The 57,136-nt window shown below is 55.9% G+C and carries 50 protein-coding genes, 1 tRNA gene, 1 pseudogene and 1 riboswitch (2 of these 53 only partly in view); of the genes and pseudogenes, 25 read left to right on the forward strand and 27 right to left on the reverse strand.

Annotated elements, in window-relative coordinates; translation table 11 throughout:
• Positions 1 to 22, reverse strand: the start of a protein-coding gene (locus JYG33_RS02885; protein ID WP_207874190.1) for a DsrE family protein. The gene continues 353 nt to the left of window position 1, outside the view; 22 of the gene's 375 nt are visible here — the first part of the coding sequence; the start codon lies at positions 20 to 22; its stop codon lies beyond the left edge, outside the window.
• Between the two features lie 145 nt (positions 23 to 167).
• Here JYG33_RS02885 and JYG33_RS02890 point away from each other — a divergent pair, with 145 nt between their 5' ends.
• The 4 genes from JYG33_RS02890 (at position 168) to JYG33_RS02905 (ending at position 1,705) form a co-directional block, all read left to right on the forward strand.
• Entirely contained in the window at positions 168 to 479 is a 312-nt protein-coding gene (locus JYG33_RS02890; protein WP_207874194.1) for a metalloregulator ArsR/SmtB family transcription factor, read from the forward strand.
• A gap of 100 nt (positions 480 to 579) precedes the next feature.
• Positions 580 to 777, forward strand: a complete 198-nt coding sequence (locus JYG33_RS02895) for a DUF2892 domain-containing protein (protein ID WP_207874196.1) — start codon at positions 580 to 582, stop codon at positions 775 to 777.
• Between the two features lie 198 nt (positions 778 to 975).
• A complete protein-coding gene (locus JYG33_RS02900) occupies positions 976 to 1,524 on the forward strand; it encodes a zeta toxin family protein (RefSeq protein ID WP_207874198.1) in 549 nt (182 codons plus the stop codon).
• Complete coding sequence (locus JYG33_RS02905) at positions 1,517 to 1,705, forward strand: hypothetical protein (RefSeq protein WP_207874200.1); 189 nt, start codon at positions 1,517 to 1,519, stop codon at positions 1,703 to 1,705. Before JYG33_RS02900 ends, JYG33_RS02905 begins: the two co-directional genes overlap by 8 nt.
• A gap of 99 nt (positions 1,706 to 1,804) precedes the next feature.
• Here the strand turns inward: JYG33_RS02905 and JYG33_RS02910 are convergent, their stop codons facing one another.
• Positions 1,805 to 2,641: a helix-turn-helix transcriptional regulator gene (locus JYG33_RS02910; RefSeq protein WP_207874202.1), complete on the reverse strand. Its 837-nt coding sequence runs from the start codon at positions 2,639 to 2,641 to the stop codon at positions 1,805 to 1,807.
• Between the two features lie 285 nt (positions 2,642 to 2,926).
• On the opposite strand from JYG33_RS02910, the gene JYG33_RS02915 reads away from it, so the two are divergent.
• Complete coding sequence (locus JYG33_RS02915) at positions 2,927 to 4,597, forward strand: 2-isopropylmalate synthase (RefSeq protein WP_207875714.1); 1,671 nt, start codon at positions 2,927 to 2,929, stop codon at positions 4,595 to 4,597.
• Between the two features lie 77 nt (positions 4,598 to 4,674).
• Here the strand turns inward: JYG33_RS02915 and JYG33_RS02920 are convergent, their stop codons facing one another.
• The 3 genes from JYG33_RS02920 to JYG33_RS02930 all read right to left on the reverse strand — a co-directional run bounded on the left by JYG33_RS02920 (position 4,675) and on the right by JYG33_RS02930 (position 7,102).
• On the reverse strand, positions 4,675 to 5,145 hold the full coding sequence (locus JYG33_RS02920) for a MarR family transcriptional regulator (RefSeq protein ID WP_207874204.1): 471 nt from the start codon (positions 5,143 to 5,145) through the stop codon (positions 4,675 to 4,677).
• Between the two features lie 27 nt (positions 5,146 to 5,172).
• A complete protein-coding gene (locus tag JYG33_RS02925; RefSeq protein WP_207874206.1) occupies positions 5,173 to 6,048 on the reverse strand; it encodes an alpha/beta fold hydrolase in 876 nt (291 codons plus the stop codon).
• 181 nt (positions 6,049 to 6,229) lie between these two features.
• Positions 6,230 to 7,102 (reverse strand): LysR family transcriptional regulator, encoded by an 873-nt coding sequence (locus JYG33_RS02930; protein WP_207874208.1) that lies wholly within the window; start codon positions 7,100 to 7,102, stop codon positions 6,230 to 6,232.
• A 143-nt stretch (positions 7,103 to 7,245) separates the two neighbouring features.
• On the opposite strand from JYG33_RS02930, the gene JYG33_RS02935 reads away from it, so the two are divergent.
• The 12 genes from JYG33_RS02935 to JYG33_RS02990 all read left to right on the forward strand — a co-directional run bounded on the left by JYG33_RS02935 (position 7,246) and on the right by JYG33_RS02990 (position 19,329).
• A complete protein-coding gene (locus JYG33_RS02935; protein WP_207875715.1) occupies positions 7,246 to 8,421 on the forward strand; it encodes a muconate/chloromuconate family cycloisomerase in 1,176 nt (391 codons plus the stop codon).
• 66 nt (positions 8,422 to 8,487) lie between these two features.
• Positions 8,488 to 9,423: a catechol 1,2-dioxygenase gene (catA, locus tag JYG33_RS02940; protein WP_207874210.1), complete on the forward strand. Its 936-nt coding sequence runs from the start codon at positions 8,488 to 8,490 to the stop codon at positions 9,421 to 9,423.
• Positions 9,424 to 9,554: 131 nt separating this feature from the next.
• Complete coding sequence (locus tag JYG33_RS02945; RefSeq protein ID WP_189393034.1) at positions 9,555 to 10,250, forward strand: 3-oxoacid CoA-transferase subunit A; 696 nt, start codon at positions 9,555 to 9,557, stop codon at positions 10,248 to 10,250.
• A 26-nt stretch (positions 10,251 to 10,276) separates the two neighbouring features.
• Complete coding sequence (locus JYG33_RS02950) at positions 10,277 to 10,954, forward strand: 3-oxoacid CoA-transferase subunit B (RefSeq protein ID WP_207874213.1); 678 nt, start codon at positions 10,277 to 10,279, stop codon at positions 10,952 to 10,954.
• Positions 10,954 to 11,757: a 3-oxoadipate enol-lactonase gene (gene pcaD / locus JYG33_RS02955; protein ID WP_207874215.1), complete on the forward strand. Its 804-nt coding sequence runs from the start codon at positions 10,954 to 10,956 to the stop codon at positions 11,755 to 11,757. Before JYG33_RS02950 ends, pcaD begins: the two co-directional genes overlap by 1 nt.
• Before the next feature lie 38 nt (positions 11,758 to 11,795).
• Positions 11,796 to 12,071, forward strand: a complete 276-nt coding sequence (gene catC / locus JYG33_RS02960) for a muconolactone Delta-isomerase (RefSeq protein WP_207874218.1) — start codon at positions 11,796 to 11,798, stop codon at positions 12,069 to 12,071.
• 98 nt (positions 12,072 to 12,169) lie between these two features.
• On the forward strand, positions 12,170 to 13,333 hold the full coding sequence (locus JYG33_RS02965; RefSeq protein WP_207874220.1) for a benzoate/H(+) symporter BenE family transporter: 1,164 nt from the start codon (positions 12,170 to 12,172) through the stop codon (positions 13,331 to 13,333).
• Positions 13,334 to 13,348: 15 nt separating this feature from the next.
• A complete protein-coding gene (locus JYG33_RS02970) occupies positions 13,349 to 14,611 on the forward strand; it encodes a GTPase (RefSeq protein ID WP_207874222.1) in 1,263 nt (420 codons plus the stop codon).
• Positions 14,611 to 16,152: a GTPase gene (locus JYG33_RS02975; protein ID WP_207874226.1), complete on the forward strand. Its 1,542-nt coding sequence runs from the start codon at positions 14,611 to 14,613 to the stop codon at positions 16,150 to 16,152. Before JYG33_RS02970 ends, JYG33_RS02975 begins: the two co-directional genes overlap by 1 nt.
• Positions 16,153 to 16,417: 265 nt before the next feature.
• Positions 16,418 to 17,362, forward strand: coding sequence for a ZIP family metal transporter (locus tag JYG33_RS02980; protein WP_207874228.1), 945 nt, complete (start codon positions 16,418 to 16,420; stop codon positions 17,360 to 17,362).
• Positions 17,363 to 17,489: 127 nt separating this feature from the next.
• Positions 17,490 to 18,131 (forward strand): ABC transporter ATP-binding protein, encoded by a 642-nt coding sequence (locus JYG33_RS02985; RefSeq protein WP_207874230.1) that lies wholly within the window; start codon positions 17,490 to 17,492, stop codon positions 18,129 to 18,131.
• 88 nt (positions 18,132 to 18,219) lie between these two features.
• On the forward strand, positions 18,220 to 19,329 hold the full coding sequence (locus JYG33_RS02990; protein ID WP_207874232.1) for a class II histone deacetylase: 1,110 nt from the start codon (positions 18,220 to 18,222) through the stop codon (positions 19,327 to 19,329).
• Between the two features lie 46 nt (positions 19,330 to 19,375).
• Here JYG33_RS02990 and JYG33_RS02995 read toward each other — a convergent pair whose 3' ends face one another.
• The 7 genes from JYG33_RS02995 to JYG33_RS03025 form a co-directional block, all read right to left on the reverse strand.
• Positions 19,376 to 20,311: a helix-turn-helix transcriptional regulator gene (locus tag JYG33_RS02995; RefSeq protein WP_207874234.1), complete on the reverse strand. Its 936-nt coding sequence runs from the start codon at positions 20,309 to 20,311 to the stop codon at positions 19,376 to 19,378.
• A 234-nt stretch (positions 20,312 to 20,545) separates the two neighbouring features.
• Complete coding sequence (locus JYG33_RS03000; protein WP_207874236.1) at positions 20,546 to 21,157, reverse strand: superoxide dismutase; 612 nt, start codon at positions 21,155 to 21,157, stop codon at positions 20,546 to 20,548.
• Between the two features lie 54 nt (positions 21,158 to 21,211).
• Positions 21,212 to 21,691: a hypothetical protein gene (locus tag JYG33_RS03005; RefSeq protein ID WP_207874238.1), complete on the reverse strand. Its 480-nt coding sequence runs from the start codon at positions 21,689 to 21,691 to the stop codon at positions 21,212 to 21,214.
• Between the two features lie 301 nt (positions 21,692 to 21,992).
• Positions 21,993 to 23,426 (reverse strand): hypothetical protein, encoded by a 1,434-nt coding sequence (locus JYG33_RS03010; RefSeq protein ID WP_207874240.1) that lies wholly within the window; start codon positions 23,424 to 23,426, stop codon positions 21,993 to 21,995.
• 244 nt (positions 23,427 to 23,670) lie between these two features.
• Positions 23,671 to 25,596 carry a PIG-L family deacetylase gene (locus JYG33_RS03015; RefSeq protein WP_207874242.1) on the reverse strand — a complete coding sequence of 642 codons (1,926 nt, stop codon included), beginning with the start codon at positions 25,594 to 25,596 and terminating at the stop codon, positions 23,671 to 23,673.
• A gap of 169 nt (positions 25,597 to 25,765) precedes the next feature.
• Positions 25,766 to 26,929, reverse strand: coding sequence for an NnrS family protein (locus JYG33_RS03020; RefSeq protein WP_207874244.1), 1,164 nt, complete (start codon positions 26,927 to 26,929; stop codon positions 25,766 to 25,768).
• A 79-nt stretch (positions 26,930 to 27,008) separates the two neighbouring features.
• Positions 27,009 to 27,488, reverse strand: a complete 480-nt coding sequence (locus tag JYG33_RS03025; protein WP_207874246.1) for a MarR family transcriptional regulator — start codon at positions 27,486 to 27,488, stop codon at positions 27,009 to 27,011.
• 415 nt (positions 27,489 to 27,903) lie between these two features.
• On the opposite strand from JYG33_RS03025, the gene JYG33_RS03030 reads away from it, so the two are divergent.
• Positions 27,904 to 29,043, forward strand: a complete 1,140-nt coding sequence (locus JYG33_RS03030) for an FAD-dependent monooxygenase (RefSeq protein ID WP_207874248.1) — start codon at positions 27,904 to 27,906, stop codon at positions 29,041 to 29,043.
• Between the two features lie 268 nt (positions 29,044 to 29,311).
• Complete coding sequence (locus JYG33_RS03035) at positions 29,312 to 30,628, forward strand: MFS transporter (protein ID WP_207874250.1); 1,317 nt, start codon at positions 29,312 to 29,314, stop codon at positions 30,626 to 30,628.
• Between the two features lie 141 nt (positions 30,629 to 30,769).
• On the opposite strand, the gene JYG33_RS03040 is transcribed toward JYG33_RS03035, so the two are convergent.
• Positions 30,770 to 31,039 (reverse strand): hypothetical protein, encoded by a 270-nt coding sequence (locus tag JYG33_RS03040; protein WP_207874252.1) that lies wholly within the window; start codon positions 31,037 to 31,039, stop codon positions 30,770 to 30,772.
• Positions 31,036 to 31,839, reverse strand: coding sequence for a YggS family pyridoxal phosphate-dependent enzyme (locus JYG33_RS03045; protein WP_153229967.1), 804 nt, complete (start codon positions 31,837 to 31,839; stop codon positions 31,036 to 31,038). The genes JYG33_RS03040 and JYG33_RS03045 overlap by 4 nt, the downstream gene beginning before the upstream one ends.
• Before the next feature lie 77 nt (positions 31,840 to 31,916).
• On the opposite strand from JYG33_RS03045, the gene JYG33_RS03050 reads away from it, so the two are divergent.
• Positions 31,917 to 33,224 carry an aminotransferase class I/II-fold pyridoxal phosphate-dependent enzyme gene (locus tag JYG33_RS03050; protein ID WP_207874254.1) on the forward strand — a complete coding sequence of 436 codons (1,308 nt, stop codon included), beginning with the start codon at positions 31,917 to 31,919 and terminating at the stop codon, positions 33,222 to 33,224.
• 105 nt (positions 33,225 to 33,329) lie between these two features.
• Here the strand turns inward: JYG33_RS03050 and JYG33_RS03055 are convergent, their stop codons facing one another.
• On the reverse strand, positions 33,330 to 34,199 hold the full coding sequence (locus JYG33_RS03055) for a DMT family transporter (protein ID WP_207874256.1): 870 nt from the start codon (positions 34,197 to 34,199) through the stop codon (positions 33,330 to 33,332).
• A gap of 85 nt (positions 34,200 to 34,284) precedes the next feature.
• On the opposite strand from JYG33_RS03055, the gene JYG33_RS03060 reads away from it, so the two are divergent.
• The 3 genes and pseudogenes from JYG33_RS03060 to JYG33_RS18650 all read left to right on the forward strand — a co-directional run.
• On the forward strand, positions 34,285 to 34,800 hold the full coding sequence (locus JYG33_RS03060) for a MarR family transcriptional regulator (protein WP_207874258.1): 516 nt from the start codon (positions 34,285 to 34,287) through the stop codon (positions 34,798 to 34,800).
• Positions 34,801 to 34,839: 39 nt separating this feature from the next.
• Positions 34,840 to 36,507, forward strand: coding sequence for a VRR-NUC domain-containing protein (locus tag JYG33_RS03065; protein ID WP_207874260.1), 1,668 nt, complete (start codon positions 34,840 to 34,842; stop codon positions 36,505 to 36,507).
• Positions 36,508 to 37,304: 797 nt separating this feature from the next.
• Positions 37,305 to 38,681 (forward strand): annotated as a pseudogene (locus JYG33_RS18650) (ATP-dependent DNA helicase); the annotation flags it as partial.
• On the opposite strand, the gene JYG33_RS18655 reads toward JYG33_RS18650, so the two are convergent.
• From JYG33_RS18655 to JYG33_RS03120, 11 genes are all read right to left on the reverse strand, one after another.
• Positions 38,626 to 39,987: a D-amino acid dehydrogenase gene (locus JYG33_RS18655; protein WP_243430259.1), complete on the reverse strand. Its 1,362-nt coding sequence runs from the start codon at positions 39,985 to 39,987 to the stop codon at positions 38,626 to 38,628. The pseudogene JYG33_RS18650 and the gene JYG33_RS18655 sit on opposite strands and share 56 nt — an antisense overlap.
• Positions 39,988 to 40,120: 133 nt before the next feature.
• Positions 40,121 to 40,208: riboswitch (glycine riboswitch) on the reverse strand.
• 92 nt (positions 40,209 to 40,300) lie between these two features.
• Entirely contained in the window at positions 40,301 to 41,371 is a 1,071-nt protein-coding gene (locus JYG33_RS03075) for an ABC transporter ATP-binding protein (protein WP_207874264.1), read from the reverse strand.
• Positions 41,368 to 43,134, reverse strand: coding sequence for an iron ABC transporter permease (locus JYG33_RS03080; protein WP_207874266.1), 1,767 nt, complete (start codon positions 43,132 to 43,134; stop codon positions 41,368 to 41,370). Before JYG33_RS03080 ends, JYG33_RS03075 begins: the two co-directional genes overlap by 4 nt.
• 71 nt (positions 43,135 to 43,205) lie before the next feature.
• On the reverse strand, positions 43,206 to 44,231 hold the full coding sequence (locus JYG33_RS03085; RefSeq protein WP_243430329.1) for an ABC transporter substrate-binding protein: 1,026 nt from the start codon (positions 44,229 to 44,231) through the stop codon (positions 43,206 to 43,208).
• A 153-nt stretch (positions 44,232 to 44,384) separates the two neighbouring features.
• A complete protein-coding gene (locus tag JYG33_RS03090) occupies positions 44,385 to 46,922 on the reverse strand; it encodes an extracellular solute-binding protein (RefSeq protein WP_207874270.1) in 2,538 nt (845 codons plus the stop codon).
• Positions 46,922 to 47,596: a response regulator transcription factor gene (locus JYG33_RS03095; protein ID WP_207874272.1), complete on the reverse strand. Its 675-nt coding sequence runs from the start codon at positions 47,594 to 47,596 to the stop codon at positions 46,922 to 46,924. The genes JYG33_RS03090 and JYG33_RS03095 overlap by 1 nt, the downstream gene beginning before the upstream one ends.
• An 81-nt stretch (positions 47,597 to 47,677) precedes the next feature.
• Complete coding sequence (gene nadB, locus JYG33_RS03100; protein WP_207874274.1) at positions 47,678 to 49,537, reverse strand: L-aspartate oxidase; 1,860 nt, start codon at positions 49,535 to 49,537, stop codon at positions 47,678 to 47,680.
• Positions 49,537 to 50,670, reverse strand: coding sequence for a quinolinate synthase NadA (gene nadA / locus JYG33_RS03105; RefSeq protein ID WP_207874277.1), 1,134 nt, complete (start codon positions 50,668 to 50,670; stop codon positions 49,537 to 49,539). Before nadA ends, nadB begins: the two co-directional genes overlap by 1 nt.
• Positions 50,671 to 50,903: 233 nt before the next feature.
• Positions 50,904 to 51,950, reverse strand: a complete 1,047-nt coding sequence (locus JYG33_RS03110) for an NADP(H)-dependent aldo-keto reductase (RefSeq protein WP_207874279.1) — start codon at positions 51,948 to 51,950, stop codon at positions 50,904 to 50,906.
• Between the two features lie 81 nt (positions 51,951 to 52,031).
• Entirely contained in the window at positions 52,032 to 53,768 is a 1,737-nt protein-coding gene (locus tag JYG33_RS03115) for an amidohydrolase (RefSeq protein WP_243430260.1), read from the reverse strand.
• A 304-nt stretch (positions 53,769 to 54,072) separates the two neighbouring features.
• Positions 54,073 to 54,498, reverse strand: coding sequence for a YkgJ family cysteine cluster protein (locus JYG33_RS03120; protein WP_207875717.1), 426 nt, complete (start codon positions 54,496 to 54,498; stop codon positions 54,073 to 54,075).
• Positions 54,499 to 54,947: 449 nt separating this feature from the next.
• Here JYG33_RS03120 and JYG33_RS03125 point away from each other — a divergent pair.
• Positions 54,948 to 55,024, forward strand: a tRNA-Val gene (locus tag JYG33_RS03125).
• A gap of 160 nt (positions 55,025 to 55,184) precedes the next feature.
• On the opposite strand, the gene JYG33_RS03130 is transcribed toward JYG33_RS03125, so the two are convergent.
• Positions 55,185 to 56,405 carry an integrase arm-type DNA-binding domain-containing protein gene (locus JYG33_RS03130; RefSeq protein WP_207874281.1) on the reverse strand — a complete coding sequence of 407 codons (1,221 nt, stop codon included), beginning with the start codon at positions 56,403 to 56,405 and terminating at the stop codon, positions 55,185 to 55,187.
• Between the two features lie 606 nt (positions 56,406 to 57,011).
• Here JYG33_RS03130 and JYG33_RS18745 point away from each other — a divergent pair.
• Positions 57,012 to 57,136 carry the 5' portion of a hypothetical protein gene (locus JYG33_RS18745; RefSeq protein ID WP_347708948.1) on the forward strand. Its footprint extends 85 nt past the window's final position, so the window shows 125 of its 210 coding nt (coding positions 1-125); it begins with the start codon at positions 57,012 to 57,014; its stop codon lies beyond the right edge, outside the window.

A 57,136-nucleotide genomic window follows, 5' to 3' on the forward strand; every position in this document is an offset into this window, starting at 1 on the left:
CAAAAGCAGCGGGTTTAGGCATACCAGTTCTCCTTGATTCATTCAGGCGTCACTTCTGTCGGTTTTAACGGAAGCGCGTTTTGCATTCAAATTTTTGACTGCATTAATTCAGTATATGCTAAATTAAGATTTATCTAAATTAAGAAATAAAAATAGCTGGATAAATCATGAGCCAAAGCAAATCCGATATCGAGCTTTTGCAGGAGAGCGCTGATCAAGCTGCTGCCTTGTTGCAGGCGGTGGGCAATCCCAAGCGCCTGGTCATTCTGTGTCTCTTGATTCAACAGGGGGAGATGAGCGTGGGGGCCTTGAACGAGATGGTGGCCTTGAGCCCCTCGGCCCTGTCACAGCATTTGGCGCGCATGCGTCAGGAGGGTTTGGTCAGCTATAGACGCCAGGCTCAAACCCTGTACTACCGCATTGAAGACCCCAATGTCGCCAAGTTGATTGGCACACTAAAAGACATTTTCTGTCCCTAAGCCGGTGGGTTTGAGGGGGAGCAGGGCGTCTGGATGGAGCAGTCAGGCATGCCATCGCCCAAGCCGTTTTTCCCTTGCTTTTTTCTTGAAAGGAATAGCCATGAAAAGCAATGTAGGTACCTTGGATCGTATTGCTCGCATCGTTGTGGGTGTGGTGCTGATTGCCCTGGCGGCAACTCAGGTCATAGGATGGTGGGGTTGGCTGGGCGCGATTCCCCTGATCACGGGCCTGGCCGGTTTCTGCCCCTTGTATCCCATACTGGGTCTTAGTACGTGCCCCTTGAAGAAGCGTCAGTAAACCAAACGCTTTTGCTCAGGAACCGGGTGTTCTTGTCGGCGCTTTGAGTGATACCTGATTGCTCAAAGCGCCTGCTTTTATGGCTTGAAACCGTGTCTTTCGCACGGATGCTTGGCGGCCAGAACAGTGCCTGCGACTGGCCATTGCGCCAATCTATGATACAAATCTGTTCAATGTGGACATTGTTTAGGTGTATTTATGTCTGGCAACAAAGCTGAAGCGGGCAAGAGCAAAAAGATTCTGATCATTGCTGGCCCGAACGGGGCGGGCAAGACCACTTTTGCACGGTCTTTCCTCCCGGCAGAGGCAGAGGTATTACGGTTTATCAATGCGGATTTGATTGCAGCGGGCTTGTCGCCTTTTGCACCAGAAAGCGCCGCCATTAGAGCTGGTCGTTTGATGCTGGACGAGCTGAAAGAAGCGGTTCGTCTGGGCGAGAGCTTCGCGCTGGAAACGACGTTATCTGGCCAAAGCTATGTGCGTCATATCGAAAAATGGCGCGCAGCAGGCTATCGAGTCAGCCTGTATTTTTTAAGCCTGCCCGACGCGGATACCGCAATTGCGCGTGTGGCAGAGCGGGTGCGTCAAGGTGGACACAATATCCCCGAACCCGTCATTCGTCGCCGCTTTGCGGCTGGCATGAAAAACTTCCTGCATCATTATCGGGATACCGTGGATGATTGGGTTTTGTACGATAACGCAGGCAGTGTGCCGGTTCTGTTGGAGTGGGGGGAGAGAGATGAATAAAGAAGATATTTCCAAAGCAAAAAACCCGGATCTGCGGGCTTCTCTGGCCGCACTGGAACGTGCCGCTCAGTCGGCACGTTTTGTGGCCATGCAAACCAATACCTCGGTAGTTCTGGTGGAGAACGGCAAGATGATCAAGCTCACGGCAGAGCAATTGCGGCAGGAAGTCAGCAAGAGCTGATTGGGCTTGCTTGCTATTGCCGTTCTTGCCTGTTGGTGACTGGGTTTTTAGATGGCTCGTAGAGTAAGGGCTACTGGAAATAGGTCTGGAGTCGGTGTCTTAAGACGATTGGGGCACCATGTCCTGTTCGGGATATCGGCTCAAGGTCGCCAGGAACTCCGAAGGCGGATAGGTAAAGGTCTTTTTGAAGGCCACTGAATACGCACTCAAACTCTCATAGCCGCTTTCCAGGGCCGCCTGCGTGATGGACCGACCTTGCAGCAGAAACTGGATCGAAGCCATCAGCCGCATCTGTTGCCGCCATTTCCCCAGATTCATCCCCGTGCTTTTCAGAAAACGCCGATGCAAGGTTTTTGGCGTCAAGGCGTACTGCTGCGCGACCTCGTCCATTGTTCGCTGCTGGGCAGGGGAGCGCACCAGATCTTCGCAAATCCGCCTCATCAAGTCCTCGTCTGGCCAGGGCAAATGAAACGGCAGAGGGCGCAGCACGCGCAGTTCTTCGATCAATAATTGACCCAGCAAGGTATCCCTCAAGGGTGGGTTTGCTTGTGGAGCGACCTGTACCAGTGCAGCAATCAATTCGCGTACCAATGGCGTGACATGGATGACGCAATCATGGTCCGGCAGTTGTGCTGCCAGAATCTCATCAATAAATAAGCCATGCACATTCACCGCGGTCGTCGCGTTGAGCTGATGGGGGACGCCGGGCCGCAGCCATACCGCGGTGGTCGGGGGCACCAGCCATTGGCCAGTGTCGGCCTGTACCAGCAGCACTCCCTCTGTGGCATATAGAAGATGGCCACGGTGGTGGCTATGCCGGGGCACTTCATGCCCGGCGGGGTAATGCTCAATGACCCCAGTCACCAATAAGGGCGAGGTATCGGAGTGAGACAAGTCCAGCGCTCGCCCACCGCGTTCAGGGGATGCGTAGCCCATGTTCAGGAATGTCCAAAAAAATAAAACAAATGACTATTTTTTGATAGAAGGTCAGGTTCATTGCAGTCTAAAGTGCTTTTATCGTCTTCATCAAGCACTTTGGGATTGAACCTGCTGTGACTCATTTGCACTTGCTATCGCTAGGCCTACTAGCCCTGACATCCAGTCGGGGTCCGTACGCATGCGTGTGCGAATGGTCCAATCCTGGTTTCCCCAGACCCCGACTGTAGCCAGCTCCTTGGAGCAGGGAAGCCAGGTATGTCTTTCCCTAGTTTCGAGGTTTTTATGCTGGCTGATCCTTCTTACAAATACCGTCCCTTTCCCGTCGTCAATTTGCCTGATCGCCAATGGCCACAGCGCATATTGAGCAAGCCACCCGTGTGGCTGTCTACCGACTTACGTGACGGTAATCAGGCCCTGTTTGAACCCATGAACCGCGAGCGCAAACTGCGTCTGTTCCAGGAGCTGGTGCGTATCGGTTTCAAAGAAATCGAGGTGGGCTTTCCTTCAGCCTCGCAAACGGATTTTGATATTGTTCGACAACTGATCGATGAGCAGATGATTCCGAACGATGTCACGCCCATGGTCATTACTCAACTGCGTGAAGACTTGATAGCAACCACGGTGCGTAGCGTGGCGGGGGCGCGTCGCGTGATTGTGCATTTCTACAATGCGATTGCGCCTGCGTTTCGGGAAATTGTTTTTGGCATGGAGGTGCCGCAAATCATCGAGATGGTGCAGCACCATGTAGAGCTGTTCAAACGTCTGACGGCTCAGCATCCAGAAACCGAATGGGTGCTCCAGTACTCGCCCGAGACTTTCTGCATGGCGGAACTGGATGTATCGCTGGCCGTATGCAATGCAGCCATTCAGGCCTGGGATGCAGGCCCCAAGCGCCCCATGATTATCAACCTGCCGACAACGGTTGAGGTGACAACGGCGAACGTCTTTGCAGATCAGATTGAATGGATGGATCACCATCTGGATAGACGTGAACATATCGTCCTGTCGGTACACCCGCATAATGACCGAGGCACGGGTGTTGCGTGCGCCGAACAAGCCATGCTGGCGGGTGCACAACGTGTAGAAGGCTGCCTGTTTGGCAATGGCGAGCGTAGCGGCAATCTGGATGTGGTGACCTTGGCGTTGAATCTGTATACCCAAGGCATTGCTCCGGGGCTGGATTTCTCCGACATCTCTGCCGTGGCTCGCATTGCCGAAGAGGCTACTTCCTTGCCTATCCACCCGCGTCATCCCTATGTGGGCGATCTGGTGTTCACGGCTTTCTCCGGCTCTCATCAGGATGCAATTGCCAAAGGCTTTGCGGTGCAGAAAGAGGATGCTCCGTGGCGTGTGCCTTACTTGCCGGTCGACCCCAAGGATTTGGGCCGTACTTACGACAGCATCGTGCGCGTCAACAGCCAGTCAGGCAAAGGTGGCATCGCCTTTCTGCTGCAACGGGATTACGGCATTGTGATGCCGCGCCGCATGCAGGTGGAGTTCAGCGCCATTGTTCAGCAGATTGCTGATTCCAGTGAAACGGAGTTGAACAGTCAGCAGATCTGGACACTGTTCGAGGCCACCTACCTGAAAGCCAATGAGCGCCAGGGTACAGCACGCTACCAGGCACATCGTCTGTTCGATGAGGCACAAGGACAGCAGGGCATAGAGCTGCAATGTGTGAATGCCAATGGCGAGACTGAAACCTATACCGGAACGGGTAATGGCCCGATTGCGGCGACGGTCGCGGCCTTGAACTTGTCTTTGCGTATTGATAGCTACGAGGAACGCAGTTTGGGTTCCGGGGCGGATGCTTGCGCAATGGCGATTGTGGAGGCGGTCTTGCCCGGTGTGCCGGGCTCGAAGTTTGGCGTAGGCAAACACGCCAATATCGTCACAGCCAGTGTGATGGCGGTGATGAACGCAGCGGCGCGTTTTGAGGAGGTGGAAGCGTAAGCCGTCAACGGTGTGCTGTGGTCCGCGCGACGTGATTAATTGAGCAATCAGTGCGGGCCACATTCAAGGCCAGGCGCTTACGCAGGCTGCTCATCCTTCTGAGCGATGTCTTTGTCAGTGGGATGATCCAGATTCACGACCTGGCCTAGCCAACGTGCGACCACCTTCAGTTCATCTTCAGTAAAGCCATCCGACAATTGCTGATTCAAGTCCTGCAAGGTCGACTTGGCCTTGATGCTGGCTTCTTCTCCGGCTGGGGTCAGCGTCAAACAAATCTTGCGCGTATCGATATCGTCCGTCAGGCGTTGAATCAGCCCTGCGGCCTGCATGCGCTTGGACAGTCCCGTAATCGCGGCGGGAGCGACTTGCAAGGCGCTGGCGGCTTCGCCCACTGTCACGGAGCCTTGAGATCGAATCAAAAACAGCATGCCCACTTGTGCCGCGCTGATATCTGTCCATGCCGATGGTTGCTTCTGAATCCATCGTTGCAAGGCCTTATGGGCGTGATTCAACAAAAAAACAAAACGCGGCTGTGATTGCTTGCTCATGTCGGCGGCTGCTTGGCTGAGGGTGTTTTATGAATTCGATCTGGAGCTGGATTCACTTTGCGCGACCAGCCAGTCAACAACTATAGGCCAAAGTGCTTCGGCATTGCGTTTACGAAAGAAGCCCATGTGCCCAATGTGTGGCAAACCCAGCTTTTTGTGCTCCAGGTGCAGCCTTTCTATGGAGGCATTGCTCAGTGGCTCCAATAGCCGGGAGATGGCCTGTGGATTAGCCCAGGGATCATCATCAAATCCCAGAACCAGCAAAGGAATATCGACCCGACTGGCGCGTTCCTTGGCGTTGAGTGGTGGGTCGTCATAAAAATAATGAGGTTTTTGCGTCCAGCGACTCCATTGCTGCATGACGCCACGCGGCAGGTTTTCACCAAAGCCCAAACGGCGGCTGGGCATATAGCCGCACAGGCGGCACAGCACGGGAGTCAGCACCCGCATGATCAGTCCTACCTTAAAACGCTCCATGGGCGGCTGAATCAAGGCGGTAATCCCAGCATGGGACGCAATCAGCACGGCGGCATCTACAGAACGGGTCGCCGGGGAAATCGCAATGGCATGGCCCCCCACGCTATGACCTAGTGCCAGGAGGGGCAAGCCCTGGAAACGCTCTGTGAGCCAATCCGTCACATAAACCGCGTCCTCCAGCATCCAGTCGGACATGGAGACCTTGTATTGGCGTATGTCTTTTTGGCAAGAGCGCCCTATGCCCCGGTAATCGTAGGTCAAGACGACAAAGCCCAGGCTGTTCAGGTGTTCTGCAAACAGAAGGTAGAAGTCCTGTGGAACGGCAGTGGCAGGGTGGATGAGGATGACCGCTTTGGCGTTCGTGGCGGGCCACAAGGTCGCGCTGATCGGGTCTTTGCCTGCCTGCTGGATCGTCACCTGTTCCATGTTTGTCTCTGATTTTAGTTAATGTGTTAACGATATTAGAGTGACTGGAGGAGGGAGTCAATTCGGCTCAGCTAACGTTTTTTAGTGTCGCGTTTTGGTGATGTTTAGAGTTTGGGCAGCAGGGATATGTTGAGTGACGTGTCGATCTGCTTTAGCGTCGGAGGATGCTCGTTTTGCGGCTTTACATCTCCGCTACCAAGCCCTTGATCGCCTCGATATACCAGGCCTGATCATTAATCCTGTGCGTCAGAATAATCGGCGAAGTTGCCTGCGGCTCCTCCACTAATCGATAGTGCAGGTCATTACGCAGGCGTGCCGAGGTCGGTATCAAACAGAGTCCCGAATCGGCAGCCACCAGACCTAGCGCAGCCTGGAGTTCACCAGCCTCATAGACCTCCGCCGGGCGTATGCCCTGGTCGTGCAAGAGGTGCTGAATGTGGTCGGCAAAACTCGGTCTGGGCTCTTTGGGATACACAATCAGCTTTTGCCCCTGCACCTTTTTCAAGCTCACAGGCTCGTCCGAATCTGCCAAATCCGAGCTGGGCGGAAGGGCCAAAGCCAGTTGTTCTTCCCTTAAAACGGTTCTTTGCACTGACGCATCATTCAGCCGTATCCGCCCGAATCCCACATCAATACGCCCGGACTTCAATGCTTCTAACTGCTGCATGGAGGTCAGCTCGACCGTCTGCATATCCACTTCCGGATACTGATGGCGCAGCTTGCGCATCAAGGCGGGCAGGCCACCATACAAGGTCGACGCCACAAACCCTATCGACAAGGTTTGCCGCTGGTGCAGCCCGATCTGTCGGGTTGTATGCACTAGCTGATCCACCCGGCTCAATATCTGCAAAGCCTGCTCATAAAACACGCGTCCCGCTTCGGTCAGCCTCAGGGGCCGGTTATTGCGCAGCAGCAGTGTGACGCCCAGCTCTTCTTCCAACAACTGGATCTGTCGGCTAAGCGGTGGCTGGGCCATATGCAGGCGCTCGGAGGCGCGCGTGAAGTTGCGGGTTTCGGCAACGGCCACAAAATATTTGAGCTGACGTAGATCCATAAGGGAAAACCATACCTTGGCTGAATTGATGGTGTTTAGTTTCTTGATTTTTAATATTTATATCAGAAACTATACTCTAAAGGTATAGAACTAGACCTATTTAGTCTTGGAAATAGTGGGCGTGCTTCGTGTTCAATCAAGCCATGGAACACACGCGATCTTCTCAACTATTAGCAGCTCCAGCCCTGATCGAACGGGTGGAGACTTTGCTGCTGGATCTGCCTACGATCCGTCCTCATCAATTGGCGATGACGACCATGCAAGGCCAGACTTTGATGCTGGTGCGCTTGTACTGTTCGGACGGCACGGTGGGTGTGGGCGAGGGCACGACCATTGGTGGTCTGGCTTATGGCGCCGAATCGCCCGAAGGCATGAAGCTGGCCATAGACACGTACTTCACCCCTTTGCTGCTGGGCGCTAATGCCAATGCGGTGCCTGCGATCATGGCCCGTTTGAATACGGCGATTCAGGATAACCGCTTTGCCAAGAGCGCAGTAGAAACAGCGCTGTTTGATGGCTTGGGCAAGCGTACTGGTCTGCCGGTGTCGCACTTGCTGGGTGGCCGCATGCGCGACAGCCTGCCGGTGGCCTGGACACTGGCTTCGGGTAATACCGCCAAAGATATTGATGAAGCCGAGCGCATGCTGGCGCAGGCTCGTCACCGTATTTTCAAACTCAAGATTGGTCGTCGCCCGGTTAAGGATGATGTGGCACACGTGGCGGCCATTAAAAAAGCCCTGGGCGACCGCGCTGAAGTGCGTGTGGACGTGAACATGGCCTGGAGTCCTTTGCAGGCTCAGCATGGTTTGGCCGGTCTGGTCGATGCAGGCTGTTCCCTGGTGGAACAACCGGTAAGACGTGCCGATGCGCTGGCGGATCTGAAAGGCCGTTTCCCGATTGCCCTGATGGCCGATGAATCCCTGACTGGCCCGGCCTCCGCCTTTGCGCTGGCTCGTGACTGCGCGGCGGATGTGTTCGCCATCAAGATTGAACAGTCCGGTGGTTTGCGTGCCGGTTTGCAAGTGGCGGCAATTGCCGAAGCGGCTGGTATTGAATTGTATGGCGGCACCATGCTGGAAGGCGCAATCGGTACGATTGCCGCTGCCCATGTGTTCGCCACGGTGAATCAGTTGCAGTGGGGCACAGAACTGTTCGGGCCTTTGCTCTTGACCGAGGAAATCCTGGCAGAGCCACTGAACTACAGCAATTTTGAATTACAGATACCGCAAGGGCCCGGTTTGGGTATCGTACTGGACGAAGATCGTGTTCAGTATTTCCGCCGTGACAGGACGCAGGTCAGTGTGGGTTCGGCTGCCTAGTCAAAATAAGAGGTCGGTAGCACTGGCCTTGCTTGGAACACTTTTCAGGATATTAGGAGACACAGAATGAGCGTTAAAATTTTTGATACCCCCGATGTACAGGACTTCCTGCGTTTGGCTTCTGGTCTGGATCAGCCCGGTGGCAATCCACGCGTCAAGCAGATCATGTACCGCATTATCAGCGATCTGTTCAAGACCATTGAAGATCTGGAAATCACCAACGACGAGTACTGGGCAGCCGTGGCTTACCTGAACCGTTTGGGTACGGCCAGCGAAGCCGGTCTGGTTTCTCCCGGTCTTGGTTTTGACCGTTTCCTGGACATGCGCATGGACGCCATGGACAAGGAGCTGGGTCTGGACAACGGTACGCCACGTACCATTGAAGGTCCTTTGTACGTGTCGGGTGCTCCTGTGGCACAAGGTTTTGTTCGACTGGACGACGGTTCCGATACGGCTGGTGAAACCCTGATCATGCACGGTGTGGTGGTGGGTGCGGATGGCAAGGCGATTCCGGGTGCACAGGTTGAAGTCTGGCACGCCAATACCAAAGGTTTTTACTCGCACTTTGACCCTACGGGCGAGCAACAACCCTTCAATATGCGCCGCACCATCATTACCGATGAAAACGGTCGCTACAAGTTCCAGAGCATTGTGCCCAAGGGCTACGGCTGTCCTCCGGATGGTCCTACCCAAGGCCTGCTGAACGAGCTGGGTCGTCACGGTAACCGTCCTGCGCATATTCACTTCTTTGTGACGGCTCCTGGCCACCGCAAGCTGACCACGCAGATCAATATCGACGGTGATCCACTGGTGTACGACGACTTCGCTTACGCCACCCGTGATGGTCTGGTTCCACCACTGACCGAGCACACCGATCCTGCCCGTATCGCTGCCGAGAACCTGGATGGTCCTTTTGCAGAGATCGTGTTTGATATTTCCTTGACCCCGCTGGTGGAAGGCAAGGACAACCAGATCGTGAATCGTCCACGTCTGGCGGCTTAAGTTTTGCTTCAGTCCAGCGCCTGTGCTTGTTGTGCAAGCCGGGCCCTGGACTGACTCGTTTTTGCTGTGCCTGACGTAAGGGCTGTTCAGACAGCTCATCCGTAGCGTCAGTGCTTTATACGGAGAACGGAGTGATCGATAAACAGGTAAGCAGTGTTGCACAGGCTTTGCAGGATGTGCAGGACGGCGCCACGATTCTGGTCGGTGGTTTTGGAACGGCTGGCATACCCACAGAGTTGATCGATGGGCTGATCGAGCAAGGCGCTCGTGACCTGACCATCGTGAACAACAACGCGGGTAATGGCGATGTGGGGCTGGCGGCTTTGCTCAAGACGGGCCGGGTACGCAAGATTATTTGCAGCTTCCCCCGTCAGGCTGATTCCTGGGTATTCGATGACTTGTATCGCAGCGGCAAGATCGAGCTGGAGTTGGTGCCTCAGGGCAATCTGGCCGAACGATTGCGCGCCGCCGGTGCGGGTATCGGTGGCTTTTTCTGCCCGACAGGCTATGGCACAGAACTGGCCAAGGGCAAAGAAACACGATTGATCAATGGCCGCTGGCATGTCTATGAAGAACCTATTCATGGAGATGTCGCCCTGATCAAAGCCGAGCGGGGGGACCGTTGGGGGAATTTGACCTACCGCATGGCGGCGCGCAACTTCGGACCGGTCATGGCGACCGCGGCTCGCACCACGATTGCCAGCGTGTTTGAACTGGCTGAACTGGGTCAACTGGACCCTGAAACCATTGTGACGCCGGGCATTCACGTGCGTCGCGTGGTGGTGGTGCCACGCAGTCGCACCGAAGCAGGCGGGTTCAAGGCATGAACGGACAGAGCATGAAGGGGGACAGCATGACGCTTACTTATCAGCGCCGCAGTAAAGATGAATTGGCACAACGCGTCGCGCAGGACATCCACGACGGTGCTTATGTGAATCTGGGCATTGGTATGCCTACCCTGGTAGCCAACCATTTGCCTGCGGGTGTGGAAGTGGTGCTGCATAGCGAAAACGGTATTCTGGGCATGGGCCCGGCACCGGCAGCAGGCCAGGAAGATTACGATTTGATCAATGCGGGCAAGCAGGCGGTGACGCTGCTGCCCGGTGGTGCGTTTTTCCATCATGCCGACAGCTTTGGCATGATGCGTGGCGGCCATCTGGATATTTGTGTGCTGGGCGCTTTTCAGGTGTCGGCGACAGGTGATCTGGCCAACTGGAGCACGGGTGAACCCGGCGCGATTCCGGCTGTGGGTGGTGCGATGGATTTGGCCATTGGCGCGAAACAGACCTGGGTCATGATGGATGTGTTGACCAAGCAAGGCGTCAGCAAGCTGGTTGAGCAATGCAGCTACCCCTTGACCGGACTGGCTTGCGTCAAACGTGTCTATACCGATCTGGCGACGCTGGCGTGCACGCCAGAGGGCTTGCAGTTGATTGATCTGGTGCCCGGTTTGACTCACGAAGCACTGGAAGAAATGATTGGCCTGCCCATTGCTATGCCTGCTGCAGCGGCTGCACAGGGAGAAGAGTAATGACAGTCAACCCCAGCGCCCTGAATACCGAGCGAGGCATGTTCCGCGTCAGCGTGGAAGGTGATCCGCTGGCTCCCGCTCTGATCCTGAGCAACTCCCTGGGCACCACGCAAGAAATGTGGGACCCGCAGGTAGCAGGTTTTGCGAAGTCCTATCGTCTGATTCGCTATGACACCCGTGGTCATGGCGGCAGCCCGGTGACTCCCGGCCCCTATCGTTTCAAGGATTTGGGGCGCGATGCGCTGGCGATTCTGGACGCGCTGGATATTGAACGTGCCGCTTTTTGTGGCCTGTCCATGGGCGGTCATACCGGCCTGTGGTTGGGCGTCAATGCCCCTGAGCGCTTGAATGCCCTGATCGTTTGCAATAGCGCCGCCAAGATTGGTACTGCCCAGGCTTGGCAAGAGCGGGCTGACGCTCTGCGCCAAGGTGGTGCCGCGCAGATGCGTACGCTGGCAGAGTCGGCTCCTTCGCGCTGGTTTGGGGAGGCCTTCATCAAGCAGTCGCCCGAGCTGGTTAAAGCGATGCAGGACAGTCTGGCCAAGCTGGACCCCCTGGGTTACGCCGCTTGCTGCGATGCCTTGGCCGATTCGGATCTGCGCGATCAGATCAAGAGTATTACCGCGCCGACCTTGTTGGTGGCAGGCGAGTGGGATCCGGTCACGACCGTTGCCGATGCCCAAGCCATGCAGGCCAGCATTCCTGGCTCGAAAGTGGCGGTGGTACCAGCGTCGCACCTGTCCAATCTGGAAGCACCCGAAGCCTTCGAGCGTGCTGTATTGAGTTTTTTAGCCCAGGCCTGAGTGCCTGAGCTTGATTGTCGTTTTTAGAAAGGAACACCATGCTTTATCTGGTTCACATGATTGTTGATATTCCTGCTTCCCTGCCTGCCGAAGAAGCGGCGCGCATCAAGGCTGAAGAAAAAGCCTACTCGCAGGACTTGCAGCGCTCGGGCAAATGGCCGCACCTGTGGCGTGTGGTGGGGCAGTACGCCAACTACAGCGTGTTCGATGTGGAAAGCAATGAAGAGCTGCACAACGTGATCAGTGCCTTGCCCTTGTTCCCGTACATGCAGATCACCGTGACACCGTTGGCCACGCACCCTTCGGCCATTTAAGTTTCACTCGCAGTAAAAAACTCAGGTTGCGGTCCCAGCGCAGCCTGAGCAACGAGTAAAGTTGAGAATTCAAAGAACAAGACTGGGGAGACAAGAAGATGGGATTGAAAAGTGGATCGGCGTCGGTCTGGGTAGCCGGATTTTTGTCGGTGTTGATTGCGTACGCCGGGCCGTTGCTGATCTTTATTCAGGCTGCACAAGTTGGACGGATTGCCGATGCGGAGCTGATCTCCTGGATCTGGGCGATCTCCATCGGTTCAGGCTTGAGCGGCTTGCTCCTTAGTGCCTATTTGAAGCTGCCCATTATTACGGCTTGGTCAGCACCGGGCACGGCTTTGTTGCTGACCTTGTTTCCCCAGATTTCCATGCCTGAAGTGGTGGGGGCGTATCTCAGCGCAGCCTTGATTATTGTCGTCATTGGTTTGACGGGCGGTTTTGAAAAGATTCTTTCCTTCATCCCCAAAGGCATTGCCGGGGGAATGATGGCCGGTATTTTGCTGCAGTTTGGTATGGCGACCTTCAAGTCCAGTACGGATATGCCTGCCATTGTGCTGGTGATGTTTGCAGTGTATTTGCTGGGCAAACGGTTTTTGCCGCGCTACGCGATTGTGTTGGTGGCTTTGTCGGGATTTGTGATGGCCATGGCCAGCGGGCAAGTCCATATGGAGGCCTTCAAGCTGGAATTGGCCAGCCCGGTGTGGGTAAGCCCGGAATTCAATATCGCCACTTTGCTTAGCCTGACCTTGCCGTTGGTCCTGGTCAGTTTGACGGGGCAGTATCTGCCGGGCATGGCGGTGTTGCAGTTGGCAGGCTATCCCACGCCATCGCGACCCGTATTGGCGGGGACCGGCCTGGCATCGATGCTGGTGGCCTGTTTTGGTGGCATCACTATTGTGCTGTCCTCCATTACGGCGGCCTTGTGTACAGGAAAAGACGCCCATCCTGATCCCGACAAACGCTATGTCGCCGGGATTGCCAATGGCGTGTTTTACCTGCTGGGCGGAACCTTTGCCGGTTCGATTGTGTATTTATTTACCGCCTTGCCCGCGTCGCTGATTGCAGCCTTGGCGGGTCTGGCCTTGATAGGGGCCATTGTGGCCAATATGCGGGTGATGGTCAGCGAAAGTGGCTATATAGAGCCATCGGTCATCACATTTTTAACGACCGCATCAGGTATGAGCTTGTTTGGACTGGGCGCCGCATTCTGGGGCGTCGTGTTTGGCCTGTTGGCCTACCGCTTGTTGGGTTCCAGACATAAGTGAAAAAAGGAAGAGACTATGAATCAGTTGGCTGAATCCCTTGACCATGTATTAGAGCCTGTCTTGGCCGTCTTGCCACAGCGCCGTTGGGATCTGGATCGTTTGCGCGTTCTCTTGCAGTTGAATGTGCCGCCAACGGTGACCGTAGTCGGTAAATACAATCACGGCAAAAGCCGCTTGTTGAACGAGCTGATGGGCAGCGATGTGTTTAACGTCGCGGATCGCCGTGAAACAGTGGCTTTGGCCGAGCATGTGCACGAAGGCGTGCGCTGGCTGGATGCCCCCGGCTTGTATGCGGATGTCGCCTTGCAAGACGATGCCCTAGCGCGTGAAGCCATGGGTTTGCAGGCAGATATTCGCTTGTTCGTGCACGCCGCCAAAGAGGGCGAACTGGATGCACTGGAAAGCAATTTGCTGCAAGAGTTGGCGGCAGATCATCAACGTTCGCAGCGCCAGAACCTGATTGTGATCAGCCAGATCGATCAGTTGGCCGATGATGCTCAACAAGACAAAGTGCTGACAGCGATTCAGCAGCAGTGCGCCAGTGCGACCTTGCACCCTGTGTCCAGCACCCGCTATCGCCAGGGTCGTGAAGGCGCCAAGCAACGCATGCTGGAAAAAAGCGGTATTCCCGCTTTGCAGGCTTCCTTGGCAGCCGCTTTGCAGCGTGTGCCGCAAGCGCGCGAATTTGAGCGTGAAGCCTTGCTGACTAAACTGACACAAGAGCTCAATGCCTTGCAGCAAGCACAGGAACACAGCCTGAACAGTTTGCAGCAGACACAAAAGCAGCAGCGCATTGATTTTATTGAAGGCCTGAGCAAGATTCTGGAAGGGATAGAGACTGATTTGCAGCCGGTGATCAATGCACCCGGTGTAGACCATTCCCTGGTGCCCGATACCTTTGAGTTAGGTTTCAAGATGACGGCGGGCAAGCAGGAGCGCGCTCGTTTGCAGATTGCCTATTCACGTGCGTGTATCGCCATTAACGGACACTTGGTGGAATACGGTGCCGTAGGCCTGCCTGCCGCTCAACGTACGTCGGTACGCAGCATGGATACCGTCATGATCGCGGTGATGGGCGTGTCCGTGAAGTACCGTGCCGATCTACGCCGCATCTTCTGCGAGCAGGCCGGACGCGACAAGCTGGTGCAGGACTTCACGCATTATTTTGAAGTCTCGGACGGCCGCGTTGCCTTGGAAAAGCAGATTGAGCTCACCGAGAGCCAGCTTGAGCAAACACGTCAGGCTTTGGAAGGTCTGTCCACATTGGAGCATGCGTAATGTCGGTGGAACGCTCGTTTATCCAGGCCGTTGCGGCGCTGAATCCTGCCAGTCAGGATATGCAGCCTGCTATTGCCAAGATGGAGCAATGGCTGGTGGATCTGGGCCAGACGACCGTGGCCCAAGCCTTGACCGGTACTGCGCTGGTCGAGCAGGGCGCCTTGGCGCAGAGTGCCCGGCATTTGAATCAGCAATTGCAGCAGCAGCGCGAGAGTTGGGCAGATTCCTGGACTGCGCTGGCACCGGCTCAGGATCTGGCGGATCGCTTCCGGGATCGCATCATGCTGCTGGTGTTTGGCTCCTTTAACGCTGGTAAAAGCTCGTTATGCAATTTCCTGGCTGATCGGTTTCGGCGGCAAGGGCAGAGCGTGGATTTCTTCCGCTTGGCGGATGGGCAGATACAGCCTATGCCTGAAGGGTTTCAGGAAGGCGCGACGGAAACGACGGTGGCTTTGCAAGGAGTTTGCCTGGGCGAAAAACTGGTCTTGCTGGATACCCCCGGCCTGCACTCGGCCAATGCCCATAATGCTGCTTTGACGCAGCAGTTTCTGGAAAGTACCGATGCGCTTTTGTGGCTAAGCAGTTCCAGTGCGCCGGGGCAAGTTCAGGAGCTGGGTGATTTGCTGGTGGAGCTGCGTCGCAACAAGCCTTTATTGCCGGTTATCACTCGTAGCGATCGCATTGAAGAAGATGAGATCGATGACGAGATCGTTAAAGTTCTGTGCAATAAAACGGTAGAAAACCGCCAGTTGCAGGAAGAAGATGTAATGACTCGCGCTGCACAGGCCTTGAACCATTGGGGCCTTGGTAGTGATCTGCTCAAACCCGCGGTGTCCTTGTCCGTGCATATGGCGCGTAGCCAGCAGGACGACGTGCAGGGGCTGGAGCAGGCGGGTTTCGAGCGCCTGTATCTGGCAGTCCAGGATCTATTGGGACCGGCCTTGGCTTACAAGCAACGCAAACCGGCCGAATTGCAGTTGCACCATATTGAAGAGGCCATACTTGGCCCCTTGACGCAAACCCTGGAACAAGCGGCTGCCCAATTGCGTCAGCGTATTGATGAGCAAACGGCCTTGCTGCAAGGGGCCGTACAAACTCTGACAGAAAGCACCTGGCGTCGTGTTGTGCCGCAATTGCCTACGGTGCTGGAAGCCCATGCCGCCAAGCAGGATGTGGCGGCCGTGCGTGCCGAGCTTGGGCAGAGCGTAGCGCAAGAGTTGGCAGCGCAAAGCCAGGTTCTGCTGAGCAATTATCAACTGATACAGCCTGCTGCACCCACGCTGATGGTGCCTGCCCATATTGGCTATGAAGTCTTTCAGGAGCAGGAAGAAGGGCAAGCGCCCCTGATTGACTACAACCGTCTGTATATGAGCCTGAATGATGTGATTATGGACAGCGCCCAAGCTTTGGCCGAGCCGCTTGTCGAGCAGGCTGAGCACAGTCTGGAACAGGTAAGGCAAGAACTGCTGCAACTGGAAAATGCGGTGGCCGAACAGGCGCAATCCCTGGAGGCGATCAAGCATCAATTGCACATAGCTTGAAGTATCGATGTTTCGGTATTACAAGATCATGTAGAGTAGAGAAACGTAGTTTATCTAGCCGTCAAAAACCCGTGTTGATTTCGCAGATTGTGGCTTATTTGTTGAAATGCTAATGAGAATTGTTAGCATTTCGATATTTATGTTTTAAATCGAAGATGAAGTCGCTATGATGATTTGTACAGCATCCATGCCTTAGCAAAGAGCCGTTTTACGGCTCTTTGCGTCTGTACCGGGCATCCTGGGATAGCGTAATTTTCTGGGGCGCATGGCTATGAAACCGAAAACAAGCCACTACTTCTTACCCGCTAAGGGAACTTCGCCTAACTGGCGCCAACATCTGCGCCTGTGGGTTGGATTAATCATCTCCATGGGGGGCGTCTGGGCCCTCTGTCATCAGTTCTGGCTTTATGCGCAGGATCACCCGGTGGTCTTGCAGGCTCTGGTCGGCGGTTCAATCGCTGCGCTGGCAACGGCACTGGGTACGGTGCCCGTGATGTTCTCCCAAACCATGTCGCAGCGTACGCAAGATACCTTGTACGGCTTTGGGGCAGGGGTGATGTTGGCGGCATGTGCTTTCTCGCTGGTGTTGCCCGGCCTGGAAGCGGCAGAAAACCAGCAGGTATTTGGGGGCGGTGCCTGGGGTGCAGGCTCGGCGGTTGGCCTGGCTATCTTGTTAGGTGCGGCGGCTTTGATGTTGCTGGATCGTATCTTGCCTCACGAACACTTCATCAAAGGGCGCGAAGGCCCCGGCAGCACCTCGTCTACCAAGCTGCGTCGCACCTGGTTGTTTGTGATCGCGATTACCTTGCACAACTTCCCTGAAGGTCTGGCTATTGGTGTGGGTTATGTCGGTAATGAAGGCGTGCGCGCCAATGCACTGGCCACCGGTATTGCCATCCAGGACGTACCCGAGGGCCTGGTTGTTGCGCTGGCTTTGTTGGCAGCCGGTTATAGCCGTACTTTTTCCGTTCTCCTGGGTATGGCCAGTGGCTTGGTCGAGCCGATAGGCGCCGTGCTGGGCGCGGTTGCCGTCAGCAGCTCGCTGGTGCTGTTGCCCTTTGGTCTGGGCTTTGCCGCCGGTGCCATGCTGTTTGTGATCAGCCACGAAATCATCCCGGAATCGCACCGACAAGGACACGAAACCTTTGCGACGGGCGGTTTGATGATTGGCTTTGTACTGATGATGTTGCTGGATACCGCGTTGGGATAAGAGCTTTGTTTCGCGTAGGCTAAAATCAAGCCTTTCCTGCCGCTGGCAAAAACCGGCGCAGGAGAGGCTTCAAACTATCTGAAGCCCACCTGCGAATCAATCCTTCACCTTATCAATACGTTCCAGCATGCTACGCATCGACAATCTCAGTAAACACTATGGCGACTACCCCGTATTTCAGGGGCTGACTCATACTTTCCAGCCTGGATGTGTGGCGCTTTGTGAAGAAGACAGCACGGGCAAATCCACCTTGCTCAACATTATTGCGGGCCTGATCGAGCCGGATGCGGGCGAGGTTTGGATTGATGGGCATTCATTGGCACAAGCGCCACGGCAAGCCAGGGCCCGTATGGCCTATGTTCCCGATAATTGCATGCTCTTCCCGTCACAGACTGGGCGTGGATTGCTGGAGCAAGTCGCGTCTGAAAAGAACACAAGGGTGGACGAGGCCGCGCTGGATCTGGCCGACAGGCTGGGGCTGGTGCCGCATCTGGACAAGCGCTTTGAACAGATGTCGACAGGGACGCGCCGCAAGGTTTTTCTGACGGCGGCTGCCCTGGGAAATCCGGCTGTCATCATTGCAGACGGCCCTAGCAATGGGCTGGACGCGCAGGCTCGCAGTGCTCTGGCTGAACAGTTCAATATCTGGTCTCAGGATCGCGTCGTGCTGTTTGCCAGCTACGATTTCGAACTGGTACAGGCTTGTGACGCGCAAACCATCAATGTTGCTGACCTGGGTGCCTCATCCCAGATTACCGGGCACGTCTAAGCCACAAATTCGGCAATCCTACGGATTCTTTCACCTGTCCATCTCTCTACTATGGTTCTGCCAAGCAAACCAAAATAAAGGAGACGACATGGCAACAGGATATATTTGGAACACGCTTTACGGCTGGGTAGACACTGGGACGGGCAGTCTGGCCTCGGCCAATCTGGGGGCTCGTTTACAGCCGATTGGTCACCATCTGGCCCACCCGGACACCAAGCGCCGCTTTCACGAACTGGTCTGCGCATCCGGGCAGATTGATCACCTGACCACCATCCAGGCCAAACCTGCACGCGACAAGGATATTTTGCGTGTTCACACCGCAGAGCATTTGGCGAATATGAAACGGGTCAGCGCCTTGCCGACCGGGGGCGATACGGGTGACGGCATCACTACCATGGGCAATGGCGGTCTTGAAATTGCCATGCTGTCCGCGGGTGGTGCGATTGAGCTGGTCAAGCAAGTGGTCAGCCGGGAAGTCAGCAATGGCTATGCGCTGGTGAACCCGCCGGGCCACCACGCTCCCCGTGCCGGAGCAATGGGTTTCTGCATTTTCAACAATACGTCGGTGGCCGCCGCGTATGCGCGTGAGGAGCTGGGGCTGGACCGTGTCGCGATTGTGGATTGGGATGTGCATCACGGCAATGGCACCCAGGACATCTGGTGGAATGATCCTTCCGTATTGACGATCTCTTTGCATCAGCATCTGTGCTTTCCGGCTCAAAGTGGTTTCACCAGCGAACGTGGTGAAGGCGAGGGCCTGGGCTACAACCTGAACATTCCACTGCCACCTGGCGGCGGGAATGCGGCCTACGGCTATGCCATGGAAAAAGTGGTGCTGCCTGCCTTGCGTGCTTACAAGCCGCAATTGATCATCGTGGGTTCCGGCTTTGATGCCAGCATGATGGACCCCTTGGCTCGCATGATGGTGACCGCTTCGGGCTTTCGCCAGATGGCGCGTCAGATTATCGATTGCGCCCAGGATGTGTGCGAAGGCCGCATTGCCTTTGTGCAGGAAGGGGGCTACAGCCCGCACTACCTGCCGTTTTGTGGTCAGGCCGTTATCGAGGAACTGACGGGTGTACGCAGCTTGGCGGACCCTTATGCAGAGTTTCTGGGTGGTATGGGGGGTGACACGTTGCTGGATGCCGAACGTGCTTGCGTGGACGAGGCTGCGGCTTTGCTAAGCGATTTGCGTTAATCGTTTCCTGGCGGTGTAGTTTGAGCGGTGCCTGGACTTCGCCCCATCAGTGGGAGAGTCCGGGCACGGCTGCCAGGATGGCACCATGCGCATCAGGCACATACCAATGATTAAGCGCGGCCTTGACCGCCGCCTCTGTTCGACGAGTAATCCCCAGCTTGCGATGCAAAGAGGTCACATGCGAATGCACCGTGCGTTCGCTTAGAAACAGACTGGCGGCGATCTCCCGGTCGGTATAGCCCGTCATCAGCCAGCCCAATACCTGGATTTCCTTGGCGCTTAATGCAGCGGGCAAGGCCATGGGCACAAGTCTGACCAGGACATCTCCCTTTGGAAAACGCTGCGCCTGCAATCGATAGCTGCGTTTTCCTTCCAGCCAGAATGCCTGCAATGTGGATGTCTCCTGTCGCATGAAGGACAGGGCTTTGGCCAGGGCGGGGCTGAAGGCTGAAGCGTGTGTTGCCATATCTTCGCGCAAGGCGAGCCCACCTGCTTGCGGCACCAGATGCAGCACGATGCCGTTGGGTGGTGCCATATTCTGCATGGCGTCTTCCAGCAATACTTTGGCGCCCAGTGCCAGTGTGCGCACATGGCGATTGAAGCGGCCGGCTTGCTGGGAAGAAAAGTGAATCATCCCCAGATAAGCATCGCCCCGTTGCAGCTCTACCGTCATCCCGTCCTGGAAACCACCGCGCAGCAGGGCATCCGTGTAAATGGCGGTGCTGCGAAAGGGGGGATTCATGGTGTCCGAGCATTCGGAGATGGACGGTGGCAGCAAATCCTGAGGGGAGGCTTGTGCCGTAAAGCCCGGCGCGTAAATCTGCGGAAAGCCGGTCCCCAAGGCCGAGGCACACTTCATGTTATAGCCCTCGCAATGCAGCTCCAGATGAGTACGGCTGTGCGGGGCGCAACCAAGAAGCTGCACCGCATCGAAGTGAAACAGCGTACGTAGGGATTGGATACGGTCGCAGAGACTCAACATGGTGGGGCCTGAGGAAGAATTTGCTAAGGGCGCTAACTACCAACATAGCGTGTGGTGCTTGAGCGCGCAATCGGGCCAAACCCAGGTCACAGGATGACGCCGGTTCTTTAGCTTGGTCCCAAAAAACAAGAACCCTCCGTGGCGGAGGGTTGTCTTGATCGGGTGACAGAGCAGGTGGCTTCACCGTGTCTCTTCAAACCCGGAGAACACGGCCACGATCGCAGTCAGGCTGTCTTACTTGACCGCTTCCAGATAGCGTCTCAACACTTCAGGCCAATTAATCACATTGAAAAAGGCTGCAATGTATTCAGGCCGACGATTCTGATACTTCAGGTAGTAGGCATGTTCCCATACATCCAGACCCAGAATCGGTGTATTGCCCTGCATCAGGGGGCTGTCCTGATTGCCGGTGCTCTCTACCACCAGCTTCTTTTCGGGCGTGACGCTTAACCAGGCCCAGCCACTGCCAAATCGCGAGATAGCGGCTTTGGTAAACGCATCCTTGAAGGCTTCAAAACCACCCAGATCGCGATCAATCGCATGCGCCAGATCCTTGGGCACCGTTGTATCCGCATCAGGCGTCATGACTGTCCAGAACAGGCTGTGGTTGGCATGGCCACCGCCATTGTTGCGCACCACATTGCGCACGGACTCGGGCAGCGTATCCAGCCCGGCAACCAGCTCATCAATCGGTGGACAAGGCAAGCCAGCCGCTTCCAGCGCCGCATTCAGATTATTGATATAGGTCTGATGATGCTTGCTGTAGTGAATCTCCATGGTCTGGGTATCAATATGAGGCTCCAGAGCATGGTAGGCATAGGGTAGGGCAGGTAGGGTGTAAGACAAAACGCACTCCTCGATAAACCCCAGACAACAGCAGCCTGGGGGACAGAATGAAACTTAATGAGAAAAAGAGCGTTCCTGCGGGCTGACGGCTCCCAAGAACAGGGCCGAGCAGGTAGGGACATGATGGGGATAGCGGCGCGCGTAGCGGGCCAGCTCGGCGTAGGTGCGGCGGCTGTGCTGCCAGGCGGCCATGCGCCAGTCATCCGTCAGGCGCGGATTGGCGGCAGCGCAGCACAGGGTTTCGTGTGCGGTACACAGGTGCAGACCTTGCTCATCGCTTTGTCCCAATTGCTCGCAGGCATCGGCCAGGTTCAGGTGAGCAATCACCCAGGCGGCTATCGTGGCATCTGCACCCTCGCCAGAGCCAAAGAGCAGCGGTTTTACATAAGCGCGCGCTTGTTGGTAGTGCGCGATGGCATCGGTGTAATTGTGGGATTGGAAAGCCTGGTTTCCCTGAGTGATCAAATTGCGCCAGGAGGCCAATTCGTCTCGCTGGGTCAGGGCGAGTTGCGGCTGTTGTGTGAGTGTCTGCATGCATTGCTCCTGATAAAGGTAGCGCATCAATAATGAAATTAATGATAATGATTTGCATTTATATTATCAAGGGAATCTAAAAAGCAAATCGTAAGCAGATCAAACGTGCCGGGGAAAGAGGGGGCGGGAAGTGCTGAAAGCCAGTGTTGTCGCGGCTTTGGGCTGTAAGGAAAGCGCTTTAGGTGTATACCCTGAAGTCGCCGGACTCTTGCTTCAGGTCAAGGGTTTGGAACGGGTTGGACAAGAAAAAGGCTGAAAGCCTGGAAGCTTTCAGCCTTGATCTCAAAGTGTCGGAATTGTCTTAGCGACGCTTCACCGACAGCTCGTATTCCATATCCTGGTCATAGCTGCCCAGGGACATGGCTTTGACTTCGTACTCGCCCACTTCCAACTGAACTTCCAGGCGGGCATTCAGATCGCCACCACTGTCATCATCTTCTGCCACGGTTTGGCCGTCTTTACGCAGGGTCAGGTAGGTGTCAAAGGTGGGGGAAGTCATGTCGATGACATAGCTGCCTGCCTGACGCACGTTCAGCGTGTAGCTGTCGCTGGTAATGCCTTGCAGCATCAGCGCTTGACGAGGCTCACCCACACGGATCACACCACCACCGGCGTTGGCAGGCACATCATCGCTAGAGGCTGCCAGCACAAACAGGCCAGCCTGGTTGGAGCCGGAAATCTTCACGGTGTGGTCACCTGCGGCCAGCACGCTACGTACGCGCTGTTGGCCTGCTTCGTCACCGTATTGGTTGGCGCTGTTGGAGTCCACTTCCATCGTGGCCTGGAAGCCTTGGGCGTCCATTTGCACCGTTACCAGCTTGGGTTCGGACAGGGTGAAGCTGTAGGTTTGGGTCTCGCCGGTGAACAAGCCGGTTTTACCGTCGCCATCCAGGCTCAGGCTGTCGCCGGTTTTCAGTTCGATTTCGCCAGTCATCTCTTCCGGTTTGATTTCCAGCGAGAAACCGCCCTGGAAGTTCTGTGCGCCCATGGCCGAGCTGGCTTGAACAATGTATTCACCTGCTTTCAGGTAAACCTGCAGGCGGGCATCGGTGCCGCCGCCGCTGTCATCATCAGAGGCCAGTTCCATGCCGCGACGATCCATCAGTTTCAGATAGGCATCCAGGCTGTTTTGCTCGGCCTTCATGGCCAGGCTGTACAAGCCATCTTTGTCGATATTCAGGCGGTAGCGCTTTTGGCCGCCCAGTGCCCAGTCATGAATAGTCTGGTCTTGGGTCAAAGGCTCGCCCGTGTAGGCTTTCAGTGTGTCTACATTGACTTGGAAAGGACCGTAGGCGCTGGTGTTGAAGCCGCTGACGACCACTTGGTACGTGTCGTTAAAGTCGGCCTTGAAGCCCAATGTGGTGGCCTGGCCTTTGGTTTCGCTGTCAGGACAATCTTCGCAACGCTGGGTACGTGTCACCAGCTCGCCATTGCGCAGCACGCTGATTTGCGGGCGCAGGGGGCCACTGACGCTGATCTTGATGATCTGGCCAGCTTCAGCCTTGACGTCAAACAAGCTGCTGCGTACGCCGTCGCTCAGGTTCAAAAAGCTCTTGCTGGTCAATTCGCCCGAGACGGATTGGCCCAAGGTCAAAGTCTGAGCGGCACCCAGTGTGCTGGGGGCGCTGACTGGGCTGCTGCCTGTTGGAGTGGGTACGTTTTTGGCGTAATAAATGGCGCCACCGGCACCGATGACAACGCCCAGCAGGGCAGCAAATAAGGTAGTTGGCTTCATGATCTCTGAAGACTCGCTAAAAGAGTAAGGCTCCGATAAGCCGGAGGCCGCTAGCGGGCGATTGTACTGGAGCTGAGAGGGCAGGCGCACGCTGTTGCAACAAGATACTACGGTAGTGGCGTTTACTTGGGTGCCAGAGGCTGGGCTTGGATCAATAACTGGATTCGCTTATTGGCCCGGTGAGGAGGTGGACGCCAGAGTGGCGCTTGCGTACTTTGTTACTTTTTAAAGCGGGGCGAACGTCTCACGGTTGCACATAGGGTTGGGTAATGAAGGCGGGAGCCTCGCTAAAAGACTGTCCTCCTCCGGGTGGGGGCGTGGGCGTCAGGGCCACTTGTACCCATTTGCCATGACGACGTTCCAGCAATCGATACTGTTGCTGAGGTCCGATAGGACGACTGGCCAGATACAGCGTGTTGCCCAGCTTGTACAGCGCGGGTTGGGAGGCGGATTGTTTGTCGACTTCGTACACATGGCCTTTATCGACCAGCATGATGGCACCGCCCGGACTTTGCTGGACAGCCACGATGACTTGCTCCTGCTCATCCAGGCTGAGCGCGGGCACACCGACATAGCGCAAGCCCAGGTTCTGTGGCCGTGACCAGGTGCGGTCGCTGCTGTTCTGTGTCAGGCGCAGCAAGTGCTGGCTTTGGCGGTCGCGCACATACAGCTCAATACCGCCTTCCGCATTCAAGATAGAGGCCAGCCCACCGCTAATAGGCGCAGAGGGGATCGCTTGCCAGCTTTGCCATTTCAAGTCCTTTTGTTGCTGGGTCTGGAAGAGCTGGCCTTGCAGATTGCTGGCGTACACATGGGCGCGTCCTTGCTTGTCTACGCTAAGCGTGGCGGGATAAGCCGCCTGGTCCAGCAGGGGCAGCGCTTGCCACGCGCTCCAGCCGTAATCGGGCTGACGGGCCGCACTCCAATAGAAACGCCCGTCGGTTCCCATGGCAAGGGCTTGACTGGCATGGCGACTGACCATCGGAGTGTGCAAGACGCGGGGGCCGGGGACTTTTTGCCACGCCAGCCAGTCATCCTCATCAGGAGATCGGCTGACCCAGACCTGCCCGGTGGCATCGCGTGCAAAAAGGCCGGGGCTGCCATCCGGGTACTGGAAGGCGCTAAGGGCATCGGCCGTGCGTCCTCCCAAGGTCGTCCAGCGTTGTTCGCTCAAATCCCATTGGTTGATCGCGTCGTTTTGCTCGCCAGAGGCGAAGAAACTGAGCTGGCCGTTGCGATCACTGAGCAAGCTGGCGGGATAGTCGGCACGGCTGCTGTAGTAACTGCGTTGCACCCAGGCGGCAGCCGGGCCAGCCGGTTCCTGACACACCGCCGGGCCTTTGCAGGCATGCTGATCGTGCCAGGCATAGCGCCGAAAAATCTCGGTCTTGCTGTGAATTTCATTCAAGGTCAGATTACTGGCCTGTTCTTGAATGGGGTAATCCACATAACCAATCTGTGCGTAATTGCCGGGGGCGGCCAGCATGGCTTCCCGAACCAGACGGGCGCTGGCAATGTGGTCCGGGTGCCCATGGCCGGTACAGCGCCAGCATAGCTGGGTGTAAGGGACCGGGTTGGTGTCATCCAGATAACGAACGCTGGTGGGACGGTACAGCCGTATCAAGGCGGCCAGCGTTTGAACCAACTGCTCGCGGTTCAGCGTCTGTTGCGGGCTATCCAGTGTTTGTACGGTTTGGCCGGGTACGGATTCTGCGCGGCTCAAAGGAGTCAGGCTTCCCCAGCCGGGGCCCAGCCACGGGTCTTGCAGACGCAAATGGCTAAGCTGAATGCCGGGTCTGGCTCGCAAGGTAAATTGCGCTATCGAGGCACTGCCAACCATCAAGCGGGTTTGCTGCCACTCATTGACCAGCCCCGCCATATAAGCATAGGCGGCGCGCACCCCTTGCTCGCGGCTGTACATATACTCCAGCCCGCCTTTGCGTTCGCTGGCGGTCAGATACAGAACCTGCATGCAGGCACCTGCCTGAATATTGCTGGACAGGTCCGGGTTCATGAACAGCAGGTCGTCATCCATATGGCCCACAACGACCAGATCCCGGCTGCCATGGCAGGCATCGGCCGCATGGGCAGAAAGTGGCAAGAGCAAAGCACACAGTCCGCCGAGCAGAATGCGTTTCAAGGTGGTGAGGGCCAGGGAGGCAAGAGGCATGGAGGGGAGGAGAGCGCGGATAAACAAGGATCAGAACGATCCGTCCCGCGTTGCTTGCAGAGGGTGAAAGCAACGTGCCTGCTTAGTATAAGCAGGCACTGTCAGGCAGAAAATAAACATAAATGGCGCCAGGGACTTTGTATCGTAAAGTGTGGCGCCGATGCCGCGATCAGTTCATTCTGGGACGAATGAGCATGGGGGCAAACTGATGCAGGTAATTGAGCATGGCCAGAATCCAGCACAAGCCAGCCGCATGCAGCAGGGGCAGGCTCCAACTGCTGGGAATCAAGGCCAGCAAGCGCAACACACAGGCGGCAATCAGAAGGCCATAACCCAGGACAACTTTGGGCGTAGCACGCAAAGGGCGGCCCAAATGACCCAGAGCGGTGCGGGTCAGCATGCCAATAATCATGATGCTGAATCCGGCCAGACCCACTATATGCACCGGCCAGGCCGCACGCAGAATCCAGCCTGCTTCATAAGCCGCAGCGCTGAGCAAACCTATTGCCAGACCGGCATAGCCCAGATATAGAATCCATAAAAGTGGGGTGTTGCGGCTGGCCCAGGGTTGCCAGCGGCACCACTGGAAGCAAGCGATCAAACCCAAAGCGGCCAGGATAATGGCCAAGGGCAAACGCCAGGGTGTCAGCGACAGCACAATTGCGATGGCGCTCAAGCCCATTTGCCAATGGCCACTGCGGGTTTGAGCAGGCAGGCTCAAGCCAGGCAGAGCACGCATGGCAAAGAAGGGGATGATGCGGCGAGCGATCAGCAAGGTAATCAGCCCCATGGTCCAAAAGCCGCTATAGAAGTAGGGCATGGGGTCCTGGCCTTGAATCAGGCTGTACATGAACAGGGCGTGGCTTAGTCCCAGGGCCAACATGGCGACTGGAATACCGTAGTTGCGCTTGTTCCGGGCGATCAAGATGACGCGGGCCAGTTCAGCGGCAGCAATGACGAAGAACAGGGCATCCAGCAGCAGTGCCGCTATCGCCCCATTGGGAAGCAGAAAGCTGAAACGGGCCAGAATCCAGATCAGGCACAAGGCTCCTAAAGAGGGCCCGCGCAAGGTAGGCTGGCCGGTCCAGGTCGCGCTGGCCGTTAGCAAAAAGCCGACAGCAATGGTGCCAATAAAGGCCCAGAGCATTTCATGGGCATGCCAGTACAGGGAAGGGATAGCCGTATTGGCCAGCCAGCCGGGGGTATAGAGCCAGAGCGCAATGCTGGCTGCGCCCCAGAGTGTGGCTAATAGATAAAGGGGACGAAATCCCAGTTCCAGGAATGCGCGCCATTCTGGGCGGGTAGAGGCAGGGGAGGCAGTCAGAGGAGTCATGGCAGATCAGTTATAAGATGTATTTTAAATATATCTTAAAGGCCGAATAAAACATAGTCTCTTAAAACGATGCTTGGCCTTATTCTTTGTCGGATATTTCCAGCGTGCTGTCTATCATTTTGCGCAATAAATAGACGATAGCTACGCGTTCTGCGGGGTTCAGATTGCCCATGGTCAGTTCGCTGATGGTATGGGCACGAGGAATGACGCGGTCCAGCAGGTCCAAACCTTCCTGGGTCAGTTCCACAATGACTTTACGGCGGTCGTCCTTGTCCGGCGCCAGTTCAATCAGGTCGCGCGACTTCAGTCGTTGAATAATGCCCCGTATGGTGGCCTGGTCAACCGCCGTGGCTTCGACCAGCTCTGTTTGAGAGCTGGGGCCGTGGTCGCGCAAGGCGCACAGCGTCACAAATTGAATAGCGGTTAGCTGGTTGTCGCCCACGTAGTGCTGAAAGATGGCCGTGTGCCGCTGACCCGCCTTGCGCAGCAGGTGGCCGATTTGTTCGGTGACATCGTAGGACAAGGTTTGAGGAGCGGATGAGGGGGAGGTAGGCTGCATAGTCTTTCTGTCTTGTTGTTGAATGGGCAGGCCAGTTGCGTGTAACAACCGGGCAAGTATACCTGTGCAGGGAAGGAATCCAGCCTGATCCAGATCAGTTCTTTCGCATTTAAAGCATTTGGGTTCTTAGGGTGTGCACCGCAATAAATGAGTCTACACACTGTTAAATCTGAAAGTCAGATAAATTTGATGTTTAGATATTCAAGGCCCGATTTTGTTTTGATTTTTATTTATATCTTATTGATATTATTTAAATAAATAGGAGTTTTTCATCATTTATAAAGGTGCTTAAATTTACTTAAGGTAGGTATAAACCCTAGCTCAATCACCTGTTTTCATGCTTAAACTTAGTGTGTACACTACTAAAAAACATGTGGTGAGCACTTTTAATGAGTGCCGTGATTTGGAGCTAACGATGGAAAAAACAGTCAAGATTGCGATTGTAGGGGCCGGTCTTGGCGGAGCCGCTGCGGCGACTCTGTTGCAGCAAGCAGGCTTTGAGGTAGAAGTATTTGAACAGGCGCCAGAATTCTCGCGTTTGGGTGCCGGTATCCACGTAGGCCCCAACGTGATGAAAATTTTCCGCCGCATGGGTCTGGAAAAAGCACTGGACGATATGGGCTCGCACCCCGACTTCTGGTTCAGTCGTGATGGTGAGACGGGCGACTACATGTCCCGTATCCCCTTGGGCGAATTTGCCAAGAAAGAATACGGCGCGTCCTACATCACCGTACACCGTGGTGATATGCATGCCTTGCAAATCGACAGCATCAAGCCTGGCACCGTGCACTTTGGCAAGCGTTTGCAAAACCTGGTGGAACGCGAAGAGGGCGTGCTGCTGGAGTTTGCTGATGGCACCAGCGTGACCGCTGACATTGTGATTGGTGCCGACGGCATCCACTCCAAGATTCGCGAAACCTTGCTGGGCGTGGAAGATCCTATTTACAGCGGCTGGGTTGCACACCGTGCCCTGATCCGTGGTGAAAATCTGGCCCGTTTTGCCGATGAGTTTGAAGACTGTGTGAAATGGTGGACAGACGACCGCCACATGATGGTGTACTACACCACGGGCAAGCGTGATGAATACTACTTTGTGACGGGTGTGCCCCATCCGGCCTGGGATTTCCAGGGTGCTTATGTAGACAGCTCGCAAGAAGAGATGCTGGCCGCATTTGAAGGCTATCATTCCACGGTTCAGAATTTGATCAAATCGACCGAAAGCATTACCAAGTGGCCTTTGCGTAACCGTAATCCGCTGCCTTTGTGGAGCCGTGGCCGTCTGGTGATGTTGGGCGACGCATGTCACCCCATGAAGCCTCACATGGCTCAGGGGGCGTGCATGGCCATTGAAGACGCCGCCATGCTGACACGCTGCTTGCAAGAGACAGGCTTGTCGGACTTCCGTACGGCCTTTGATTTGTACGAACTCAACCGCAAAGAGCGCGCGACTCGTGTTCAGTCCGTCTCCAACGCCAATACCTTCCTGCGCACGCAAGAAGATCCGGCCTGGGTTTACGGCTACGACCTGTACGGTCAGGACTTGAAGTCCAGCTAAGCCGCGTAAGGTGCAGAACCCGGGAGCGATCCGGGATCTGTGCCGTAGCAATCTGATCGGGTCCCGGTTCTGGGCGCGGCCTCTCGCTAGAGAAGGCCCGCCTGATCGGGGGTCACCGTTGATACGTCATTCTTCATCTGTAAACGGTCTGCAACCCACTGGGGGGAATGCGGACGCGTTCAGGGCCCTGCTGTGTTCTGTCAGGCGCTGTTTTTAGGCAGTTTTCTGGTTCACCAGGCATACCAATAATTATCCGGAGATATACAAGGTGCATTCATCCATCCAAAGTCCCACGGCTGTGCCTGCAGGCCGGGACGGAAACGGAGATCTCTATAAGAAGATCGTCTGGCGTCTGATCCCATTCCTGTGCTTTTGTTATCTGGCCGCCTATCTGGACCGAATCAACGTCGGTTTCGCGAAGTTGCAGATGCTCGACCATTTGCAGTGGAGCGAGACGGCTTACGGCTTGGGTGCCGGTCTGTTTTTCCTGGGCTACATCCTGTTTGAAGTACCCAGCAACCTGATTCTGGAACGTGTGGGCGCCAAGTTGTGGATTGCCCGCATCATGATTACTTGGGGCCTGCTCTCTGGCCTGACCATGTTTGTCACCACGCCAACGCAGTTCTACATTTTGCGTTTTGTACTGGGTGCGGCAGAGGCCGGTTTCTTGCCAGGCGTGCTCTATTACCTGACCTTGTGGTTCCCGACCTACCGACGCGGCAAGATTATTGCCTTGTTCATGATTGGTTTGCCCCTGTCCAGCGTGATTGGTGGCCCCTTGTCCGGCTGGATTATTGGTCACTTTGACCATATGAATGGCTGGCGCGGTTGGCAGTGGTTGTTCCTCTTGGAAGCCATTCCTAGTGTGCTGCTCGGTATCCTGACTTTCTGGGCTTTGCCGAATAACTATCAGTCTGCGCATTGGCTTAACAACGAGGAAAAGTCCCGTTTGGCGGCGGATCTGGCTGCCGACGATGCCGAAGGCAAGGGCGTCAAACACAGCTTTAAAGATGGTTTCTTCAACTTGAAAGTGTGGATGCTGGGTGGGATCGACTTCTCCATCCTGCTGGGTACGTATTCCATCAGTTTCTGGATGCCGTCCTTTATTCGTGCGGCTGGTGTGCAAGATCCATTCCAGATTGGTTTGATGACAGCGATTCCTTCTCTGGCCGGTGTGGTGGGGATGCTGATGATTGGTGCCAGTTCGGACCGTCGGCGTGAACGTCGCTGGCACCTGATTGTGCCGCTGACCATCGGAGCGATTGCGCTGGTTGCCAGTACCTTTGTGGCGCACCATGCTTGGTTGACGGTTCTGGCCTTCACGGTGGCGTCGGCAGTGATCATGGGTGCCGTGCCTGTGTTCTTCAGCTTGCCAGCCACCTTCCTGAAAGGCACTGCTGCAGCAACCGGTTTTGCTCTGGCTTGCTCCTTGGCCAATATTGCTGGTCTGGTCAGCAACTCCCTGATTGGTTGGGTCACCGACCTGACAGGCTCGGGCAGCGCCGCTTTGTGGTTGTTTGCGGGTAGCCTGATGGTGAGCTGCTTGCTGGCTTACGCCTTGCCTGCCAAACAGGTAAACCGCTAAGTCGCTGTTTGCTCCTGTGGTCTGAAACACAAAAAACATACCCGGCTAACAGCCGGGTATGTTTTTTTATGGTTGCGGCGTCTTGGGTACGCCGCTTTGCCGAACCAGGGTGGCGGGCTTGTGGCCGATCACCGATCAGGTTCAGGCAGTAACTTTGCTGCCTTGTTGCAGCCAGGCTTGCAAATCTACGGTTTCATACAGAACTTGAGCGCTTAGAACACGCAAGCCATGTGGGCCGCTGTCTAGAATGCGGTGTTCACCTTGGGCTTGTTGCAGCTCCAGTTCGCTGTCGGGCAGCGTCATCAGATGTCGGGCCACGGCAATCAGTTGCTCGGGTGGGCAGCAGGGGCTGGATTCAAAATGGCCGACTTCTTTGCCGTTTTGGCGGAGGATCAGGCGTAATGGATTCATGATGTTGTTGCCGTATCAGAGACGGGCCAGTAAAAGTTGTTGGGCGTGGCGCGTGCACCAAAAATGGCTTGTCCAACGCGCACAATCGTGGAGCCTTCGGAGATAGCGACTTCATAGTCACCCGACATACCCATGGACAGCTCACGGATGTTTTCAGCGTGGGGAATGTCGTTGCGGAGCTGATCGCGTAAATTGCGCAGCAGGGCAAAGCAGGGGCGTACCCGTTCGGGGTCTGCGTCCATCAAGGCCAGGGTCATCAGGCCTTTGACTTTCAAGGCAGAAAACTGTGGTAATTCGCGCACAAACGCGTGCACTTCTTCGGGCGGCAAACCGAATTTGCTGTCCTCGCTGGAGGTGTTGACCTGCACAAAGACGTCCAGGCTGCGGCCTTCAATTTGCAGGCGGCGATCCAGTGCTTCAGCGGTTTTGAGCTTGTCCAGCGCATGAAATTCGGATGCAAAGCGTGCAACGGACTTGGCTTTATTGCTTTGCAGGTGTCCAATAACAGCCCATTCCAAATCCGGCAGCTCTTCGCGCAGGGCCTCGTACTTGCCTTCGGCCTCTTGCACCTTGTTCTCGCCCAGCAGGCGGCAACCGGCTTGATAGGCCAGGCGGATACGGTCAATCCCGAAGGTTTTGCTGACCGTCAGCAAACGCACATCACCAGCGGCACGACCGTAACGTACGCAGGCAGCATCAATTCTTTGTTGTACCAGGGCAATGCGTTCCCGAAATGCCTCTACACTGGTGGAGGTGGGATAATGCTCGGTGTGAAGTAGATCAGGGGCGGATTCGGACATGGCGCACCAGTAAGGAAGAAAAAAAAGATAAACTCGACCCTGCGGGTCGCGCATAAACTATTATGTCATAGGTCAAAATGAATATCCAGGGAAGCAATGCGAAGGAACTTTTCGATGATATCCGACAGCAAGTGGCGCTGGGGCGTATTGCTCCGGGACAGGTCTTGCCGCCGGTACGCGAACTCGCCCAAACACTGGGATTGAACCGAAACACCGTCGCACTTGCTTATAAGCGTTTGGTGTCAGCGGGCGTGGCCGATGCGCAAGGCCGTCGTGGCACGCGTATTCGCGAAACCATTCGGGAGCTGGCGCGTGAAGGTCATGGAGCCAGCTCGGCTCTGCAGGATCTGGCCAGTGGTAATCCGGCGCTGGCGTATTTGCCCGCACCGACACAACTGACAGCAGGCGTGCGCGGCCAGACCCAGGCCTTGTACGGTGCGGACCCCTTGGTGCCTGAACTGCGTGCGGTGTGCCAGCAGGTGTTCCATAAAGACACTCCTCTGGAAACGGATTATCACGTCAGCTACGGGGCAGTCGATGCGATCGAGCGTTTGCTGCAAGCCTTTTTGCTGGCAGGCGATAAAGTCGGGATTGAAGACCCTGGCTATCTGAATAGCATCAACTCGGTGCATACGCTGGGCTACAAACCGGTAGGCATTGCGGTGGATAGCGAGGGCATTGTGCCTGCTTCCTTGGAAGAGGCCCTGGAGGATGGTTTGCGTGCGTTGATTTTGACACCGCGTGCGCATAATCCTACGGGGTGTTCCTTGAGTCGGGCGCGCGCCAAGCAGATCGAGCAAATTCTGAAGAACTATCCCGAATTGCTCTTGATGATTGATGACCATTTCTGGATGTTGGCCAGCAGCCCTTATCGCAATGTGATCCCCGCTGATCATTTGCGTTGGGCCTTGATCCGCTCGGTATCCAAAGGTTTGGGCCCGGATTTGCGCGTTGCTTTGGTAGCCTCTGATCTGCAGACCAGCGAGCGCTTGTCACAGCGCTTGGCCTCGGGTGCGCAATGGGTCAGTCATCTACTGCAGCAAATGGTCGTGCATGGGCTGACGGATGCGGATATCAAGGCGCAGACCCGTGTGGCGCAAGCCGCTTATGTGCAAGCCCGCGCGGATTTGATGCAGGCCCTGAAAAAGCAAAGCATTCCTTTTTGGGATAGCGAAGAAGGCTTCAACTTGTGGATTCCTCTGGACCGCGAAGCCGAACCTGTATTGGCTGGTTTAGCCGCAAGGGGCTGGCTAGTAAGATCCGGCCAAGTGTTTGGTGTCAGCAATCCAGCCCAAGGTTTGCGAGTCAGCTTTGCCAATCTGGATGCCAAAGGCGCGCAGCGCTTTGCGACGGATTTAGCCCAGGTACTGCAAGAGCGTTATTAGTCACTATCTTGCTGCTTCTGGCGAAGTAGCAAGATAGTGAACTCTATACCGTGCGCCCACCCATTCAGCTAGAAAAGGGGGCGCTATTTTTATGGGCCTTATTATTTATTTAGTAGGCCGATTACTGATCCATTGCACTGCCAGGACGCTGCCCATCACCAGAATAATGCCGACCAAACTGGAGCCCGTCATGGCCTGGCCCAGGATCAACCAGCCCAGAATAACGGCGGTCAAAGGACTGAGCAGACCCAGCGAAGACACCGCGACTGAAGGCAGTACGGCAATCCCTCGGAACCACAAAGTGTAGGCCAGCAGGGCACCGACCAGGCACAGATACAGATAACCGCCAATTTGCACCGTGCTCAAAGAGCTATCCAGCGGTGGGTCCAGCCACAAGGCGAGGGGGGCAAGCATCAGGCCACCGAGCATCAACTGCCAAGCGGTGAAAGCCAGAATCGGCATGCCACTACGCCAGCGATGCGACAAGTAGGTTCCCAAGGCCATGCACAAAGCGCCCACAATTGCGGCCACCATGCCCCAGGTATCCCATTGGCTCTCTGGGGAAAGCAGCAAAATACCCATGCCGAAAATACCGATCACGCAGGCCACCAGTGCCATCGTGACGGGACGTTTTCCTTCCAGAGCCCAGGCCAGCGCAATCACAACCAAAGGTTGAGCGGCCCCGACCACCGCCGCCAGACCACCGGGCAAGCGGTAAGCCGCCACAAACAGCAGTGCTTGAAAGGCACCAATATTCAAGGCCGCCAAAATCAGGGTCCGCCCCCAATCGCCACGCGCTGGCATACGACGACTCCAGAGCAAGAGCATCAGACCTGCGGGAAAGCAACGCAAAAACGCAGCAATGAACGGGCGGTCAGGCGGCAAAATTTCGGTAGTAACAATATAGGTTGAACCCCAGATGGCGGGGCCTAGTGCGGTCAGTGCCGTCACAATCCAAAGCGATAATCGGTTCATGGTGAAAGTATCTTGATGTCGAGATAAATGCCAGTGTAGGGATGATTTATCTTAATATCAAGATAAATATCAGAATCGAGAAATCATGAGTACGAGCGAAGAACACGACGCGGTAGACCTGATCATCAAGCAATGGCGTGAGCAGCGGCCGGATCTGCCCAATCTGGATGCCATGGCCTTGCTGGGCCGTATGACACGTTGCTTTCAACTGGTGCAAAAGCAGATGAGCGAAAATTTCAGGCGTCACGGCTTGCAATTGGGCGAATTTGATGTGCTGGCCAGCCTGCGTCGTTCCGGCCCGCCCTATACCTTGGCACCTACAGCCCTGTTTTCTACCTTGATGGTCAGCTCCGGCACCATGACGCATCGTTTGCAGGGCTTGGAAAAGCAAGGTTTGATTGAGCGAATTGCTGACCCGGAAGATGCCCGCCGCATTTTGGTGCGCCTGAGTCCGGCCGGTCTGGCCTGTGTGGACACCGTGGTCGTTGACCATTTGGCGAATGAAGAAAACTTGCTGGAAGGCCTGAATACCGAGCAACGTCAAAGCCTGGACAGCTTGCTGCGCGACTGGATGCGTGTGTTGGAGTCGCGCCAGAGTTGAAGGAATGCTAAAGTAGCTGGATATATACACAGCCTACTTATGACCCCGCCAGAGCTTCCTCCTTTTTACTATCTGCATAATTTTCATCAGGTTTTGCAGTGGGTACAGCACGCCAGTTCCGACTTGCTGGAGCCGGAACACGTCCATTGTGGTCGCCGCTTTGTAGCGGCTTCCCAATCTGCCCAAGCGCTGTTAGTCCGATTGCTGATGCGTAAAGGGCCTGTATTTCGCATCGACAAGCTGCGTTACGACGAGATTGCGGATCTGGATGTGGCAGTGCAAGAGCTCAGTGCCTGTGGCTTGATTGAGACGAATCCAGACCTCGATCTGGCAACCTTGTTTGCGGTCCATACCGTGCCGGAGCTGCGTCGCTTGTTTAGTGATCTGCCTGCGGCTGGGCGCAAGTCAGATTATCAGGCGTGGATCAGCCAAACCTATGGCGACCAGGCACGCCACTTTCAGGAATGGTGCGCCGACACCCGATTGCAGGCTCCCATGCTCCGTCTGTCCCCGGAGGTCATGCACTGGGTGCAGCGTTTGCAGCTTCTGTTCTTTGGCAATCATTATCAGGACTGGTCCGAGTTCGTGCTGAGTGATCTGGGCCTGTATCGCTACGAAACGGTACTGCTGGATCAGGCCAGCCGGGCGTTCCGGCATGGGGGGGATGTACGCCTGTATGAAACCTTGTCTGAACTACGTGATACCCAGGACGAGGCGGATCCCGAGCAATGGGCGCAGCGCTTTGCGGCCGTGTTGACGATTGAAACGGATAGCGATTGGTTGCAGCGGCGCAAGGCAAAAACCCTGTTCCAACTGGGACAGCAAGCAGAGCGCCAGCATTGGTGGCCGCTAGCCGAGCAGGCCTACACCCAGACGAGCTGGCCGGGCGCACGCTACCGTCAACTGCGTGTATTGGAGCGCCAAGAGAACCATCAAGGTGCGTGGCCCCTGTTTTGTCAGGCCTGGGGACAGCCAGAGAACGAAAGTGAAACCCAGAAGTTGCTGCGTATGTTGCCGCGCATGCGTCGTAAATTGTCAGTCGACGTGCCGCCCAGTTCTCCGGCAAGTACACCGGCCAGTCGCACTCAACGTAGTGATCTGGTCCTGTTTGATGACGGTAATCGAGTTGAAGCCCAGGTCTTGGCGCATTGGGACAGTCCTTTGGCGCCTGTTTATTACGTAGAAAACGCCTTGTTTCCAGCCTTATTGGGATTGCTAAGCTGGGACGCTATTTTCGCTCCCTTGCCCGGCGCGTTTTTTCATCCCTATCAAGCCTGTCCTGCTGATTGGGGCAACCCGGATTTCGTATCGCGTCGTCAGAACCTGTTTGATCAAGCCTTAAGCGTCCTGGACAGCGCTGACTATAAAACCGTGATCTGGCAGCGCTGGCAGGAAAAACGCGGCATACAGTGCCCCTTGCTGATCTGGCCTGCCTTGGATGAAACCCTGATCGAGCAGGCTTTGCATTGCATCCCGGCGCAGCATTTGCAGTTGGTCTTCAAGCGCATTTTGCAAGACTGGCGCGACAATCGCTCCGGCTTGCCGGATTTGGTGCGTTTTACACCAGCCCAGCAAAGCTATGAATTGATTGAGGTAAAAGGGCCAGGGGACCGTCTCCAGGACAATCAACGGCGCTGGCTCAGTTATTTTGAGCAGCACGCCATTCCAGCCCGTGTTTGCTACGTCACTCGGCCTGAATTCGTATGAAAGCCTGGACCGTAGGCGTACGAGCTTTGTGCGAATTCACCGCCCGCAGCGGTGATCTGGACCTGCGCTTTACTCCTGCGGCCACTGCTCAGGAAGGCATTTTGGGTCATCAGCAGTTACGGCTGCGTCGCCCGGAGCATTACGAGGCGGAAGTTCCTCTGTCCTATGAAATGGAGGGGCTTCTGGTGCGGGGTCGGGCCGATGGTTTTGATCCTGTCAGCCACTGTCTGGAAGAGCTGAAAACCTATCGGGGGGCGTTTGATGCCATCCCCGAGCATCACCGTCGTTTGCATCAGGCCCAGGCCAAGGTCTATGCCGCCATGATTTGTCAGGAGCGGGACCTGCCGGGCGTGACGGTGAGTGTGGTGTATTACCACGTCGACAAGCATAAGGAGACCTGCGTATCCGAGTATCTGGAGCGCGCGGATTTGTGGGCCTTCTTCGAGGAACACTGTCGCGCCTATGTGGAGTGGGGGCGGCAGGAACAAAAACATCGTCTGGCGCGGGACCAGGCCTGTACCGATCTGCAATTTCCTTTTGAGCAGTTTCGCGCCGGTCAGCGTCAATTGGCGGTGGCTGCGTTTCGTGCGCAGCGTGACGCACAGTGCTTGTTGGCTCAAGCGCCGACGGGCATAGGCAAGACACTGGCTGTTGTGTTTCCCGGCCTGAAGGCCATGCCCGAAGCGGGTTTGGACAAGCTTTTTTATCTGACGGCTAAAAATTCAGGCCGACAAATGGCTCTGGATGCCTTGAGCCGTTTGAGTCCCGAAGGCGAGGGGGCTTGGCGGGTGCTGGAAATGGTCGCCCGTGACAAGCAATGTCCGAACCCCGATAAAGCCTGTCATGGCCAGTCCTGTCCTTTGGCTGAAGGCTTTTACGACCGCCTTCCCGCCGCACGCCGGCAAGCCCTGGAACAGCCCATTCTTGATCGCCAGCGCTTGCAGCACGTCGCGAATGAGCATCAAGTCTGCCCCTACTATCTGGGGCAAGAGATGTTGCGCTGGGCCGATGCCATTGTGGGTGACTACAACTACTTTTTCGATACCCATGCGGTGCTCTATAGCCAGACCCTGGCGCAACAATGGCGCAGTGCTGTGCTGGTGGATGAGGCTCATAACCTGGTCGAGCGTGCCCGCTCCATGTATTCAGCTTCCTTTTCGCAAGTGCAGATACGCATGGCCCGCAAAGCAGCTCCTTCGGCCTTGAAGCGTCATTTCGCTCCCTTGACTCGTTTGATGGAAGACCTGATTTCTGAGGAGGGGGGCGACCAATGGGGCTTGGAGAAAATCCCGCCCGATCTGCTGGAGCAGTGTGAGTATTTGGCGGCCCGTCTGGGGGCATACGTGGCTGAAACTCCCATGCCGCAAGACAGTCCCTTGCTGCAGTTTTATTTTGAGCTGCTTTATTTTGTGGATTTGGCCGGGCAATTCGGCTCGCACTCGTTGTTCGATATCTTGGCGCACCGCGATGGCGTGCTATTGAACCTGCGCAATATTGTGCCTGCGCCTTTTCTGGCTGAGCGTTATGGCGATGCCCATGGTGTTGTGCTGTTCTCTGGCACGCTGAATCCTTCGCAGTTTTATCGCGACGTCCTGGGTCTGCCGCCCAGTACCACCGAACTGAATGTGGCCTCGCCGTATCGGGCCGAGCAATTGCGGGTACGCCAGTATGCTGGTCTATCCACCCGTTATGCAGACCGAGCCCAAAGTTTGACAGGGGTTTGCGACATTGTCGGGCAGGCCTATCAGGAGCAGCCGGGTAACTATCTCTTGTTTCTGAGCAGCTTTGATTATCTGGAGCAGGTCAGCCAGGCCTTGCAGGAACGCTGGCCGGATATGCCCGTGTGGCACCAACAACCGGGCATGAGCGATCATCAACGAACGCAGTTTCTGGACCGCTTTACGCTGGAAGGGAAGGGAGTAGGTTTGGCGGTGTTGGGCGGGGCGTTTTCCGAAGGGGTGGATTTACCCGGTAAACGCTTGATCGGTGCGTTTATTGCCACCTTGGGATTGCCGCAATTCAACCCTGCCAATGAGTCGGTGCGGCAAGTCATGGCCCATCTCTTTGGGGAGCGGCGGGCCTATGACTATACCTATCTCTATCCGGGACTACGCAAGATTACACAGGCCGCGGGTCGTGTGATTCGCGATGAGCAGGATCAAGGCTTTGTGTATCTGCTTGACGAGCGCTATGGGCAGCGGCGGGTGCAGCAGTTGTTGCCGGACTGGTGGCAAATTGAGCAGGTGCGGACTGACGCTCGTTCTGGGCAATGACTTCAGTAATGATTTGAGCGGTAGCGGCAGACAAAGTCCAACCCAGGTGACCGTGACCCGTGTTGTAGTACACGCCAGGACGACTGCCTGCTTTCACGCGTGGCAGCATGTCCGGCATCATGGGACGCAGACCGGCCCACGGCACGACGCGGTCGGTTGCGGCATCGTGGAAGTTGCGGCGTGTCCAGTTGGTCAGCGGGGCAATACGGTCGGCACGTATGTCTTTGTTACTGCCGTTGTATTCCGCCGTACCCGCCACGCGCAGTCGTTCCTTGCCCAGGCGGCTGGTCACAATCTTGGCTTCTTCATCCAGCAAGCTGACCCAAGGGGCGGCATGTTGGGCTTCTGGCGTATCCAGATAGACCGAGATTGAATAGCCTTTCACAGGGTAAATATTGACGTAGTCGCCCAGCATATGGGCCAGATGACGGCTGCCTACACCGGCGCAAACGACCAGGGAATCCACGGACAAGGTATGCGTGTGCGCTTCAGCGCCGTCACCCGTGCGCAACTGGATACGGTGCGGAGGGCCGCAATCAATACCCAGCACTTCCGTATCTTGCAGGAACTTCACGCCGCGCTTGGCGCACGCATCCGCTAGCCCGCGTGTGTATTTGTGAATATCGCCTGTGGCATCAGAAGGCGTGAAGAAACCGCCGTAGTAGGTGCCTTGCAAAGCAGGTTCGATCTGGTGAATTTCGTCATTGGTGACGGTGCGGCGCTCCAGACCTCCTTTGTGCAGCAGTTGGCTGACTTTCTTGCCCGACTCAAAGCCGCCTGCCGTGTGGTAGATGTGCAAGATGCCGCGCTGTTCCAGGTCGAAATCAATGTTTTCGTCCTTGGCCCATTGGTACAGATTCTCGCGGGCCGTAATAGCCAGCTTGACGGTTTCAATGGTGTTGCGCTCGTAGCCGGAGATGGCACCCATAAACTGTGCCATCCAGCTATATTTGTGCCAGCTTGGTTTAGGGTTGAACAGCAGTGGGGCGTCTTTGCGCATCATCCACTTCAAGCCCTTGAGAATAGTGCTGCGGCTGTTCCAGACCTCGGCATTGCAAGCGGAAAGCTGCCCGCCATTAGCGAAGGAGGTTTCCATCGCAGGGTAGCGCAGGCGGTCGATAACGGTGACTTGATAGCCTTTCAGGCTAAGGGCGTAGGCGGTGGTAATTCCGGAAATACCGGCGCCAATGACGGCAATATGCGACATAACAGGCTCCTGACAGGTGAATTGCCACCAAATAGTGGCAATACCCCATCTGTCCTGTGACCTGAGAGTTTATCCAACCAGTGTGTCTGGCTGGGCTCCTTCGGTGGGCGTCGTGCGCCGCTCTCCAGAGTGTCGGGCTGGTACGATCCTTTTGCCTGAGAGATTCCGGGGTGGTTGCTCCGTCGGCGCCTGACTGAACAGGTCTCTTTCATACCGCCTGTAATGACGCGACTACATTAGCTGTGCTTGCAAAACTGCGCAATCAGGGTAAACCGGGAGCCCAAGGAGCGGGCCCCCGGTTGTGGGCTGTGGATCAGGAAGGATAAATCCACAGTTTGGAGGGGGGCAATTGCAGGTGATGCACGCCACCGGGCAGGGGTTCCGGCCCAAAAGCACGCAAGGTGCCTGCAGACGGGTCAGCCATGCGGAACACGTGCTCCCACTTGTCGCCCAGGTACATGCTGGTGGACAACTGCAGTTGCAGCGTATCGGGGCCAGGCTGGGCGTTCAGGTGTACCTGTTCAACACGGATCACGGCAGTGGCTTGTTGACCGGATGTCAGCGGGCCGGCTGCATGGCCCCATAGCTCCCAGCCGGGGCCACTCAAGCGGGTTTGCTGATCGCGCTGTTCGGTGACTTTACCTTGCAGGCGATTGTTGGAACCCATGAACTCGGCTGTATAGAGCGTCTTGGGATTGCTGTAGACCTCTTGGGGCGTGCCTTGTTGCTCGATCTCGCCCCCGTTCAGCAGCAAGATGCGATCGGAAATGGCCATGGCTTCGGCTTGATCGTGGGTCACCATCAAGGCTGACAAGCCCATCTCCACAATCAACTCGCGCAGGAACACACGGGCTTCTTCACGCAGTTTGGCATCCAGGTTGGACAGCGGTTCATCCAGCAGAATGACGGGCGGGTTGTAGACCAGCGCACGTGCAATGGCGACCCGTTGTTGCTGCCCACCCGACAACTGGCTGGGGTAGCGTTCGCCCAAACCTTTCAGGCCTAGCTGATCCAGAATGGCTTCTACCTTCTGGCGGCTCTCGGCCTTGGGGGTTTTGCGCAAGGTCAGCGGATACGCCACGTTTTCCTGTACTGTCATGTGCGGCCACAAGGCGTAGGACTGGAAGACCAGCCCCAGGTTGCGGGCCTCGGCAGGCAGATCGACACGGGCCTTGGAGTCGTACAGCACATCATTATTGATGGCGATGCGGCCTTGAGAAGGCTGCTCCAGCCCGGCCACCGCACGCAGCAAGGTCGTCTTGCCGCTGCCCGAAGCGCCCAGCAGGGAAACCACTTCGCCTTTGTTCAGGCTCATGGAGACGCCTTTCAGGACGGGATTGCGGTCGTAGGCCAAATGGATATTTTCTACAGTCAGCTCGGTCATCGTAGTTTCACTCCGAAGCGCAATGCGATGGTCAGGCCAATGACCACCAACACGATATTGATAAAGGACAGGGCAGCCACAATGTCGATGGCACCGGTGGCCCACAGGGAGACCAGCATGGAACCAATGGTTTCCGTACCGGGAGTCAGCAAGTACACACCGGTGGAGTATTCCCGCTCGAAGATCAGGAACATCAGCAACCAGGAGCCGATCAAACCAAACTTCGCCAAAGGCAGGGTGATCTGGCGCGTCACCTGGCCGGGACGAGCCCCCGTGCTACGGGCAGCTTCTTCCAGCTCCGGGCCTACTTGCAGCAGGGTGGAGGAGATCAGACGCAGACCGTAAGCCATCCAGACCACGCTATAGGCCAGCCACACACTGAAGATGGTGCTGCGCAAAGCACGCAGAGGGCTGACAACGACGCCTCTTAGCCATTCCGCCATAGGCAGCACGGATAGCCAGCCGTTTTCCAGGGACTGATCCAGCCACATGGGCACGAACAGGAACATCCACAGGAAGGCCAGACCCGCCAGCAGACCGGGAACCGCGCGTGGAACCAGAACGCTGTAGTCCAGAAAGCGAGTAATGCCGTCTGGTTTGCGGTGCATGGCAAGGCCGATAAAGGTGTAGCAGATCACGGCCAGCGCACCGCCGAACACACCAATGGCAATCGAGTTCAGAATGGCGCGCAGCAGGTTGGCTTGCCCGAAGACTTGTCTGAACGCATCCAGAGAAAGCACGTCCATCAGCGAGACGCCAATGCCCCAGTTGGACACAAACGCGCGCAGCACTACGCCGACAACCGGCACGATCACGGTAAAGAACAACCACAGTGCAACCAGGGTGGCGGCAGCCCAGCGCCAGCGGCCCAGTGGCAAGGAACGAGCCTGGGAGGCTTTGCCCTTGACGGTCACAAAGCGGTTGGCGGTGCGCATCAGACGGCGTTGCAGCATGACCAGGGGAATGGTCATGGCGATCAGAATCACGGCAACCGCGGCCATCAGGTGGTAGGACGGAATGCCCAGCTTGTTGGTCAGCTTGTACAGGTAAGTGGCCAGAACCAAGTGGCCCTCGGGGTCACCCAGCACCAGCACCAGACCAAACACTTCCAGACCCAGGAAAAACAGCAGCACGCAGGCGTACAGAATGGCCGGGCGAACCATGGGCAGGCTGACCGAGCGCATCACTTGCCAAGGGCTGGCTCCGGCGCTGCGGGCCGCTTCTTCCACGTCCGAACCCATGCTGCGCAGGGCGGAGGAAATGTACAGGTAAGCGTGTGGAACGTGAGTCAAACCGGCAATGATGACAATGCTGGTAAAGGAGTAAATGTTCCAGGGCACAAAACCGATCAGGTCCAGTGTCCAGGTGGAGAAAAACCCGACTGGCCCGGCAGCGACGATATAGCCGAAGCCCAGCACCATGGGGGATACAAAAATAGGGACCAGAATCAGCGGTTCAATCCAGGTACGACCCGGCAGATCGGTACGCACCATCAGGAAAGCAAGAATGCCACCCAAGGGAATCGAGATACCGGCCAGGCCAAAGGCCATGATGAAACCGCTACCCAGGGCTTTGTAAAAGTCCGGGTCGTCGAAAATAAAACGGAAGGCATCCAGCCCCAGAGACTTGTCAGCCGCGAAAAAAGGGGCGGATAGCAGGCTTTGGATGATGATCAGGCTAAGCGGCACATAAATGGCCAGTGCCGTTATCAGAACAACGACATGGCGCGGCCAGGCCTGCCACCGAAGGCGTAAGGCTTGCATGATAAGGATTCCAGGCGGAAAAGAGGCGGGGTGGCGGCAGGGGCCACCACCCGATTCAAAGACGAGGCGTCTTACTTATTGGCGGCAGCGCGCCATTGCTTGATGAAGTCCAGACGTTCCTTTTGTTTCAGGAAGTCCAGCAGGGACGAATCCACGGGGATGGGGGTCAGTTCCACACCGGCCAATCGCTTGGTCAGGCCGTCCACGTCGTTATCGCCTTCCACGTCAGAGCGGATCGAGGCCAGTTCGGACTTGTTGGCCAGAATGTCCTGACCGTCTTTGGACAGCATGTAGTCCAGGAAAACGCGGGCTGCATTGGGGTTTTGCGCCTTGTTGCTGATGAAGGCCACACGCGACAGGACCAGGGTGTAGTCCGAGGGGTACACAATCCCGATGGCTTTATCCTTGGCGACGCGGGTTTCTGCATACGAACCCAGCAGGTTGTAGCCGATCAGGTTCTCGCCGGAACTGACACGCTCCATCATGGTGCCAGTGGACGATTGCAGAACCAGATTGGCCGAGCCTACGCCCTTGATGAAGTTCCAGTAGCTTTCGCCTTTCTTGCTGTCCTGAGCGGCCAGCATATAACCCACGGCGGACTTCTCGATATCGTAGGTGGTGACCTTGTTGCGGAAACGGTCCTTGTCGCTTTCCACCAGCTTGGCCAGTTCGGCGTGAGTCTTGGGCACTTCCTCAGGCTTGATCAGACGGTTGTTGTAGATGAACACCGTAGGCTCGTAGGTCGTACCAAAGGCCTTGTTTTCCCAGACCGCCCAGCCAGGCAGGGAAGGAATTTCGGGGGAAGCGTAGCTGGCGGCATAGTCGGTGGCCAGACGCATGGCCGAATCCATGGACGAGCTCCAGACCACGTCACCACTATTGCTGCCCGAAGCCTGCTCGCTGATGTAGCGGTTGTACAGCTCGGTGCTGTTCATGTCGTGGTATTCGACTTTGATCTTGGGGTTTGCCGCTTCAAAGGCGGAAATCAGCGGAGCGGCTGCCTTGGTATCGGTCGTGGAGTAGACGATGACCTTGCCTTCTTTTTCGGCCGCTTGCGCCTGATCGCCTTGTGCCCAGGCCGCCTGACCGGCAAGCATGCTGGCACTGAGTGACAGGGCTAGCAGGCTCAAGCGGCTAGGGATGGTGAATGCTGACATTCGAGTCTCCTTGGTTCAGTGTCCCATCATGACGCGGGACTTTTTGGGGAACAGTGTCATTCCATTGTGTGGACTCTAGCTGTCAGCATCCTGTCACTGTTGATAGGAATGGTCTCCTGGGTTGGGAGGCGTATCGGTTACCAGACGTCGCCAGTTTTGTAGAAAGCGCTGGCGTCGGGTGGGGTCCAGTCCAACCAACAAGGAAGGGTTCAGGATAAGTGGCTGAATAATCCCAATCGATTGATTTGCAACAGGTTTTGTAAACCAGCTACCTGTTTCAATGGCATTCAAATGGCCCAGACCAGCCGGACCCGCAATGGTTTGTTGGCCTCGGGGTGAGAGCAAATAATCAATAAATGCTGCCGCCAAATCCGGCCGATGGGCCTGTTTATGAATCAATGCGCTGCGGGTAAACACCGAGACATAATCGCTGGGAACGACGATGGCAATGTCGGAACCGGCCTTTTGGCGGGCCAGCGCGTAGGAACCCAGGACGTTGTAGGCCACATCCAGGGTGCCGTTGTCCAGATCATCCAGAATGGCAGCGGTATTGGCGTATAGACGAGTGCCGACGCGGCCCAAGGCATTGGCCATCCCCCAGAAGGTGGAGGAGGTGCGCTCGTCATAAAGCGCGAACAGATAACCGACGCCACTGATCTGGATGTCATAGGTTCCGACACGGCCCATGAGTGTGCCGCTATTGCGCTCCAGCAGCCTTAGCAGTGCCTCGCGGGAGGCGGGCAGGTCAGGTGGCAGGCGAGACGGTGCGTAGGCAATGACTGCCGGTTCCAGCGTGAAACCGAAGACCTCATTACGCCAGCGTGCCCAACCGGGCATGGCATTGGTCAGGCTGGAGCTGTGGGAACGGGCATAGCCGTCGTTAGCCAGTTTGACCTGCAGATCCGAGGCTGAGCTGATGAGCAGGTCCGTATCAGGCAGGCTGCCTTGAATGGTATGTCGATACAGGGCCGTGGAATCCATCTCGTGATAAAGAATGCGCACCTGAGGCTGGATTTGCTGGAAGTCGTGCACCAGTACTTCAAACAGCTCCGTATCGGTAGGGCCAGCGATGACGAGTAAGGGCTGATCATCCGGCTTTTGCCTGGGAGAAAGTGCCGGGTATTCATGGCTGCGTATACCCATATCGGGGCGGGCGATCTTGTCCTGCGCATGAACGGTGTCGGGGGAGGCAAGCAGGCCCGTCAATACCAGGGCGAGGACAGCCAAGGTCTGTGGCAGGGAGCTTGCAGGCTTGGGGCCTTGGATCAGCGCCGGGATTTCGATGCGGACGGTCAGCCCTTGCGGAGAGTGATCACGCAAGAGCAGGGTTCCCTGATGCGCTTGTACGACCGTGCGCACAATCGACAGGCCCAGGCCCGATCCCGGTCTGCCTTGACTGCTGGGGCCACGCTGAAAGCGCTCCAGTAAACGGGTCTTGTCCTCGTCGCTGATGCCGGGTCCCAGGTCGGAAACATCAAACACCACCAGGCCGCTGGGCCGGGTATAAACGCGTACAGAAATATGCTCGTCGCTGTAGAGCATGGCGTTGTCGATCACATTGCGCAGCATTTCCCTCAAGGAGACGTGGTCGCCCAACACTTGCGCCCGTCGGGCCGACGGAGTGATGTGAACCTGCAGCCTATGTGCTCGGTCCGGGTCCACACGCCCTTGGATTTCCTGAATCAGCGGGGTCACGTCCAGCGGGCGCATGGTACTGCGATCCAGACGATGGCTGACCGTGGCATCCATCAGCAACTGGTTCAGCAAATGGGTGGCATGGGTGGTGTTGTTCAAAATTCGTTGAAGGCGCGGGCGTACGGTTTCGGAGCCGGGTTCGTCCATGGCAAGCTGAGTTTGCAAATGAACCGCCGCCAAAGGGGTGCGAATTTGATGGGCGGCATCGGCCACCAGGTTGTTCAAGGTCCCAACGGCAGTTTGCAGGCGCTGCATAAAGGCATTCAAGGTGTCGACGAGGCGGCGGATCTCCTTGGGAACCGGGGTGTCGATAGGCTGCAAATTGTCGTGCGAGCGTTCCCGTAGGGCGGTTTCCAATTCTGCCAAGGGAGCAAAGGCGCGCCGGATTCCCAGGCTGGTGATCATCAGGGCCAGCAGGATCAGGCCTGTTAAGGACAAGGTGCTGCGGCCCAGCAGCTCATCAGCCAGTGCTTGCCGGGTTCCCAGGGTTTCAGCCACACGTATGGTGATCCAGCCACGGCCTAGCGAATGTTCGCCCGTTAGCAAGCGCCCGATGGTGGCCACGCGCACCGGCGTGTCGTGATAGGAAATCGTGTCATAGCGCGGTTCGGAACTGGCAGCGGGGGGGAGCGTGTCGCCCAGATCCGGGTAGCCAGAAATCAGCCCACTGGTAGAACGCACACTGTAAAAAATATGCTCTTGCTCGGGCAGCATGGCCATGGCGGAGTAGGGCAGCTCCAGTGAAAGCTCGCCCTCGTCAATCTGAATGGCATTCGCAATGGTCAGCGCAGCGGCTTTCAAGAGCCGATCATAGGCAGAGTCGGCGGCGCGCTGAGCGTATTGGCGAGAGGCCAGACCGAGCGCCAGCAGAGCCGCCGCCAACAAGCAGACAGCCAGCGCCAACACGCGCTGTTGAATAGATAGAGAGCGGCGCATTAGCTGGCATCGCCCAAACTGGCCATATAGCCGGTGCCCCGCACGGTGTCGATACGGATGGCAATATCACTAAGCTTGCGTCGCAAACGGGAAACGTGCAGTTCCACCGCATTCGGGCTGGAGTCTTCATCAAAATTGAAGAGCTGCATCATCAGACGTTCTTTGGTGACGACTTGTCCGGCGCGGCTTAAGAGCAGTTCCAGCAAGCAGAACTCGCGCTGGCCGAACTCCACGGTCTGATCCCGGCTATTGATGCGCCGGGCTGCGATATCAATGCTGACGTGTCCCAACTGCCAGATTTCCGCTTGCGTGGTGGCGGGGCGGCGCATCAGAGCACGCAGCCGTGCTTCCAGTTCGCGCAGATCAAACGGTTTGACCAGATAGTCGTCCGCCCCCAGGTCCAGCATGGACACGCGGTCCTCGATTTCCGAACGAGCCGTCATGACCAGCACCGGCAGACTGGGCGCTTGGCGACGCAGATGGCGCAAAATGCTGAAGCCGTCCTGATCGGGAAGCATGATGTCCAGAAGCAGAACATCCCAGTTATCCATTTCCAGATAACGCAGGGCCTGTTCGCCATTCATGACCCACTCCACGCTATGGCCGCCTGCACTGAGCCGACTGGCGATGGCTTCTCCTAAATCCTCATTGTCCTCGACCATGAGTAATCGCATATTGCCTCCATCGAATGGGCTCCTGCATGTCGAGGTGCCTCTTTATTTGGTTTTTTATTCTATCCCATGAAAACCGAGGTCTTAGTCCTGCCGGAAATGCGCGCCGAGGCTATGCGGGCGGTCCAGAGCGGCTTGCACCAGCAACCATGCGGTGTCCAGATGAAGGCTGATGGTGTGATGGTCCACGGAATGGATGGAGTGGGGGGTCATGTTGCCATTGCCATTGCCATTGCTGCTGCTGCGACTTGTACTCTCAGTGCCACTGTTACTAGCATTGCTACGGTCGCTGTCGTAGCTATTCGTAGAGCAGGCACCGGCGGTGTTGCCGTGATTGATTTGTTCTCGCCAGGCTTCGAGCGTGTGCAAGGCTTGCGTCAGACCCGCTCCGGTGCGCAGCAAGCCAACATGCTCTTGCATCAAACGGCGCAAGGCCGAAAGGGTGGGGCTGTTATTTACGGATGGGCTGTAGTTTTTACTTTTACTGCTACTGCTACTGCTACTGCTACTGCTACTGCTATTGCTAGTGCTGTTGCGATCGACGCCGCTGAGATTGTTGTTGTTGTTGTTGTTGGTGGTGGTGGTGCTTATATTTATCGCTGTTGCTGCGGAAAAGGCTAGATTTGGAATCAGGCTCAAATCCAAACTTGACCTTGGGTTTGAATCTGCACTCGAGCGTGGGTATGAACCTGTACCGGTGTCTGCATTAGAAGCCTTTGCCCCAGGCACCAAAGCTGAGCGTTGGGCCCTTTTGCTCGCAGCAATGGTTTCTGCTGCAGCCCGCCCCATGACGACACATTCCAGCAAGGAATTGCTGGCCAGGCGATTGGCTCCATGTAAGCCCGTGCAGGCCACTTCACCCACGGCATACAAGCCCGCAACAGTCGTCCGACCCGACAAATCAGTTTGCACTCCCCCACAACTGTAGTGAGCGGCAGGCGCAACCGGTATCCAGTCCTGACGTAAATCCAATCCGCGGCGCAAGCCTTCTTCCAGCGCCTTCGGGAAATGCTGCTGCAAGGTGTCCGCGCCTAGATGACGTACATCCAGCCAGACATGATGGCTGCCTTCCTGACGCATATGTGCGGCGATGGCGCGGGACACAATGTCGCGTGGAGCCAGCTCAGCCCGAGGATCGTACTCGTGCATGAAGCGATGCCCCTGCGCATCCAAGAGATAGCCACCTTCACCGCGCAAGGCCTCTGTCAGCAGAAAAGTGGGTCCATCAGCATGCAGACAAGTCGGGTGAAACTGCACGAATTCCAGATCGCGTATTGCAGCTCCAGCACGCCAGGCCAAAGCAACACCCTCTCCCAAGGCGCCGTCCGGGTTGGTGCTATGGGCATAAAGGCTGCCCAGCCCCCCGGTCGCCAGCACCACATGATCGGCCAAAATGGTTTCGTATCGCTGATTGTGTTTGTCAAAAATATCAACACCAGCCACTTCGCCCCGTTTATTGCGACGCAAGGCCAGTGCCTGACAATGAGGGCGTTGAAGGATATGCGGTGCCCGGTCCAGTTGAGGACTCAATGCCTGCATGATGGCGTACCCGCTGGCATCGGCCGCATGCACAATGCGACGCTGGCTGTGTCCGCCTTCGCGCGTCAGGTGTAATTGACCATCTTCCGTTCTGTCGAGCGGCACTTGCCTTTGCAATAGCCAATGCACCGCTTCTGCTGCGGCTTGCAAAATGCCACGTACCGCTTCGCTGTCCGCGTGCCGAGCACCGGCTTCCAGCGTGTCCTCAATGTGTTGCTCCAGACTGTCCTCCGCACTGAGCACGGCAGCCAATCCGCCCAGAGCCATTGGGCTGGCCCCGCAAGGAGCGGGGGCGCTGCTGAGCAAGGTCACGTTCATCGAGGAAGGCAAGGACAGGGCCAGGCTGGTGCCAGCCAGCCCTGCGCCGATGATTAACACATCTGTCTGTGTTGAGCCTGATTGCATCAAGCGGCTCCTACATGCTGGAACTGCTGGCTATGCTCGGCCAGGTCCGCACTCACACGCAGATTGCTTTGCTGTGCAGCGGCAAAATCCATCATGCGCTGCAAGGAGCGTCGTGCGCCTTCACGTAGGGCTGGGTCCACTTCAATACCGGGGCCTGGCTCATTCAGGCGCTGATGCAGGGCCTCCAGACTGTTCAAGGCCATCCATGGGCAATAGGCGCAGCTTTTGCAGGTGGCGCTTTCGCCTGCAGTGGGGGCGGCCAGAAAGGTTTTGCCCGGTGCCTGCTGGCGCATGGCGTGCAAAATCCCTTGATCGGTCGCCACGATAAAGGTGTCGGCGGGATGCTTGATCGCTGCCCGCAATAGTTGGGTCGTCGAGCCGATGACATGAGCCATGGCAACCACAGAGGCGGGCGATTCAGGGTGGACCAGAACCTGAGCATCGGGGTATTCATGAAGCAAAGCTTTCAAGCCATCCGCTTTGAATTCGTCATGAACCAGACAGGAGCCTTGCCAGAGCAGCATGTCTGCTCCAGTTTGCTGCTGGATATACGAGCCGAGATGACGGTCTGGTGCCCACATGATTTTTTTCCCTTGAGCGTGCAGGTGACGCACGATGTCCAGGGCGATAGACGAAGTCACCACCCAGTCCGCCTGGGCTTTCACCGCCGCGCTGGTGTTGGCGTAGACCACGACTTCCCGATCAGGATGGGCGGCACAAAACTGCTTGAAATCGTCGGGGGCGCAGCCTAGATCCAGCGAACAAGTCGCTTCGTCATGGACGGCCAACACCCGTTTTTCAGGGCTAAGAATTTTGGCTGATTCCGCCATAAAACCTACACCGGCCACCAGTACGGTGCTGGCTGCATGCTCTTGCCCAAAGCGTGCCATTTCCAGGGAATCGCCCACGCAGCCTCCTGTCTCCAGAGCCAGATCCTGAATGTCGGGGTCGGTGTAGTAGTGCGCGACCAGCACAGCATCTTGCTCAGCTAACTGCTGGGCTAAAGCGCGCTTCAAAGTGGTCTTGTCCGCTTGCGTGCTGATTTTTGAAGGGACGGCGTGCCAAGTGATCTGGCGATTCAAAGTGTCTTGGACATCGGGCTGGCAGACATCAATGGGATAGTGCTGAATCATGCTTGTCCTTGATACTCATTCTGAGCATAAATAGCTTAAAAAAATGGAAAAGATGGTTTTTTGAACAGAAGGGAGAGTGTCTTATTTATTATGCTTTTTTTGAGCATAAATAAAAAAACTGCATTCTGCAAGCACAAGCACAGCCACAATGTCTGGGTCGGGAGTTGGGGGCGGGGAGTAGAAAGAGGAGGCCCCGCCTGAGCGCTCAGGCTCAAAGCGGGGTGACAAGCCGATTAAGGTGCAGGGTTCGGGGAATGATGATGAATGGCGTTGATCTTGGCGATCAACTCTTCACTCAATTGAACCTCCACACTGGCAATGTTTTCGCGCAATTGTTCCAGCGTTGTCGCACCAATCAAATTGCTGCTGGTAAAGGCTTGATGATTCACCCAGGCCAGAGCCAATTGAGTCGGCGTCAAACCGTACTCGCGCGCTAGCTCGTTATATGCCAACGCCGTCTCGCGTGCGCGAGGGGCATCGTAGCGAGTGAAACGGTTGTACAGCGTCAACCGTCCTTTCTCTGGGTGAGCGCCGTGGTCATACTTGCCCGTCAATACACCCATAGCCAAAGGCGAGTAAGCCAGCAAGCCCAGTCCGTCATAGCGGCAGAACTCGGACAGGCCTTCTTCAAACACGCGGTTGAGCAGGTTGTACGGGTTCTGAATGGTGGCGATCAGGGGCAGGGAACGCGAACGGGACAACTCCAGAAAGCGCGACACACCCCAAGGCGTCTCATTGGACACGCCTACATGGCGTACCTTGCCCTGACGCACAAAGTCGTCCAGCACAGACAAGGTTTCTTCGATAGGGATAGTGTCCTCTTCCTTCCATGGATAGCTACGCTGCCCAAAAGTTACCGTGCTGCGATCTGGCCAGTGCAATTGATACAGATCCAGATAGTCAGTTTGCAGCCGACGCAGGCTGTCGTGCAGGGCCTGTTCCAGATTCTTGCGATCCAGACTGGTGCCACCATTGCGGATATGGCCAGGACGCTTGGGGTCACGTACCGGACCGGCAATTTTGCTGGCCAGAACAATGTCCTTGCGACGCCCCGTTTTAGCCAGCCAGGTGCCGATATATTGCTCGGTCAAACCTTGAGTGGCGGCCAGAGGGGGAACGGGATACATCTCGGCGGTATCCACCAAGGTCACACCCAGTTCCAGGGCAAGGTCTAGCTGAGCATGCGCATCGGCCTCGCTGTTCTGTTCCCCGTAAGTCATGGTGCCCAAACCAATCAGGCTGACATCCAGGTCTGTATTGCCCAGCTTGCGGTATTTCATTTGCTTCGACTCCGAAAACGCAGGGCCGGGCGGCCCTACAAACCGTGCATGGTAACGTACTTAGGTAGTATTCCGGTTGGCTTATTTGCTGCTTGTGTGCACCAAACGTCCTTGGAAAATAGTCATGATCACCTTGGTGTCGCTGATTGCATTGGGTTCAATCTTGAACAGATCCCTATCCAGCACAATCAGATCGGCAGATTTGCCGATTTCTAATGATCCTGTTTCGGTTTCACGGCCCAAGGCTTTCGCCCCATCCTTCGTAAAAATCTGTAGTGCTTCGTTCAGGTTCAAGGCTTGCTCAGCCCCTAGTTGTTCTCCCGTGCGCTGACCGAAGGGATTCGCACGCGTAATCAAGGCCTCTATAGCAGGCCAGGGGTTATTGTTTTTTACGCCGGAGGGCCAGTCCGAACCGGCAACAATGGTGACGTTCTGATCAAGCAAAGAGCGCGCCTGGAACATGTTTTTGCTGCGCTCGCCCACTACCGAGCTGATTGCATCAATCAAGCCCGAGGGATACCAGATGTAGGGGGAGAAATCGGCAGCGACATTCAGGGCTCTGAAGCGTGGCTGATCCTGGCTGTCTACAAACTCCGAGTGAGCCAGTTCATGCATCATGCCGGAAGCTCCATTGGCGTTTCGCGCCTTTTCAATGGCATTTAACGCGACTCGAATAGCCCGATCGCCTGCTGTGTGCAGCTTCAGACCATAACCAGCGCCGTCAAGATGAGTGACAATACGGTCCAACTCGTTTTCAGGGACAACTAAAGCGCCTAAGGCCAGCGGGTCATCATGATGGGTGTCAACATAAGGTTCCAGCATGGCGGCTGTGTGCGCTGCAGTAGGAACACCATCGGTATATATTTTGACGTAATTGGTTTTTAAGTTAGGGCGGGCATACTGCTTGCTGATGCGGTCAATTTCCGCAAAATCAAAAACATGTTTGCTTTCCTTGCCCGAAATCCGAATCGCCGTTGCTACGTGTGCATTCAAGCCGGTGTGTTTGTCCAGATTGTAGTAAGCCCGAACAACAGCTTCACTGGCATCTGCATCTTTCAAACCCGTAATACCAAATTGGTTGGATTCCTGGACGGCATACTGCGCGGCTTTTAGGTATTGCTCATCTGTCCAGTCAGGAACAAAGGATCGGATATAGCTATTGGCTTCTACCAGAACCCCGTTGGGCTCGCGGCTGCCCACTTCGTGCTTCACGGTCATGCCGCTGGGCGGCGTAAAGTTGGTATCGATTTGCAGGAGGCCCAAGGCTTTGGAGTTCACCCAAGCGTTGTGCCCCGTATCATCTGTCAACACAATGGCCTTGTCCCCAGAGACTGCATCAAGCCATTGACGAGGTGAGTCGATCTTGTGCGTTTTGAAAAAATCGCTATCCCACTGGCCCCCTTGAATCCAGAGTGTTTCACTACGCGCCACGCAGGCTTTCAAAGTGTCTGCCAGTACGTCAGGAGTCACCGTGAAGGGGAAATTGCATTGGAAAAGATGTTTCAACCCACCCCATACCGGATGGGAGTGTGCTTCATTAATGCCGGGCATGGCCATCTTGCCGCCCAGGTCTATCAGCTTGGTTTGCTCTCCTCGCCTGGCTTGCAGTTGCTCTGTGCTGCCTAAGGCTTCAATTTTTCCGTCACGTATTGCAAGAGCTTCAACCCAAGCATGAGCCGGGCTTTGCGTGTATATCCGTCCATTCACTATCAGCAGATCAGCAGCAGGTGGGGCTGCAAATGCAATGGGACTAACAGCACAGAGTCCAGCCAGACACATCAGGGGCGTCATCGCTGCACGTAGACGGGGGAAATGCATATCTCTTTGCTCCAGTATTGTTATAACTATATTTGTGGCTTGCGTAGGGCTTGCTTCGCTTTATAAAGAGCTAAAGCAAGTACTACTCGATACCTCAAGACTACAGGTCTGGAGTAGGGGTTTCTATAGGTAGAAACACAATGTGGGATTCACGAATAGGTCAGTGGGTACTTAAACAGTAATCTTTTCTCGCGTACATCTGGAAAGCTTTATATGTCAATTTTTTCTCTGGATTTGGTTAAAAAAAAGCCCTTGCAAAGTACTTTGCAAGGGCTTTTTGGCAAAAGGATACCGTTGTAGCGTATCAAGCCGCCTCATCGTGTTCCGGTAAAGCTGGTGGGGCAGGCAGCGGGCGATTGGGTAGCAGGGACAAGCCATGCTTGCTGCGTAAACGCTGGCAATCCACATTGGGGCTGCCATCCAGCTCCCAGATCTGATAATCACGACAGGGGGTAGGGCGATCAGGATAAATAGCGCAATGAATACCCGGCTGGCCCAACGTGCCGCGCAATGCAATGCAGCGGCCTTCGCCCTGCTCTGTCCCCTTCATACAGGCACGAAGAGGACCAACCTGAGTCGTCAGCTCGACAGGTACTGTGCCGCCCGTCTCGCCACTTAACTCACCACTATAGAAAGACACCCGAAAATGGGAACAGCACACCCCGCAACTTAAACAGGGGTTCTCATCAAAAATCTCGTCATTGGGGGGCGTATAAAGGACTGCTTCCAGCGTAGTTTCCTGAACGCCAGGTAGATCAAGCAGTGGAGTCGGGGTAGGCGGGAGAGAAGAGCAAGTCATGTGCGTAGGTGTCCCGTAGCAGCCGCAGACCCGTTTCAGACGAGATCGATGATCTGCAGGCGTAAAGCAGTTATTTTATTTTTGCTCGAAGAGCTTGAATAGAAAAATCGTGTGGCAGGAGGGGGCTTGATGCGGGCGGGAGACATATTGTGTGTATCTATATGTTTCTTTGGTCTGAATGGAGGGTTGTGGGTCAAATAATCTGATTTTTCTTGTGTTTTTGATTATTCATTGTAAAACAATGGCTTGGCTTGTTTTTTGAGGTTTTTGAGATCCTCTTCAGAATAAGTACTGAAAAAAAGATCGTTTTTTCTATAGAAAAACACAAAATAGTGTTGACAGCTTCATAGGGAAGATCTATTATTTCATTTCTTCACCGCAGGCGGTTAGCTCAGTTGGTTAGAGCGCTACGTTGACATCGTAGAGGTCGCTGGTTCGAATCCAGTACTGCCTACCAGAATACATGCACACAGCTCCAAGCTGTGCCAAGAAAAGCCCCAAAGATCAATGCTTTGGGGCTTTTTTGTTGCCCAGCGTTCCAAGCTGCGCCAAGCCAGTCCCAGATCGTTTGGGGGTATGGATGGGGGTATGGTGTAACAGGAATGGGGGTATGGAAATCACGAGGCTTTTTCGAGCTGCTCGTCCAGATAATCCGACCACCATTGCATCAGTTTTTTGCGCTCTTCCAGGTACATGGCGTGGTTGTATGCGCGGCGCACTTTGTTTCTGTCGCGGTGAGCCAGCTGCCGTTCAATGGCGTCAGGGCGAAAGCCGCTGTGCTCATTCATGATGGTCGATGCCAACCCTCGGAAGCCGTGTCCTGTTTGTAGCTTCTCATAGCCCATGATTTTTAGGGCACGGTTCATGGTGTCGCTGCTCATCACAGCACCGCGGCGATTATGGACATTCGGAAACAGGTACTGAAAGTGCCCCGAGTGCTGGCGTAGGCTTTCCAAGATCGCAAGAGCTTGGGTTGAAAGCGGCACGATATGGTCGGGCGCGCTCTGCTTTTGTGCCAGGCGTCCTTTCATGCGCTCGCCCGGTATCAGCCACAAGGCATTCCTCCAATCGATCTCGCTCCATTGCGCCCAGCGCAGCTCGTTGGTCCGCGGAAAAGTGCGCATCATCAGCTTGATGGCCAGCCGCGTCTCTGGTCTGCCGTGATAGCGCTCAACGCTGGCGAGTAGGGCGGGGAGATCCGTTTCCGCTACGTGCGGGAAATGCTCTACCGGTGGGCGCTCCTGCAAAAACTGCCGTAGCCCCTGTGTGATGTCGATTTGAATCAAGCCGGTACCACAGCCGTATCGGAAGACCATGCCAACTGCTTCGAGTACCCGAGCAGCCATCTCCAGCGCGCCGCGCTGCTCCACTTGTTGCACCAGTTCCAGTACGGCTTTTCCTGTCACGCTGGAAATGGAGCGCTGGCCGATATGAGGATGCACGTTCGCGCTGAGCGCATTCGAGATCCGCGTAAAGTAGCCTTCGCTCCATACTGGCCGACGGGTTTCCAGCCATTCATCTGCGACCGCCTTAAACGTGATACCCATTGTCGCCGACGGGGGCGCTTCGCCAGGGTCAAGGCCTTCTGATAACCGGGCTTTGGCTTTTTCACGCTGTTCCCGAGCGGAAGCAAGGCTTATCTCCGGATAAGGGCCGAAGGTCAGGATGTTTTCCTTCCCCGTCATGGGGCGCCGGTACTTCAGTCTCCAGCGCTTTGAGCCGGAGGGGAGCAGCTCAAGGTACAAACCACCGCCGTCAAAAAGGCGGTTCTTACCGCCCGTGCTGAATTTTGCTGCTTTGCACTTTGAGTCCGTTAGCGGTGGAATCTTCTTTGCCATGTCTTTAGGTTTCCTCTTATTTACAGGAGTCGGGGTTGTTGAGCCAGGCAAGGATGTCTTCGCCTTTCCAGGCAGTGCAGGCTCTGCTCACTAACTTGGCCGCTGGCGCCTGTCCAGCAAGTACTCGTTTCCGCCAAGTCTCCCGGCTAAATGGGATGCGGTCGGCGAACTCGTCCCACCGATACAGGCCTTCGGGGTGGAGGGTGGGGGCGCTTTTGTAAGCGGGTGCCATTAAGTTGTTGGGTTGTGGCATGGTTGTGTTCTCCATAAAAAAAACCGGCGAAAGCCGACTGAGATTCGTACAGGTCGAAATGGCTTGTTGTTGTGTTTCAGCTGCAGCTTTTAAGCCAGGGAATCTGCTTTACCCTATAATCAAAACCGCCACGGGAATGCTCCGTGGGAGAGCGGCGATTAATTTCACGATCTTGGTCAGATGCGCAATGCATGGACCCATGCCTCAGACAGGAAACTGATGAGACATAGCCTTGATGGCTGGCGCCTTTTCTTCATTGATTAGGAGCCGCTATGGCTAAGACATCACTTCAAAAAGCTCGTGCGCGGGCATTCAAACTTCAAAATGGTTGCTGCTTTTATTGCGGGCAGCACATGGATCAATCTCCCATTACAAAATGCACTGCGGAGCATCTCAAGGCTCGTTGTGACGGCGGCCGGATAGCTGGCAACATCGTTGCGGCGTGTTGGTTTTGTAATAGTCGCAGGCACAGAAGGAA

The organism is Alcaligenes sp. SORT26 (assembly GCF_017377875.1).
In the GTDB taxonomy this organism is placed as follows: Bacteria; Pseudomonadota; Gammaproteobacteria; order Burkholderiales; family Burkholderiaceae_B; genus Alcaligenes; species Alcaligenes parafaecalis.

Excerpts from the sequence above, each read along its gene's own strand:
- JYG33_RS02890 (WP_207874194.1), top strand. The coding sequence starts at position 168 with ATGAGCCAAAGCAAATCCGATATCGAGCTTTTGCAGGAGAGCGCTGAT.
- JYG33_RS02895 (WP_207874196.1), top strand. The coding sequence starts at position 580 with ATGAAAAGCAATGTAGGTACCTTGGATCGTATTGCTCGCATCGTTGTG.
- JYG33_RS02900 (WP_207874198.1), top strand. The coding sequence starts at position 976 with ATGTCTGGCAACAAAGCTGAAGCGGGCAAGAGCAAAAAGATTCTGATC.
- JYG33_RS02905 (WP_207874200.1), top strand. The coding sequence starts at position 1,517 with ATGAATAAAGAAGATATTTCCAAAGCAAAAAACCCGGATCTGCGGGCT.
- JYG33_RS02910 (WP_207874202.1), bottom strand. The coding sequence starts at position 2,641 with ATGGGCTACGCATCCCCTGAACGCGGTGGGCGAGCGCTGGACTTGTCT.
- JYG33_RS02915 (WP_207875714.1), top strand. The coding sequence starts at position 2,927 with ATGCTGGCTGATCCTTCTTACAAATACCGTCCCTTTCCCGTCGTCAAT.
- JYG33_RS02920 (WP_207874204.1), bottom strand. The coding sequence starts at position 5,145 with ATGAGCAAGCAATCACAGCCGCGTTTTGTTTTTTTGTTGAATCACGCC.
- JYG33_RS02925 (WP_207874206.1), bottom strand. The coding sequence starts at position 6,048 with ATGGAACAGGTGACGATCCAGCAGGCAGGCAAAGACCCGATCAGCGCG.
- JYG33_RS02930 (WP_207874208.1), bottom strand. The coding sequence starts at position 7,102 with ATGGATCTACGTCAGCTCAAATATTTTGTGGCCGTTGCCGAAACCCGC.
- JYG33_RS02935 (WP_207875715.1), top strand. The coding sequence starts at position 7,246 with ATGGAACACACGCGATCTTCTCAACTATTAGCAGCTCCAGCCCTGATC.
- catA (WP_207874210.1), top strand. The coding sequence starts at position 8,488 with ATGAGCGTTAAAATTTTTGATACCCCCGATGTACAGGACTTCCTGCGT.
- JYG33_RS02950 (WP_207874213.1), top strand. The coding sequence starts at position 10,277 with ATGACGCTTACTTATCAGCGCCGCAGTAAAGATGAATTGGCACAACGC.
- pcaD (WP_207874215.1), top strand. The coding sequence starts at position 10,954 with ATGACAGTCAACCCCAGCGCCCTGAATACCGAGCGAGGCATGTTCCGC.
- catC (WP_207874218.1), top strand. The coding sequence starts at position 11,796 with ATGCTTTATCTGGTTCACATGATTGTTGATATTCCTGCTTCCCTGCCT.
- JYG33_RS02965 (WP_207874220.1), top strand. The coding sequence starts at position 12,170 with ATGGGATTGAAAAGTGGATCGGCGTCGGTCTGGGTAGCCGGATTTTTG.
- JYG33_RS02970 (WP_207874222.1), top strand. The coding sequence starts at position 13,349 with ATGAATCAGTTGGCTGAATCCCTTGACCATGTATTAGAGCCTGTCTTG.
- JYG33_RS02975 (WP_207874226.1), top strand. The coding sequence starts at position 14,611 with ATGTCGGTGGAACGCTCGTTTATCCAGGCCGTTGCGGCGCTGAATCCT.
- JYG33_RS02980 (WP_207874228.1), top strand. The coding sequence starts at position 16,418 with ATGGCTATGAAACCGAAAACAAGCCACTACTTCTTACCCGCTAAGGGA.
- JYG33_RS02985 (WP_207874230.1), top strand. The coding sequence starts at position 17,490 with ATGCTACGCATCGACAATCTCAGTAAACACTATGGCGACTACCCCGTA.
- JYG33_RS02990 (WP_207874232.1), top strand. The coding sequence starts at position 18,220 with ATGGCAACAGGATATATTTGGAACACGCTTTACGGCTGGGTAGACACT.
- JYG33_RS02995 (WP_207874234.1), bottom strand. The coding sequence starts at position 20,311 with ATGTTGAGTCTCTGCGACCGTATCCAATCCCTACGTACGCTGTTTCAC.
- JYG33_RS03005 (WP_207874238.1), bottom strand. The coding sequence starts at position 21,691 with ATGCAGACACTCACACAACAGCCGCAACTCGCCCTGACCCAGCGAGAC.
- JYG33_RS03010 (WP_207874240.1), bottom strand. The coding sequence starts at position 23,426 with ATGAAGCCAACTACCTTATTTGCTGCCCTGCTGGGCGTTGTCATCGGT.
- JYG33_RS03015 (WP_207874242.1), bottom strand. The coding sequence starts at position 25,596 with ATGCCTCTTGCCTCCCTGGCCCTCACCACCTTGAAACGCATTCTGCTC.
- JYG33_RS03020 (WP_207874244.1), bottom strand. The coding sequence starts at position 26,929 with ATGACTCCTCTGACTGCCTCCCCTGCCTCTACCCGCCCAGAATGGCGC.
- JYG33_RS03025 (WP_207874246.1), bottom strand. The coding sequence starts at position 27,488 with ATGCAGCCTACCTCCCCCTCATCCGCTCCTCAAACCTTGTCCTACGAT.
- JYG33_RS03030 (WP_207874248.1), top strand. The coding sequence starts at position 27,904 with ATGGAAAAAACAGTCAAGATTGCGATTGTAGGGGCCGGTCTTGGCGGA.
- JYG33_RS03040 (WP_207874252.1), bottom strand. The coding sequence starts at position 31,039 with ATGAATCCATTACGCCTGATCCTCCGCCAAAACGGCAAAGAAGTCGGC.
- JYG33_RS03045 (WP_153229967.1), bottom strand. The coding sequence starts at position 31,839 with ATGTCCGAATCCGCCCCTGATCTACTTCACACCGAGCATTATCCCACC.
- JYG33_RS03050 (WP_207874254.1), top strand. The coding sequence starts at position 31,917 with ATGAATATCCAGGGAAGCAATGCGAAGGAACTTTTCGATGATATCCGA.
- JYG33_RS03055 (WP_207874256.1), bottom strand. The coding sequence starts at position 34,199 with ATGAACCGATTATCGCTTTGGATTGTGACGGCACTGACCGCACTAGGC.
- JYG33_RS03060 (WP_207874258.1), top strand. The coding sequence starts at position 34,285 with ATGAGTACGAGCGAAGAACACGACGCGGTAGACCTGATCATCAAGCAA.
- JYG33_RS03065 (WP_207874260.1), top strand. The coding sequence starts at position 34,840 with ATGACCCCGCCAGAGCTTCCTCCTTTTTACTATCTGCATAATTTTCAT.
- JYG33_RS18655 (WP_243430259.1), bottom strand. The coding sequence starts at position 39,987 with ATGTCGCATATTGCCGTCATTGGCGCCGGTATTTCCGGAATTACCACC.
- JYG33_RS03075 (WP_207874264.1), bottom strand. The coding sequence starts at position 41,371 with ATGACCGAGCTGACTGTAGAAAATATCCATTTGGCCTACGACCGCAAT.
- JYG33_RS03080 (WP_207874266.1), bottom strand. The coding sequence starts at position 43,134 with ATGCAAGCCTTACGCCTTCGGTGGCAGGCCTGGCCGCGCCATGTCGTT.
- JYG33_RS03085 (WP_243430329.1), bottom strand. The coding sequence starts at position 44,231 with ATGCTTGCCGGTCAGGCGGCCTGGGCACAAGGCGATCAGGCGCAAGCG.
- JYG33_RS03090 (WP_207874270.1), bottom strand. The coding sequence starts at position 46,922 with ATGCGCCGCTCTCTATCTATTCAACAGCGCGTGTTGGCGCTGGCTGTC.
- JYG33_RS03095 (WP_207874272.1), bottom strand. The coding sequence starts at position 47,596 with ATGCGATTACTCATGGTCGAGGACAATGAGGATTTAGGAGAAGCCATC.
- nadB (WP_207874274.1), bottom strand. The coding sequence starts at position 49,537 with ATGCAATCAGGCTCAACACAGACAGATGTGTTAATCATCGGCGCAGGG.
- nadA (WP_207874277.1), bottom strand. The coding sequence starts at position 50,670 with ATGATTCAGCACTATCCCATTGATGTCTGCCAGCCCGATGTCCAAGAC.
- JYG33_RS03110 (WP_207874279.1), bottom strand. The coding sequence starts at position 51,950 with ATGAAATACCGCAAGCTGGGCAATACAGACCTGGATGTCAGCCTGATT.
- JYG33_RS03115 (WP_243430260.1), bottom strand. The coding sequence starts at position 53,768 with ATGCATTTCCCCCGTCTACGTGCAGCGATGACGCCCCTGATGTGTCTG.
- JYG33_RS03130 (WP_207874281.1), bottom strand. The coding sequence starts at position 56,405 with ATGGCAAAGAAGATTCCACCGCTAACGGACTCAAAGTGCAAAGCAGCA.